Raw genomic sequence first — 46,302 nt, 5'->3', positions numbered from 1 at the left:
CCGGCGCCGCCCCCCCGGCCGGCGGCGGGCCCCCCCCCCCCCCCGCCCCCCCCCCCCCCCCCCCCCCACTACATTGGGATTGCTGGTAAAGCCTCTTGCCGAACATGGCTCGGCACTACCTTGCCTACAGGCCGGAGGCGCGCTTCCAGAACATCGACATCAATGGCGGCATCTTGCCCGCCAGACCCAATAGCGCGCCACGCGCCAGGGTCAGGTGCATCTCGTCGTTGGAGAACACCTTGTTGATCGCATCGAAACTGTAAGCAGCCACCGTGTTCTCGCTGCGGCGGGTACGCGCCCAGCGCTGCAGGCGATGTGGTGAGCTCCAGTCCTGCCGACGCTGCCTGGCTTCGCGCACAAGATCACGCAGACCGGCGACATCGCGCAGGCCCAGGTTCACACCCTGCCCGGCCAGCGGATGCACCACATGTGCGGCATCACCCAGGGTCAGTACGCGCCCCGCCACATAGGCGGTGGCCAATTGCCGGCGCAGCGGGAACGCAGCGCGCGCCGAGACCAAACGCATCTCGCCCAAGCGCCCGGCAAATGCATTGGTCAGCTCACGATTGAAGCTGTCCTCATCCAGGGCCAGCACCCGCTCGGCCTCGGCATCCGGCAAGGTCCAGACAATGGAGCTGCGGTTGCGGTCGAACGGCAGCACCGCCAACGGGCCGGTATCGAGGAAACGCTGCCAGGCGGTGTCTTCGTTCGGCAGCGCGCTGTCCACATAGGCGACCACGCCGCGTTGGCCGTAATCATGTCGGCTGACATCCAGGCCTGCCAAGGTGCGCAGGGTGGATTCGGCGCCATCGGCGGCAATCGCGATCGAGGCCTCGACCCGGCGGCCATCATCCAGGCGCAGGCGCACGCCCTGCGCGTCCTGCTCCATCGCTTCCACCCGCGCCGGGCAATACAACTGCACCCCGGCAGCCGGCAATGCGGCCCACAGCCGATCCACCAGCAGGCCGTTCTCGACGATCCAGCCCAGCTCGCGGCGGCCAAGCGTGTCGGCATCGAAGGTCAGATCGCCACCACCACCGGCATCCCACACCCGCATACGCCGATACGCGCGGGCACGGGCCTGATCCACCTGCTTCCACACGCCCAGCGATTCCAGCAAGGCAGCGTTATCGGCGGCAAACGCGAACACCCGCAGGTCCGGCTGCTGTGGCGACCACGGCGGTGGCTCGCGGCCTTCCACCATCGCTACCTGCAGACCTTCCCCGGCCAGCGCCAGCGCACACGCCGCACCAACCACGCCACCGCCGACGATTACCGCATCCCACTGTCCGCGCCGGCTCATCGCGCTTCACTCCTGCACAGCTCGGGCACCTGCCCGCGGAAGCCCATCGCGCCACCGACCAGGAAGGACTGCACGGCCGGCGCTTGCGCCGCAGCGACAAACCCCAGACTGCGCAGCGGCCGTATCAGCGGCGTGGCATTGCTGGTCAAACGGGCAAGCCCATCGGAGAACGCCAACGTCTGCTCGCGGTCCGGGCCGCGTCGCGCCACATAGGCCTGCAGCAGATCCTCACTCCCCGGGTCCTGTGCGGCGTCGCCAATCAGCTCGGCCAGGGTCAGCGCATCGCGCAGACCGAGGTTGAAGCCCTGCGCACCCAGCGGATGGATGGTCTGCGCGGCATTGCCCAGCAGCAGCGCGCGTTCGCCAACCAGCTTCTGTGCCAATACCTGGATCAGCGGATAGGCGCTGCGCGGGCCGCTTTCCAGCAACCGCCCGGCGCGCCAGCCCACCGCGTCCTGCAGCCGCGCCAGCCACGCCGCGTCGTCCAGTGCCATCACCGCATCAGCCTCTTCGCGAGCGACGCCGTGGACCACGCCGTAGTGGCGGTCGCCACGCGGTAGCAATGCGGTCGGGCCGGTATCGGTGAAGCGCTCATAGGCGCAGCCGTCCGGTGCCTTGGCCGCGCGCAGCCGCGCCACGAACAGGGTCTGCTGGTAATCGTGTTCGCTGACCTCGATCCCCAGCGCCTGCCGAACCGCGCTGCGGGTGCCATCGGCGCCAACCACCAGCCGGGCCTGCAGGCGCTGTTCGCCAGCGTCTTCGGCAATGAGCACCTCGCGGCGGCCATCGCTGCACGCCCCCAGGCCGACAAACTTCGCCGGGCGGTAGCGGGTCAGCTGCTGCAACTCGCCCAGGCGTGCTTCCAGCGCGTCGCCAAAGTCGCGCGCCACCACCACCTGTCCGAACGCCTCACGCCCGTAATCGGCCGCCTGCATCAGCACCCGGCCGAAATCGCCGGCACGGCTGACGTGGATGCGGCGGATCGGGCCGCCGGGGTTGGTCAGCTTCTGCATCACCCCCAGCGCGCTCAGCGCATTGATCGTGGCGGCGGCAAAACTGAGGTTGCGCTGGTCGAACACCGCCGGCAGCGCGCCGCCCGGGGTCGCCTCGACCAGCCCTACATCCAGCCCCAGCCGGTCCAATGCGATGGCCAGGCTGGCACCAACCAGCCCGCCACCGACGATCACTACGTCATGGTTCTTGCTCATGGGCCAATGATAACGGGGCTTCACCCGCCCGGTCGCCGCCCCGTGCCGCAGCGCAACCGCCGGTTCACCCCCACTGCGGCTAGAATGGCCGTCTGATTAACGGAAACCGCCACCATGACCGCCAACGCCCAACGCGCCATCATCCTGTCCCTGCTCGTGCTGCTGATGGCCGGCACCCGCCTCAACCACTTCGCACCGGTTCCGGACGCCTCGTGGGCGGTGTTCTTCATTGGCGGCTTCTACCTGCGCACCTGGACCCGCTGGGCGTTCCCGCTGCTGATGGGCCTGGCGGTGGTGGTTGACTGGGTCGTGATCTCCAACCAGGGCATGAGCTTCTGGCAGCACTATTGCGTGTCGGCCGCTTACTGGATGCTGATCCCGGCCTACTTCGCGATGTGGACCGGCGGCATGCTGCTGCGTCGCTACTACCGCAGCGCCAACCTCAAGTCGCTGGCCATGCTGGCCGCCACCGTGATCGGTTCGGTCGCGCTGTGCCACCTGATCGCCCAAGGCAGCTTCTATTGGATCAGCGCCTCGGTCGCCGAGCCGACCTTCGCCGGTTGGGCCAAGAACTACAGCGACTGGCTGCTGCCGTACATGCAGAGCGCCGCCATGTACATCGGCGCTGCCGCGCTGGTGCAGGTTGTGGCTGAAGCCGTCAGCAAGCAGCCGGCCGCTGGCCGCGTTGCCCACTAAGGGCACGCCAGGCAATGGGTAACCGCCTTTCCAAGATCTACACCCGCACCGGCGACGATGGCAGCACCGGCCTGGGTGATGGCAGCCGCACCGGCAAGGATTCGCTGCGGGTCAACGCCTACGGCACCGTCGACGAGGCCAACTCCGCCATTGGTGTGCTGTTGGCCGTGGACCTGCCCGAGGACGTGCGCACGTTGCTGACCACCATCCAGCACCAGTTGTTCGACCTCGGTGGCGAGCTGTGCATCCCCGGCCACGCCGCCATCCACGGCGCCGACATCGACGCGCTGGAGCAGCACCTGGACCGCTACAACGACGACCTGCCGCCGTTGAAGGATTTCATCCTGCCAGCCGGTGGTGAGGGCGCGGCACGTTGCCACCTGGCCCGCACCATCGTCCGCCGTGCCGAGCGTGAAACCGTGGCCTTGGCCCGCGTTGAAGACATCCGAGCCGAAGCGGTGCGCTACCTGAACCGCCTGTCCGACTTGTTGTTCGTGTTGTCCCGCGTGCTTGCCCGGGCCGGCGGCCATGGCGAAGTACTGTGGAACCACGAACGCCGTCACGGCTGATCCTCTCCTCCCATACGACGCCGCGCAGTGCGCGGCGTCGACGGTTACAGTGCGGCCATGCTGGTATTCACCCACCCTGCCTGCCTTGAACACGACCCCGGCATCGACCACCCCGAGTCGCCGGAACGTCTACACGCCGTCATCTCAGCCCTGCGCGCCGAGTTCCCGGACCAGTTGGAATGGCGCAACGCACCGCCTGCCAAGCTTGGCGAACTGGCCCGGGTGCATACCCGCGAGCTGATCGATTCGGTGCTGCAGGTGCAGACCGCGCCGCTGAGGCGCATCGACCTGGACACCTTCAGCTCGCCCGGCTCGGCCAGCGCGGCCCTGCATGCGGCCGGTGCCGGCGTCGCCGCAGTCGACGCGGTGATGCTGGAAGAAGGCAACAAGCACGTGTTCTGTGCGGTACGACCGCCAGGTCACCACGCCACCGCCGATACCGCGATGGGCTTCTGCCTGTTCAACAACATCGCCGTGGCAGCAGCCTACGCCCGCGACAAGTACGGCCTGGAGCGCATCGCCATCGTCGATTTCGACGTACACCACGGCAATGGCACCCAGGCCATCTTCGAGACCGACCCCAAGATCGCCTACTACAGCACTCACCAGTCGGGCCTGTTCCCGTATTCGGGCAACATGCGCGAGCGCGGGGTCGGCAATATCTGCAACATCCTGCTGCCGCCGGGCAGCGGCGGCTTCCGCTTCCGCAACACCTGGGCCGACGAGATGCTGCCGCAGATCGAGGCGTTCCGACCGCAGTTGCTGTTCATTTCGGCCGGTTTCGATGCCCACATGCGCGATCCGCAGGCTGACCTGATGGTCGAAACCGAGGATTTCGGCTGGCTGACCAGCGAGCTGGCCAGGCTCGCCGACCGCCATGGCAGTGGCCGTGTGGTATCGATGCTGGAAGGCGGCTACGACCTGCAGGCCCTGCGCGAATGCAGTGTCGCCCACGTCCAGGAACTGCTCGCAAGCCGTTGATGGATGAACCCCACCCGGCCCGTCCGGCAGGCTTTCATTGCCCCCTCGCGGGCGATGCGGCAAGCTAGCGGCCGTTTTCCCCCCGAATGCGAACCGCGTGCGCAAAGCTCTCCGCCTGCTCCCCCTGCCCCTGGGCATTGCCATCTGCCTGCCCGCCTGGGCCGACGATAAGCCGGTGAACTGGGGCCTGTGCCCGGCAACCGACACGCTCCCCGCCTTTGACGAGGCACCGCCGGCGGACCCCTCCGCCGCAGCCAACCGCGAGCAGCTGCCCACCGACATCGAGGGCAACGAGCTCACTGGCACCAGCGCCGTACCGCAATACCAGGGCAATGTGCTGCTCAAGCGTGGCGACCAATTCATGGGCGCCGACAGCCTGCGCCTGGATACCGAAAGCGGCAATTACATCGCCGAAGGCAATGTCCGTTATTCGGATTCGTCGATCCGCATGGTCGCCGAGCGCGCAGAGGGCAATCAGGAAACGGACTCGCACAAGATCAGCGACATCCGTTACCAATTGGTCTCCCGCCGTGGCAACGGCTCGGCCGACTCGGTCGACCTGCAGGGGTCGACCGGGCAGATGCACCATTCCAGCTACACCACCTGCGATCCCTCGCAGCCGGTCTGGAAGCTGGTGGCGCCGCAGATCGACGTCGACAATGACGAAGGCTTCGGCACCGCCCGCAATGCCGTGCTACGCGTGGGCAAGCTGCCCGTGCTGTACATGCCTTATTTCAAGTTCCCGATCGACGACCGCCGCATGACCGGCCTGCTTTATCCAAAGCTGAGCCTGTCGGGACGCAATGGCTTTGATTACGCGCAGCCGATCTACTTCAATCTGGCGCCGAACTACGATGACACCCTGACCCCGCGCTACATGAGCAAGCGCGGGCTCATGCTCGACAATGAATTCCGCTACCTGTACTCCGGCGGCCGCGGCCAGCTGGAAACGACATATCTGCCAAACGACTCCCTGCGCGACCGTGATCGCGGCAGTCTGTCGTTCAATGGCTACCACAACATCGACAAGAACTGGCAGGCCCGCGCCAACCTGGCCTGGGTCAGCGACGAGCGCTACGTCGAGGATTTTTCCAACCGACTGAACGGCATCACTGCCTCCAACATGCAGAGCACGGCTGGCCTGTACGGCACCGGCCGCAGCTGGACCGCCGGCATCATGGCCGACGAATGGCAGCTGACCGATTACACCCTCACCGAGGAATCGCTGCCTTACAGCCGCCAGCCGCGGCTGTTCGCCACCTGGGACGAGAGCTTCGGTCACTGGTTCGAAGCTGGCGTGTATGCCGAGGCGGTGCGCTTCACCCACGATGACATCCACCTCAAGACGCGGGATGCAGATGGCGAGTATGTCCGCACCGGCGACGTCACCCGGATGTTTGGCGGCTCGCGCCTGGACATCAAGCCTTATGTCTCGATGCCGCTCGGCGGCGCCGCCTGGTACATCACCCCGACCCTGGCCTGGCGCTATACCGCCTATGACCTGGAGCGCGGCCTGGCCGACGACATCCGTCTCAAGCAACTGAATGCCGCCGGCATCACCAACCCGACCCCGGAGCAGCTGCGCGGCAACACCTCGCCCAGCCGCAGCATGCCCATCGCCAGCATCGACATGGGCCTGTTCTTCGATCGTGAAACCACGCTCGGCGGAAAGTCCTACCTGCATACGCTGGAACCCCGGTTGTTCTACCTGAACACCCCGTACCGCGATCAGTCGGACCTGCCGCTGCTCGACACCCGCGCCTTCACCTTCAGCTGGGGCCAGCTGTTCCGCGACTCGCGCTTCACCGGCGCCGACCGCCAGAACGATGCCAACCAGCTGACCACGGCCTTGACCACCCGTCTTATCCGTCAGGCTGACGGGCGCGAAAAGCTCTCCGCCAGCATTGGCCAGATCACCTATTTCGAAGACTCGCGGGTCACCGTGAATCCCGGCGACCCGGTGGTGAGCGAAAGCAAGTCCGCCTGGGTGGCCGACGTCAACTGGGCCATGACTGACCGTTGGACCCTCGGCACCACCTACCAGTGGAATCCCAAGTTCCGCAAGGAAGACCTGGCCAGCGTGCGTGCACGTTACCTGCTGCCCGACGACGGCGTGATCAACCTGACCTACCGCTACCGCGGCAACCCGAGTACCGGCAAGGAGCAGCTCAAGCAGGCTGACTTCTCCTTCCTGTACCCGATCAACCCGCGTTGGAGCGTCGTCGGCCGCTATTACTACTCCATGGTCGACAGCAAGCCGCTGGAGATCATCGGCGGCGTACAGTGGGACAGCTGCTGCCTGGCGGTGCGTGCGCTGGCCCGTCGCTATGTCAAGAACCGCGAAGGTGACCTCAACAATTCGTTCCAGATCGAGTTCGTGCTCAAGGGCCTGAGCTCGGTTGGACAGAACACGGACCGCACCTTGCGCCGTGCTATTCTCGGCTACAACCGAGACGACCTCTACCTCGTTCCGCCCAGCAACATCGAAGCGAACGACGACGACTACGATCCCAACCAGATTCCATGACCAAGACCCTTCCTGCAGTCCTCGCCACCTTGCTGGCGTTCTCCGGCGTTGCCGCCCCGGCTGTTGCGCAGCAGACGCAACCGCTGGATCGCATTGCCGCCATCGTCGATGAGGACGTCATCCTGCAGAGCGAACTGCAGCGTGCGGTCGCCAACATCAAGGGCCAGTACGCTGGCCGTGAGGCTCAGCTGCCACCCGAATCCGTACTGGAACGACAGGTTCTGGAGCGTCTGGTGCTGGTCAAACTGCAGGTAGCCCGCGCCGATGGCAGCGGCATCCGCGTCAGCGATGAAGAGCTCAACCACGCCATCGGCAGCATTGCCCAGCAGAACGGCACCACGGTCGATGGCCTGCGCCAGCGCCTGAGCCAGGACGGCATTGGTTTCTCCGACTTCCGTAACTCGGTGCGCGAGGAAATCATCACCCAGCGCCTGCGCCAGAGCTTCGCGCAGAGTCGCATCAGCGTCAGCGAAGGTGAAGTGGATGCCGCACTGGCGCAGGAAAACGCCGGCGGTGCCCAGTTCCACCTGGCGCACATCCTGATTGCCCTGCCCGAAGGCGCGACTGCCGAGCAGATCGCCACCGGCCAGAGCAAGGTTGACGGCGTCAAGGGCCTGCTCGACAAGGGTGAACTGGACTTCTCCGCGGCTGCCGTCCGTTACTCGGACAGCCCCAACGCATTGGAAGGCGGTGACCTGGGCTGGCGCAGCGCCGACGAAATCCCCAGCGCGTTCGCCAACCAGATCAAGAACATGAAGGCCGGCGACGTGCTCGGCCCGATCCGCGGCCCGAGCGGCTTCCAGCTGCTCAAGCTGGTGGAAACCCGTGATGCCGGCAGCGCCGGTGGCGGCCAGAAGGTCACCGAATACCATGCCCGCCACATCCTGGTGCGCGTCACTGACCAGGTCGACGATGCAACTGCCAAGGCCAAGATCGAGACCCTGCGTGCACGCATTGCTGGCGGCGCCGACTTCCAGGCCGTGGCCAAGGAGTCTTCCGACGACACCAACAGCCGCGGCCAGGGCGGTGACCTGGGCTGGTTCCCGGCCGATGCCTTCGGCCCGGACTTCGGCAAGCAGGTGGAAAGCCTGAGCGACAACGGCGTCGGCAGCCCGTTCCGCACCGACGCCGGCTGGCACATCGTGCAGCGCGTGGCCACCCGCCAGACCGACGTGAGCGACAACAACAAGCGCGCCCAGATCCGTGAACAGATCGGCCGCCGCAAGCTGGACGACGAGTACAACCGTTTCCTGCAGGAACTGCGCGGCGAAGCCTACGTCAGCTTCCGCAGCGGTGACCGCGCCGAGGGCAATGCCGACACGGCAACCACCCCGGCAGAACCGGCCAAGCCCTGATCCATGGCTGCCCAGCTCGCTCTGGTTCCGGGCGAGCCCTCCGGGATCGGCCCGGAACTCTGCATTCGCCTTGCCCAACAGCCGCGCAGTGACTGCCGGCTGTTGGCGTTTGCGGACCCCGATACGCTGCGGGCCGCCGCCAGCGCGCTGAACCTGCCGCTGCATTTACTCCCCGAACACGCCGAAGCAAGCCGTCCCGGCGACCTGCGCCTGCGTGAAGTCCGCAATGCCGCCCCTTCCCAGTTCGGCCATGCCGATCCGCGCAATGCGCACGCGGTGATCGATGCCCTGCTCGGTGCCGGCCAGGCCTGCCTGGACGGCAGCCTCGACGGCGTGGTCACCGGACCGGTGCACAAGGCGGTGATCAACCAGGGCGGCATCGCCTATAGCGGCACCACCGAGCTGTTGGCCAACCAGGCCGGCGTCGAAGTGGTGATGATGCTGGCCAACCACATCGTGCGTGTGGCCCTGGCAACCACCCACCTGCCGCTGCGCGACGTCGCCGACGCCATCACGGCCGACAGCCTGCGCAAGGTCATCAGCACCACCGATGCTGCCCTGCGCCGCGATTTCGGCCTGGCGCAGCCGCGCATCGCCGTGCTCGGGCTCAACCCCCATGCCGGCGAAGATGGCCATCTCGGCCGTGAAGAGCTGGACCTGATCATTCCGCTGCTCGAGCAGATGCGTGGCGAAGGCCTGAACCTGATCGGCCCGCTGCCCGCCGACACCGCCTTCCTGCCAGCCAAACTGGCCGGTTTCGACGCGGTGCTGGCGATGTACCACGACCAGGGCCTGCCGGTGCTCAAATACAGCGGCTTCGAGCAGGCCACCAATATCACCCTGGGCCTGCCCTACCCGCGCGTCGCGGTGGACCACGGCACCGCCTTGGACCTCGCCGGCAAGGGCGTGGCCGACCCCTCGAGCCTGTTCGCGGCAACGGCGTTATGCGCGCAGTTGGCTGCACAACGTAAAATCAATACATGAATTCAGACCATTCCCCGCGCACGGGCTTCACCGCCCCGGCCAAGAAGCAGCTCGGCCAGCACTTCCTGGCGGACAAGTATTACGTCGAGAAGATCGTCATGGCGGTCGACCCGAAGGGTGACGACCGCCTGGTCGAGATCGGCCCGGGCCAGGGCGCCATCACCTTCCCGTTGCTGCGCCGCCATCCCAGGCTGACCGTCATCGAGTTCGATCGCGACCTGATCGCGCCGCTGACCGAAGCTGCCGCGCCGCTGGGCGAGCTGACCATCGTCCACAGCGATGTGCTGCGGGTGGATTTCACCGAGCTGGCCGCCGGCTCCAGCATCCGCCTGGTCGGCAACCTGCCCTACAACATCTCCTCGCCGATCCTGTTCCACGCGCTGGACCATGCCGCGGCGATCTCGGACATGACCTTCATGCTGCAGAAGGAAGTGGTCGACCGCATGGCCGCCGGCCCCGGCAGCAAGGTTTACGGCCGGCTGAGCGTGATGTTGCAGGCGTTCTGCGAGGTGCGGGCCTTGTTCGTGGTGCCGCCGGGCGCGTTCCGGCCGCCGCCGAAGGTGGACTCGGCGGTGGTCCGGTTGATCCCGCGCGACCCCGCCAGCGTCGGCATCAACGACCGCAAACGCTTCGCCGACGTGGTCCGCGCCGCCTTCGGCCAGCGCCGCAAAACCCTGCGTAACGCCCTCAATGGCGTCATCGACCAGGCCCAGTTCGAAGCCGCCGGCGTACGCAGCGATGCCCGCGCCGAACAGCTGGAAGTTGCCGATTTCATCAGGCTTGCCAACCTGCCGCACGAATAAGCGCTGCAAACACGCAAACCGATCACCTGCTTTTGCTTACACTCCTCCCATGGAAGACAACCGCCACTACGCGATCGAGATCGAGGTCTCGCCTCGTTTCATCGACGACCAGTCGGCCCCTGAAGACGGCCGCTTTGCGTTCGCCTACACGATCCGCATCCACAACCGCGGCACCATGCCGGCGCGGCTGATCAGCCGCCACTGGCGCATCACCGACGGCGAAGGCCGGGTCGAGACCGTCGATGGCGATGGCGTGGTCGGCGAGCAGCCAAGGCTGCGCCCCGGTGAAGAGTTCCGCTATACCTCCGGGGTAATGCTCGGCACCGAGCACGGCACCATGCAAGGCCACTACGACATGATCGCCGACGACGGCACCGAGTTCGCCGCACCGATCGCGCCGTTCGTGCTCGCCATCCCAAGGACGCTGCACTGATGGCGACCTGGGCAATTGGCGACCTGCAGGGCTGCTACGACGTCACCCAGCGTTTGCTGGAGAAGATCAACTTCGATCCGGCTGCAGACAAACTGTGGTTCGCCGGCGATCTGGTCAACCGCGGCGGCCAGTCGCTGGAAACACTGCGGCTTGTGCATTCACTGCGCGAACACAGCGTCACCGTGCTCGGCAACCACGACCTGTCCCTGCTGGCCATCGGCGCCCGCAGCGAAGAGGAGCAACGCAAGGTCAACCCGGACCTGCAGCGCATCGTGCTGGCCGAGGACCGCGACGTACTGCTGGACTGGCTGCGCATGCAGAAGCTGGCCCACGTCGACCGTGAGCTGGGCTGGATGATGTTCCATGCCGGCCTGGCACCGAAGTGGACCGTGGCACTGGCCGAAAAGCATGCGCGCGAAGTCGAGCTGCAACTGCACGGCAACGGCTACCGCAAACTGTTCCGCAACATGTATGGCGACAAGCCGGCATGGTCGCCGGGCCTGAGCGGCTACGACCGCTCGCGCGCGATCATCAACATCTTCACCCGCATGCGTTACTGCACTCCAAGCGGGCGCATCGGCATGGAAGACAAGGGCACCCCGGGCACCCAGCCGCAGGGTATGTACCCGTGGTTCGAAGTGCCTGGCCGGGTCGAGCGCGAGCTGAAGATGGTCTGCGGCCATTGGTCAGCCCTGGGCCTGACCATCACCCAGGGCGTGCATGCGATCGATACCGGCGCAGTCTGGGGGGGCAAGCTCACCGCACTGCAGTTGGACAGCGAAGACCTGCGCGTGGTGCAGGTACCAGGCCGCGACGTGCCCGCACCGGTGCCGGGCCAGCACCCGCCGCGCAAGCCGCGTGTGGAAGCCAAGGTGGACGCCAAGTCCGAGTCCAAGCCCGAACCCCGCGGCGAAGCTCAGCGCACCGAGCGCAGCGGCGAACAACGCCGGCGCCCGCGCCGTCATCGTCCGCGTGGGCGCAATGGCAATGGCAATGGCAACAACGGTAGCAACAGCACGCCCACACCGGACAACAACGGACCGGCTGCATGAGGGCGTGGCCATCGGCACCGGTGCTGATGGTCATTGCATTGCTTGCTGGCTGCCGTCCGCAGCCCAACGGCAGCGAGACAAGCCTACCGTCGCAGGCGGCCAATGAAGCCGCGCCGCAAGTCAGTTCACCTCCGCTGGTTGCGGCCGCACGCGCACAGATCGGGGTCACCATCCGCTACGACCCGGCCTATTTCTCGCTGAGCTACCCAGGTGGCGATCCGCCAGCGGATCGCGGCGTCTGCACCGATGTGGTGATACGCGCGCTGCGCACGCAGGGCGTCGATCTGCAGCAACGCATCAACGAGGACATGCGCGGGAACTTCGACGCCTATCCGCAGCTATGGGGATTGTCGCGACCGGATCGAAACATCGACCACCGCCGCGTCCCAAACCAGATGCGCTGGTTCCAGCGTGAGGGCTGGGAACTACCGATCAGCACACGCGCCGACGACTACGCCGCCGGCGACATCGTGGCATGGAAGCTCAATGGCAACGGGCTGCTGCATGTGGGCATCGTCTCGGATCGGCGATTGGACAACGGCACCCCGCTGGTGCTGCACAACATCGCCCAAGGGACGCAGGAGCAGGACCTGTTGTTCCGGCACACGATCATCGGGCATTACCGGATGCCGGGGTGATCGGGTCTCCTGCAAGGCGTTGAAAGCCTGATGCAAGGGGCAAAGAGCTACCCCTCCCCAGCCCTCCCCTTGGCTATGCCAAAGGGAGGGGCCGGATCACGCCGGCTGCACCATTTCGCGCAGCCAAGGCTGTTACCCCCTCCCTTTGGCATAGCCAAGGGGAGGGCTGGGGAGGGGTAGCTTCTAGCTTTTGAGTTTCAAAACAACTCAGCGCCGCACGTAATGCACGAACCGGAACGCAAACGCATGCCGCTCATCCGCTGCATGCGCCTGGCTATCCACCTCGCGCCACAGCGCCGGGTCGACGTCCGGAAAATGCGTATCGGCGTTCACCTCGGCATCGACCAAGGTCAGCTGCAGGTCGGTCGCCTGATCCAGCAACAGCCGATAGATCTCACCACCACCAATCACGCACAGCTCGTCAGCGCCCTCGCCCGCCGCAATTGCCCGCGCCTCGTCCAACGAAGCCACCGCACGCATGCCGGCAAACGGCACCTGCCCGCTACGCGTCAACACCAGGTTGGTCCGCCCCGGCAGCGCGCGGCCCAGCGACTCGGCGGTCTTGCGCCCCATCAGGATCGGTTTGCCGAGGGTCAGTGCCTTGAAGTGTTTGAAGTCGTCCGGCAGATGCCAAGGCATCGCATTGTCGTGGCCGATGCCACGGTTGCGATCCAGCGCGGCGATCATCGACAGCTTCATCACACCGCCACCGGTGCCTTGATTGCCGGATGCGGGTCGTAGCCGTCGATGCGGATGTCGTCGAACTGGAAGCCGAACAGGTCGGTCACCTCCGGGTTCAACCACAGCGTGGGCAGCGCGCGCGGTTCACGTGACAGCTGCTCGCGCGCCTGCTCGTAATGGTTGGAATAGATGTGCGCGTCGCCCAGCGTGTGCACGAAATCGCCCACACCCAGTCCGGTCGCCTGCGCCACCATATGCGTCAGCAACGCATAGCTGGCGATATTGAACGGCACGCCGAGGAAGATGTCGCCACTGCGCTGGTACAGCTGGCAGCTGAGCTTGCCGTCCACCACGTAGAACTGGAACAGGTTGTGGCAGGGCATCAGCGCCATCTGCGACAGCTCGCCGACGTTCCAGGCGCTGACCACCAGCCTGCGCGAATCCGGATTGCGCTTGATCTCATCCACCAGCCATTGCATCTGGTCGATCTCGCGGCCATCGGCGGTGGCCCAGCTGCGCCACTGCTTTCCGTAGACCGGGCCGAGGTCGCCGTTGGCATCGGCCCACTCATCCCAGATATTGACCTTGTTGTCCTTCAGGTAGCCGATATTGGTATCGCCCTTCAGGAACCACAGCAGCTCGTGGATGATCGAGCGCAGGTGCAGCTTCTTGGTGGTGACCAGCGGGAAGCCCTGGTTGAGGTCGAAACGCATCTGCCAGCCGAACACGCTGCGCGTGCCGGTGCCGGTGCGGTCGGACTTCTCGGTGCCGTGCTCCATCACATGCTGCAGCAGATCCAGATAGTGCTTCATGCCTTCTTCTCTTCCAGTGGGAGCACCGGCTGCAACACCGGCGCACGGCGCGACATTGCCAGCAACACCAAGCCCAGCACGATCAACGGCAGGCTCAGAATCTGGCCACGGGTCAACCAATCAAACGCGATGTACACGCCGTTGTCGGGCATGCGCACGAACTCGACCAGGAAGCGGAAGCAGCCGTACAGCAGCGCGAACAGGCCGGACACGGCGTAACGCGGGCGCGGCTTCATCGAGTAGAACCACAGCACCAGGAACATCACCAGCCCTTCCAGCAGTGCTTCATACAACTGCGAAGGATGGCGCGCGTACTGGCTGAGCAGGCCGGCAGCATAGTCCTGCTGGATCTGCGCAGCCGACAGCAGCTGTTCCATCGCCGGCAATCCGGCCGGAACATCCTTCAGCGGCGAATGCGGGAAGATCACGCCCCAACCGGCATTGGTGAACTTGCCGTACAGCTCGCCACCAATGAAGTTGCCCAGTCGACCAAAGCCCAGGCCCAGTGGCACCAGCGGCGCAACGAAGTCGATGGTGTCGAAGAAATGCAGCTTGTGCTTGCGCGTCCACCACCAGCCGGCGATCAACACGCCGATCAGGCCGCCGTGGAAGCTCATGCCACCTTCCCAGACCCGCAGCAGGATCAGCGGGTTGGCGAGGAAGTCGGCAGTTGCGTAGAACAGCATGTAGCCGATGCGTCCGCCCAGCACCACGCCCAGCATCGCGTAGAACAGCAGATCGGAGAAGCCGTTCATGTCCACGCCCGGCAAGCGCCCGGCGAGGATACGTGTGCGACCCAGCCACCAGGCGCCGGCGAAGCCGAGCAGGTACATGACGCCGTACCAGTGCACGTCGATCGGCCCCAGCGAGAAAGCGATGGGATCTATGTCATGGAGAAAGAGCATGCGGGCACTGTCAGGCAAACCAGCCCCTATTCTCGGGGTAGCGACCCTTGCCACTCAACCCATGCTTCAGCCGAACACCTGCGGGCGGTCAGGTAGCTCGTTGCGCGAGCGCCCTTCCGGATCAGGCGGGAAGTGCTGCGACAGCAGCTGCGAGACTTCGGCCACCGCCGCCAGCACGGCCTCCTCGCGCGTATTCCCGCTCAGCTGCTCGCGCAGGTGATCGCAGATCAACTGCCATTGCGCCGAATCCACCCGCGCCTGCAGGCCACGGTCGGCAACGATCTCGATGGCATGATCGGCCAGCAGCAGATAGATCAGCACGCCGTTGTTGGCCTCGGTGTCCCAGGTACGCAGCAGCGCGAAGGCGTGCTCGGCACGGGCGCGGGGGCTGGTGTTCTTCCACAGCAGCGCAAGCGGCAGGTCGGACTCGACCGCGAACATCACCTGGCCGCCGTGCAGGCGCTCGCCGTCGGCAATGGCGTGGGCGATGCGGTCCAGGCTGGCTTCCGGGAATGCGGCATGCGCGGAGGGAGCAAAGAAATGTCGTAACCAGCGCATCACCAGCTCCCCGAGGCGCCACCGCCTCCCGAACGTCCACCACCACCGCCCCAACCGCCACCTCCGCCGAAGCTTCCACCGCCTCCGCCAAAGCCACCGCCACCGAAGCCGCCTCCGCCGCCCCAGCCACCGCCGCTGGCAAAGCCACCGCTGGAACCCTTGCCCAGCGATAACAGGAAGGCCACCAGCGCGGCAATACCGCCACCAAGCACCGACAGCAGCAGCCAACCCGCCGCGCCGGCAATCAGGCCCGAGACCACGCCACGGATCGGCCGCGGCAGCTTGGCCAGCAGCATGCGCATGAAGGTGGAGGCAAACACACCGATCATGATCGCGAAGAAAAAGATCGAATCACCGCCGCCACCGCCACCGCCGCCATCGCGATTGCTGCTGACCGGAGCCGGCAGCTCCTCGCCGTCGATGATCTTGACCAGCACACCACTGGCGGCGGTGATGCCACTGGCGTAGTCGTCCTGGCGGAAGTGCGGCACCAGGTATTCCTGGATCACCCGGTTGGCGATGGCATCGGGGATGGCACCTTCCAGACCGTAGCCCGGCTCGATCCGCACCCTGCGGTCATCCTTGGCCACCAGCAGCAGCACGCCATCATCCACGCCCTTGCGACCGATCGCCCACTGGTCGAACACGCGGGTGCTGTACTGGGCGATGTCCTCGGGCTGGGTAGTCGGCACGATCAGCACCTGCAGCTGCGCGCCCTTGCGCTGCTGCAGGGCAATGGCCTGCTGCTCCAACGCCTGCTTCTGCACCGCATCAAGGGTGCCGGTGGTATCTACCACCGGCGAATCCAGCGGCGGGATCGGCGCCAGCTGCTGGGCCAGCGCCGGGCCTGCCCAGCCGAGGCCAAGCAGGCACAGCAGCAAGCCCAAGCGCTGCAACAACGCGCTCATCGCGCGCGGCTCACTGCGCCGGCGCGGGCTGCGGCGGCGTCTGTTGCGGCGCTGCCGGCTGGTTGCCGAAGCTCACGGTCGGCGGCTGTGCGATCTGCGCCTCGTTGTCGACGGTGAAGTTGGGTTTGGCCGCATAGCCGAACATCTTGGCGGTGATCACCTGCGGGAACGAGCGGATGTAGGTGTTGTAGTCCTGCACCAGCTGGATGTAGCGGCCGCGGGCCACGGTGATGCGGTTCTCGGTGCCTTCCAGCTGTGCCTGCAGGTCACGGAAGTTCTGGTCCGACTTCAGCGTCGGGTAGTTCTCGCTGACCACCAGCAGCCGCGACAGCGCGCTGCCCAGCTCGCCCTGGGCCTGCTGGAACTGCTTGAGCGAATCGGCATCGTCGGCATTGACCTGGATCTGCCCCACCTTTGAACGGGCATTGGTGACCTCGGTCAGCACCTGCCGCTCCTGCTGGGCATAGCCCTGCACGGTATTGACCAGGTTGGGGATGAGATCGGCGCGGCGCTTGTACTGGTTGACCACCTCGGACCAGCCGGCCTTGACCGCCTCATCCTTCTGCTGGATGGCGTTGTAGCCACAGCCGGAAACGGAAATCACCGCGATGACAAGCAACATCAGGCGAAGGTACTGGCGCATGGGTCGGGCCCTGGATGGCGGGAGTGCCGAGCATGCCACGTTGCCTGTTCAAGGTCTGCAAAGACCGGGGGACGGCAAAGTCCCTGGGCCAGGCGGTTGTAGGAGCGGCGTCAGCCACGTAGCAGGCCATCCTTCGGATTGCGGACAGCCCCGCAATCACAGCTGCACCGGCTTCGCGGCTGACGCCGCTCCCACAAAAAACGAAAGGGCCGGCAGTGCCGGCCCTTTCAGGTCAGGTTCTCGGCCGGGGATGCCGGCTGATCAAACACTTACCAGTTGTCCGAACCCGGCACGTGGTGGGCCTTGGCGTTGCGGCGCATCAGCAGGTTCAGCCACTCCACCAGGATCGAGAAACCCATCGCCGCATAGATGTAGGGCTTGGGCACGTGCACGTCCAGGCCATCCAGCACCAGCACCGCACCCACCATCAGGATGAAGGCCAGCGCCAGCAGCTTCACGGTCGGGTTGGCGTCGATGAAACGGCCCAGCGGGTTGGCTGCCAGCAGCATCACCGCTACCGACAACAGCACCGCGCAGACCATCACCGGGACATGCGAGGCGATGCCGACGGCGGTGATCACCGAGTCCAGCGAGAACACGATGTCGATCACCGCGATCTGCGCGATCACCATGCCGAACGACGATGCCACCTTGGTCGTGGTCGGGTCTTCGTCTTCGCCACCGGTGACCAGCTCACGGATTTCCTTGCCGCCCTTGTAGAGCAGGAACAGGCCACCCACGATCAACACCAGGTCGCGGATGGAGATACCCATGCCGGCCACGTTGAACAGGTTGCTCTCCATATGCGCCAGGTAGGCCAGCGAGATCAGCAGCAGGATGCGGGTGATGCAGGCCACCGCGATACCCACGCGGCGCGCCAGCGGGCGCTTCTGCTCGGGCAGGCGCCCGACCGCGATGGAGATGAAGACCAGATTGTCGATACCGAGCACGATTTCCAGTGCGCTGAGCATGAACAGGGTGACCCATACGTTCGGGTCGGCTAGAAACTCAAGAGACATGTGAACAATCCTTCAAAAAAAACATTGCGTCAGCGCCGCCCGGCGGCTGACTTGTCAGAAAACGCGCGGCAGCAGGATGAGGCCCCAGCACAGCAGCACGTTCATCATCAGCACGAATACCGCCGCCGAGCCCATGTCCTTGGCGCGGCCCGCCAGCACGTGGTACTCCGGGCCATAGCGTTCGATCACCGCCTCGATGGCCGAGTTGGCCAGCTCCATGGCGATCACCAGCAGCATCGAGCCGATCATCAGCACCTGTTCGACCGGGCTCTGGCCCAGCCACAACGCCAACGGCGCCAGCACCACGAACAGGCAGACCTCCAGCCGGAACGAGGACTCGTGCATCCAGGCAGCGCAAAGCCCCTGCCAGGACCACTTGGCGGCCTTGAGGATGCGTCCCGGGCCGCGCGGCAGGTGCCCGATCTGGTCAGCCATGCGACACCTTGCCAGTTGCCGCAGCGCGGCCGGGCAGAACCTTGAAGGCTGAACAACCGCTCATGGGGATGACACCGGCAGCGTGAGATTAGCCGCCAATTTTGCCACATCTGGCCCCTGCTTACCGAAGCCGCCGCCAAGCCCCATCTCAGCGATAGAGCAGGGTCACGGTGGTGCCCTGCCCCTCACGGCTGTCGATCTCGATCTGCCAGCCGCAGCGCTCACACAGCCTGCGCACGATCGGCAGGCCCAGCCCTACGCCCAGCTGGCGGCCGCCGTCGGCCCGGAAGAAGGGGTCGAAGATCCGCGCAAGCGCTTCGCTGCTCATGCCGATACCGGTGTCGCGGACGACCACCTGGCCCGGCATCACCCGCACCTCGACCTCGCCCACGTCGGTGTAGAGACAGGCATTGCGCAGCAGATTGGCCACCACCACGTGCATCACCCGTGGCGGCGCCAGCAGCATCTGGTTGCCTTCCACCAGCACCCGCAGCTGGACCTGCTTGCCCTGCAACAGCTCCTCAACGTTGGCGGCCTCGTAGCGCACCACTTCGCCGACATCGAACAGCTCCGACTGCGGCTCCACGTCCACCTCGCGGGCCAGCAGCAGGAAGGCATCGATCACCGCCTCCATATCGCGGCCGGCACGCTGGATGCGCTGCAGGCTGCGCTGCAGGCGCGGGGTAAGCCCGGAATCGGCCAAGGCCATGTCGCTGGCCATGCGGATCACGGTCAGCGGGGTGCGCAGCTCATGACTGGCATCACGGGTGAAGTTGCGCTCGCGGGCCACGTGATCGCCAACCTTGCCAGCCATGTCATGCAGGGCCAGCGCCAATTGCCGGGTCTCGCCCTGCACCTCCGGCGGCAAGCGCTCCGGTGCCAGCTCCTTCGCATCGGGGTGGCGTGGATCCCATAGCGACACCCGTCGCGCCAGCCAGCTCACCGGTGCAACCAGCCGCGCCGAGGCCCGATAGGTGAGCCACGACGAGGCATGGATGGCCAGCAGGATCAACAACACCCCTGCCCATACCGCCGCGCGGTGCGCGATCGAACGCTGGAACACCAGGTACAGCCGCCCCTCCGGCTGCTGGTCCACCAGCACCAGCTGGTCGGACGACTCCAGCTCATGAAACCCCGGCGCCAGTGCGCGCAGCTGCGCGGGCACACCCGTGTCGGAATGCCCTGCCGGCTGCAGGTAGCCACGGATGCGCAGCGTATTGGGTGGCGCCAGCTCTGCCACCTGCGCGCTTTGCTGCCAGTAGTACTGCGCCTCACTCTGCAGGACTGCGTTGATCAGGCCGTACTTGACCACCAGCGCCATCAGATAGCCGCCAAGCAGCACCGCCAGACTCGCCAGCAGCGCCTGCAGGATGAAGGCTATTCTGATCTTCCGCGGTAACCCGTACGACATGCGCCCCCCCCTAGAAGCACGCGTGATTATAGGGAATGGACTGGCTCCGCCGCAGAATCAGCTGGCTGAAAAAAAACCGCCGCGACTCATGTTCTGCGGCGGTTCTTCAAACCACAGGTGCCAGTACACGCCCCTGCAGATCAGCCCATGGACTGGCCGATGTCGGCAATCCGGTAACCGGCACTCTGCACGGTGTGCAGCAGGGGTCGGTCAAACGGCTTGTCGATGATCTTGCGCAGGTTGTACAGATGGCTGCGCAAGGTGTCCGAGTCGGGTAGGCCATTGCCCCAGATCTCGCGCTCGATTTCCTGGCGGGTCACCACGCGCGGTGATTCGCGCATCAGGATGGTGAGCAGGCGCAGGCCAATCGGCGACAACTGCAGCTCGCTGCCAGCGCGGGTGGCACGCATGCTGACCGGGTCCAGCACCAGGTCGGCGACCTTCAGCACCTCGGCACCCACCTGGCGACGCTCGCGGCGGATCAGCGCACGCAGGCGTGCCTCCAGTTCCTGGATCGCGAATGGTTTGGTCAGGTAATCGTCAGCGCCGTAGCCCAAGCCAGTGAGCTTGTCGTCCAACGTGTCGCGTGCGGTCAGCATCAGCACCGGCGTGGACTTGCGTGCTTCATTACGCAGGCGACGACACACCTCGATGCCGTCCAGTCGCGGCAGCATCAGATCGAGCACCACCACGTCGTAACTGTTCTCAGCGGCCAACCGGTAGCCGTCCAGGCCATCGGCTGCGTAGTCCACCTCGAAACCCTTGCCTTCCAGATATTCGCCAATCATCTCGGAGATGTTGCGGTTGTCTTCGACAACCAGTACCAGCCCGGACGATTCCTTGGTCTGTCGCATGGAGCCTCCTTAGTCTTCAGCTTTGTGAAAGATGCCGTACTCCTGGTGGACTCCGGGTGAAGACGGCTTTACGCCGCCATTGATATCACTTGAAACAAGTCCGGCGAGGACGAGCCCTTGCCCGCCGGCACCCTATGCTAGCGACCCGTCTTGATGAAACTGGATATGGCCGCCCCCTCCTTTACCGCCTACCTCTACCCGGTACTGTTGCTGGTTGCCAGCAACGTATTCATGACCATCGCCTGGTATGGCCACCTGAAGTTCAAGACCGCACCGTTGATGACGGTGATCCTCGTCAGCTGGGGGATTGCCTTCTTCGAATACTGCCTGCAGGTGCCTGGCAACCGCATGGGCAGCGCGGTGTACTCGGCGCCGCAGCTCAAGGGCATGCAGGAAGTGATCACCCTGGTGGTTTTCGCGGTGTTTTCCGCCACCTACCTGGGGCAGCCACTGAAGTGGAACCACTGGGCGGCGTTCGCGCTGATCCTGCTGGCCGCGCTGCTGATGTTCAAGGAATAGGCCCAGAGCGTGTCAGCATGACTGATGTGGGAGCGGCGTCAGCCACGTAGCAGGCCATCCTTCGGATTGCGGACAGCCCCGCAATCACAGCTGCACCGGCTTCGCGGCTGACGCTGCTCCTACCACCGTGTCCTCGCTGGGCCGCCCTGCTCCCTCCCTTTGGCGAAGCCAAGGGGAGGGTTGGGGAGGGGTGGCGCTTAGCCCTGATGCTGCAGCAGCTTCGCGGCTTACGCCACTCCCACAAGATCAAAAAGGCCAGGCAAGGCCAACTTACCTGGCCGCTTCCACGTACTTGGCGAACACCGCATCGATCTTGCCGGTATCCAACGCCGCGCCACCCTGGATTTCCTCGGCCTGCTGGAACAACGGCATGATCATCGCCATGCCATCAAGCTTGGTCTTCAAGTGCACGCCCGGTGCCTTGCCAAGGAAGCCATCCCAACGCTGGCGCACCTGTGCCCAGAACGGCGCTGTGGCAGTCCAGTAGGTACGCGCCGGAGTGAAGTCCACTTCCGTGGTCTTGATGTAGTCGTTGAAACCGAACTCGCGTGCGATCTCCACCTGGCTGCCGTCCGCATTGCGCTGCACCTTGGTGTTGAACTGTTCGTGGGTCCAGCCGTTCGGGGTCAGCGTGTGCTGGTTCACCACCGCCAGCGCGTTGTAGTCGCTGCGCTTGGTGTATTCGCGGCGCGGCAACGGCCGCCAGCTCAGGTCGCTGGTCCAGGTCGGCACATTGTTGTTGTAGCTCCAGCGACCGGTACCGCAATACCGCGGTGCGTCGCTGACTTCGTAGACGCACTGCGTCCATGCGCCCTTGTTGAGTGCCTCCGGAATCGCCCGCACCGTCCAGGTCTGGTCGGCGGTGAACTCGAAACGCTGCGGCGCTTCGTAGACCCAGTCCTGGCGCCAATGCTTGGTGACATGGCCGCTCTTGGTATCCACCAACAGATGCTGCAGCACGATGCGCTGCGGTGTGTCTTCAACCACGATCACCACTTCGTCACCACCGCTGCGCATCGCCGACGCACGTTCGTAACCGGGCTTGAGCAGCACGGTTTCATCGAAGGCGAAGTCCACCGTGTACTCACCCTGCATCTTCAGGATGCTGTCGTGGTCACGGGCGATATCGGCAGTGGCGGCGCTGGCAGCGGTGCTGACGAAAAACAGCAGCGGCAGGCTGGCGGAAAGCAGTTTCATGGGTTTTCCTTGTGCGAATGGAAGGGATGGCCATCCGTGGCCACGATGCGTTCCCTCGCCGGCTCCTGGAGGAACCGCTAACGTCGTTGCTTACCAGGACACCGAGACGCTGGCCGAAACGGTGCGACCCGGGTTGCTGAAGCGATCAATCACGGTGCTGCTGCCGGCCAGCGTCGAGGTGATGCTGGACCAGTCGATGTAGTTGCGATCGGTCAGGTTGAACACGCCGACATTGAACTTGGCGCCCGGCGCGAAGTTCCAATGCGCCATCAGGTCCATCACCCCGTAACCGGCCGGACGGTACGCCGTGGCCACGGCCACGCGATCCTTGCGGCGCGCAAACGTGCCGGCCAGCTCAACGCCCCAGTCATCGCGGTCGTACATCAGACCGAGCGTACCGCGCAGCGGATCCACCGAATCCAGCGGCGTGTCTTCAGTACGGTTCTGCCCATGCGCCCATGCCACCGCGCCGCGCAGCCCCCAGCCCTTCAACGCATCACTGACTTGGCCGAAATCGACACCAGCCTTCAGCTCGGCACCATAGATCCGCGCATCGGCGATGTTCTGCGACTGGAACACCATCAGGCCCTGTGCATTGACGCCGACATAGCGCTGCGATTCGATGAAGTCGCGGTAGTCGTTCCAGTAGCCGCTGACGCTCATGTAAGCGACCGGGCTGACATAGCGCACGCCCAGCTCCACACCATTGCTGGTTTCCGGCTTCAGGTCCGGGTTGGGGATGGCGGTGTAGCCAAACATCAGGTTGGTGAAGCCGAGGTTGACGTCGTTGTACGGCGGCGAACGGAAACCGTGCGCATAGCCGGCAAACACCGACCACTGATCATCGAAGCGCCACACCACGCCCAGCTTCGGCGAGACACTGGTCTTCGTCAGCGAGGCCACTGCCATGTCCGGGTTGTCTTCCCTGAAGATCGTGTCCAGTTCGGGCTTCAGCCGGTAATGGTCCACGCGCAGGCCCGGCACCACTGACAGGCGACCGTCGGCAAGGCGCATTTCATCCTGCACGTAGAGACCGAGTTCGGTGGTCTTGCTGATCGGGAAATCGCGCACCGGGAAGTTGTCCGGCGAGATGTTGGAGCTGACGGTACCGTTGGCCAGCACCTGGTAGCCATCACGCTTCTGGCGGATGTCGGTGACCGCGCCATCGAAGCCCCAGGTCAGCGCATGCGTGACCGAGCCGGTCTCCAAGGCCTTGTTGAATTGCAGCTGCGCACCGTAGACGCGCTGGTCGAAATGGAAGGCGCGATGACGGCGGCTGCCATTGGTCCGGCCTTCGTCGGTGACCTGCTTGGTTTCGCTGTTCTGGCTGTAGATCTGCCAGTTCAGGCTGTCAGCGAATGCAGCATCCAGCGCATCCATTTCATGGGCGAAGGACAGCCGCGTGCGGCTCTGCGTGTCGTGCGCCTTCATGCTGGTGGTGGTGCGCGACGCCGCGACCGGGTGCTTGTCGTTGACCGAGGAGAACACGTCGGTATCGGTGGTGTCCTCGTTGCCTTCCACGGTCAGGCGGAAGCGCTGGCTTTCGTCCGGCGCATATACCAGCTTGGCCAGCACGCTGCGGCCATCGCGATCCTGCGGGTTCGGCGCGGTGCGGGTGTAGTCCTTGCTGCGCACGTCACCCTTGTTGACCGTTTCCTGGCCCTGGTGGTGGTTGACGTTTACCATGCCGCTCCAGCGTTCACCGCCCCACGCTGCGGTTGCACCGGCCAGCAGGCCCTTCCACTCGCCGTCATAGCCGAACTTCAAGCCGACATAGCTGTCCTTGCCATCCTTCAGATAGTCGGTCGGGTCCTTGGTGACGAAAGCGACCACGCCGCCGAGTGCATCAGAACCGTACAAGGAGCTGGCCGGGCCGCGCACGATTTCCACGCGCTTGAGCGTTTCCAGATCGGTGAAGTTGCGGTTGCTGTTGGCGAAGCTGCCGATGTTGAAGCTCTTCGGCATGGCGATGCCGTCGGTCTGGATCAGCACGCGGTTGGCGTCCAGGCCGCGGATGCGGAAGCCACCCAGGCCGAAACGGGTAGCGCTGCGGGTGACCGAAACGCCCGGCTCGTAACGCACCAGGTCGGAAATGTCGTTGGCCAACTGCCTGTCCAACTGCTCGCGATCAATCACATCGACCGTGGCGGCGACGTCACTGACCGCACGCTCGGTACGGGTAGCAGTGACCTGGACGCGGTCGAATTCATGCACAACGGGTGCAGCGACGTTTTCAGCACGCGCCGGAGACAGTACCGCCCACAGGGCAGCACTCAAGACAGTTGGACGGATCATGGAGGCCTGGAATCATGGAGTGAACAAAACCCCTGGCAGACAGCCCGGTTGCCGGAGCAACCAGACTGTAGCCAAGGGGGGAGAGAGCTGTGCGTTCCTGGAAGCCAAGCGCGGCAACGCTGGCTGCGGCGAACGCGGCCGTGCAGCGACTTACTTGGTGAGGATCAGCTTGTCGTTGCTGGTGTGCCGCAGGCGATAGAACTTATCGCCGTGCTGGATCACGATCTCGCGTTGGCCCTTGAGCAGGGCGCCGCTATCGACAACGCCATCGACCGGCAACATCTGGACCGGGCGCTGCGGCAGGTGGAGGGTGCGGGGGCGAAGCATAACGGGCTGGGCCGACATCATCGTGATTCCGTGCTGGGGACGGAGTTGATGATAATGATTCTCAATAACGATGCAAGAACTATTTACAATAACTTTGAAATCCGGCGCCCGGCTGGACAATCCGCCCCGCCCATCGGTAGTGCCGAGCCATGCTCGGCAAGGGCCACACCGGCCCACCATCAACGCTTGTGGGAGCGGCGTAAGCCGCGAAGTTGGCAGCACTGAAGCTACCAACATGCCCGCAACCTGACGGAATCTGTGGCTTCGCGGCTCACGCCGCTCCTACAAAAGCCCGGCTCCTTGTAGTGCCGAGCCATGCTCGGCAAGGGCCTCACCGGCCAAGCATCACACTTGCGGGAGCGGCGTAAGCCGCGAAGCTGGCAGCACTGAAGCTACCAACATGCCCGCAACCTGACGGATCTGTGGCTTCGCGGCTCACGCCGTTCCCACAAACCCCATGAACACGGGGCTGAAAGCCTGCTGGCACGGCGTTGCCGACCATGGCTCGGCATTACACCTCCACTATCAGGCGAAGATCGCCTCGATCTGCTGCCAGGCGCCCTCTTCCACCCTGCCCAGCACGTCCAGCGCGCGCAGGTTCTCTTCCAGCTGCGACACCCGGCTCGCACCGAGGATCACGCTGGACACCTGCGGGTTGCGCAGGCACCAGGCAATCGCCAGCTGCGCCGGCGACTCGCCCAGCTCCGCGGCCAAGGCGGTGAAACGACGCACTTTGCCCAGACGGTCATCGGCCGGCTCGCCCAGCACCGAGGCCTGCAACCAGCCCAGCGTGGTCTGCCCCAGGCGCGAATCCTCGGCGATGCCGTCGTTGTACTTGCCGGTCAGCAGGCCCGAAGCCAGCGGCGACCAGATGGTGGTGCCCAACCCGGCATCGCCATACAGCGGCGCGTACTCCTGCTCCACGCGGGCGCGGTGCAGCAGGTTGTACTGCGGCTGCTCCATGCTCGGCGCATATAGATGGTTGGCGCGGGCAAACGCCACGGCCTCGGCAATCTGCGCGCCCGACCACTCCGAGGTACCCCAGTACAGCACCTTGCCCTGGCGGATCAGGTTGTCCATCGCCAGCACGGTTTCGCTGATCGGGGTTTCCGCGTCCGGTCGGTGGCAGTAGTACAGGTCCAGATAGTCCACCCGCAGGCGCTTGAGCGCGGCGTGGCAGGCATCGGTGACATGCTTGCGCGAGAGCCCGCGCTGGGTCGGCGCCGGCTCATCGACCGCGCCAAAGAACACCTTGGACGACACGCAGAAGCCATCCCGCGGCAGGCGCAGGTCGGCGATCACATCCCCCATCACCTCCTCGGCGCGGCCCTTGGCATAGACCTCGGCGTTGTCGAAGAAATTGACCCCGTTGTCCCAGGCGCAGGCAATCAGGTTGCGCGATTCGTCGCGCCCGATCTGGCTGCCAAAGGTCACCCAGGCACCAAATGACAGGGTGGACAGCTGCAGGCCGGACGACCCGAGACGACGGTATTGCATGGCTGGCTCCAACTAGGGGACGGTGCGCGGCATCCGCGCAGACAGGCCACAAGTGTAACCCCGGCTGCGCACCGGACCGCCCTGCAGACCTTGCCGATACCGGCGCAATCCCAGCAAATACCGGCTTATGCCGGAGATATTCTTGCCCGGCATCAGCCGCTGCTCTAGGCTTGCGTCTTTTGCGGGCACGCCCGGGGATTACTCATGTTCGAAGGTTTGGGCAGAATCGGCTTCGGCCTGTTCGGCCTGGCGGTGCTTTTGGGCATCACCTGGCTCTTTTCCAATAACAAGAAAGCCGTTGACTGGAAGCTGGTTGCCACCGGCATCACCCTGCAGATCGCGTTTGCGGCGCTGGTGCTGCTGGTTCCGGGCGGCCGTGACGTGTTCGACTGGCTGGGCAAGGGCTTCGTCAAGATCCTGAGCTTCGTCAATGAAGGCTCGAACTTCATCTTCGGCAGCCTGATGGATGTGCCCAAGTACGGCTTCATCTTCGCCTTCCAGGTGCTGCCGACCATCATCTTCTTCTCGGCGCTGATGGGCGTGATGTACCACCTGGGTGTGATGCAGGCCATCGTGCGGGTCATGGCTGCGGCCATCACCAAGGTGATGCGCGTGTCCGGCGCGGAAACCACCAGCGTCTGCGCCAGCGTCTTCATCGGCCAGACCGAGGCGCCGCTGACCGTGCGCCCCTACATCTCCAAAATGACCCAGTCCGAGCTGATCACCATGATGATCGGCGGCATGGCGCATATCGCTGGCGGCGTATTGGCTGCCTATGTCGGCATGCTCGGTGGTGGTGATCCTGCCTCGCAGGCCTTCTACGCCAAGCATCTGCTGGCCGCCTCGATCATGGCCGCACCGGCCACGCTGGTGGTCGCCAAGCTGCTGGTGCCGGAGACCGGCACCCCGCTGACCCGCGGCACGGTCAAGATGGAAGTGGAAAAGACCTCGTCCAACATCATCGACGCTGCCGCAGCCGGCGCTGGCGACGGTCTGCGCCTGGCACTGAACATCGGCGCCATGCTGCTGGCCTTCATCGCCCTGATCGCCCTGCTCAATGCGCCACTGACCTGGATCGGTGACGTCACCGGCCTGGCCGCCGCCATCGGCAAGCCGACCAACCTGGCCACCATCTTCGGCTACGTGCTGGCACCGATCGCCTGGGTGATCGGCACGCCGTGGGCTGACGCCACCACCGTGGGTTCGCTGATTGGCCAGAAGGTCGTGATCAACGAATTTGTCGCCTACATGGACCTGTCGCAGATCATCCAGGGCAACGTTCCTGGCACCACCTTGAGCGAAGAAGGCCGCCTGATCGCGACCTACGCCCTGTGTGGCTTCGCCAACTTCAGCTCGATCGCCATCCAGATCGGCGGCATCGGCGGGCTGGCCCCGGACCGTCGCCAGGACCTGGCAAAGTTCGGCCTGCGTGCGGTTCTGGGCGGCACCATCGCCACCTTGATGACCGCCACCATTGCCGGCGTGCTGACCCACTTCAGTTGATTCAATCCAGCTGATACGGCTCGGCCGCTACAAAGCGGCCGAGTCAGATGGCCAAGCCATCGCAGCTGCTGTTTCATCGCCACCTTAGAGACAAAGATTCCATGAGTTCTGTAGTCGTTGCCGGTTCCTTCAATGTCGATCACGTCTGGCGCTGCGATGCCCTGCCCGCGCCGGGAGCGACCATTGCTGGCCGTTACAGCACCGGTCCCGGTGGCAAGGGCTTCAACCAGGCCGTCGCGGCACGCCGCGCTGGTGCCGACACCAGCTTCGTCTGCGCGCTCGGCGCCGATGCTGGCGGCGACCTCGCCCGCCAGCTGGCCAGCGCCGACGGCATCACGCTGGTGGCCGAAGCCACCGCCGAGCCGACCGGCACCGCTGGCATCTACGTCGATGGCCGTGGCCGCAACTCGATCGTGATCGGCGCCGGTGCCAACGCCTCGCTGAGCACGGACTTCGTTGCCGCCAACGCCGCCCTGATCGGTGATGCCAAAGTGTTGCTGGCCCAGTTGGAATCGCCGGTGGAAACGATCGAAGCCGCGTTGGCGCAGGCCCGCGAGGCCGGCGTACTGACCATGCTCAACGCCGCCCCGGCCAATGCCCCGTCCACCATCAGCCTGCTCAAGCTGGCCGATGTGCTGACCCCCAACGAAACCGAGTTTGCCGCCCTGCTCGGCCGCCATGTCGGCGAACGCATCGAGGCCGATGACGTCGCCGCCCTTGACGGTGCCAGCCTGCACGCCCTGTGCCGCAAGCTGTCCAGCAACACCGTGGTGGTGACGCTGGGTGCGGTTGGCGTGTTCGTTTCGCACGATGAGGACAAGCTGCGCAGCGATAGCCAGCCGTACTACCGGGTGGCTGCCGAGTCGGTGCAGGTGGTGGACACCACCGGTGCCGGCGACGCATTCAACGGCGCCCTCGCCGCCTCGCTGGCGGCCGCACCGGACGCTGCCTTCATCAAGCACGTGCGCTTCGCCAACCAGTACGCCGCCCGCTCCACCGAGAACGAAGGCGCAGCGCTGGCGATGCCGCGGATGACCCCGGCCGACGTCTGAGCCTATGGCTTTGCCCCCTCCCTTGCGCAGCAGGGGAGGGTTGGGGAGGGGTAAGCGCTCTGGCCTTTCAAGCACTCCCGGTTTCGCGCCGTTGCTCCCTCCCTTTGCCTTAGGCAAGGAGAGGGTTGGGGAGGGGTTGGCTCTTAAGCCTTTCACGCATTGCCAGCTTCGCGGCTTACGCCGCTCCCACATCTCCACACAGCGCGGGTTGCGACCCGCAGCCTTACACTAGCCCCATGCAGATCGGCCCCTACACCATTGCACCCAACGTGGTGCTCGCGCCCATGGCCGGCGTCACCGACAAGCCATTCCGCCAGCTGTGCAAACGGCTCGGTGCGGGTCTGGCCGCCTCGGAAATGACCATCAGCGACCCGCGCTTCTGGACCACCCGCAAGTCCATCCATCGCATGGACCATGCCGGTGAACCGGCGCCGATCAGCGTGCAGATCGCCGGCACCGAGCCGCAGCAGCTGGCCGAGGCCGCGCGCTACAACGTCGACCACGGCGCGCAGATCATCGACATCAACATGGGCTGCCCGGCCAAGAAGGTCTGCAACGCCTGGGCCGGTTCGGCGCTGATGCGCGACGAAGCGCTGGTGGCACGCATTCTCGAATCCGTGGTCAATGCCGTCGATGTGCCAGTGACACTGAAAATCCGCACCGGCTGGTGCGCCGAGGTGCGTAACGCACCGACCATCGCGCATATCGCCGAAGACAGCGGCATCGCCGCGCTGGCCATCCATGGCCGCACCCGCGACCAGCATTACACCGGCGTGGCCGAGTACGAGACCATCGCCGCGATCAAGGCGATGCTGAAGATCCCGGTATTGGCCAATGGCGATGTGGATTCACCGCGCAAGGCCGAGCAGGTGCTCAAGCTGACCGGCGCCGATGCGGTGATGGTGGGCCGCGCCGCCCAGGGTCGGCCGTGGATCTTCCGTGAGATCGCCCATTACCTGGCTACCGGCGAGGAACTGCCGCCGCCGTCTGTGGAAGAGGTCCGCGACATCCTGCTGGGTCACCTCAACGACCTGCACGCCTTCTACGGCGAACCGCAGGGCGTGCGCATCGCCCGCAAGCACCTGGGCTGGTACGCAAAGGACCGCCCGGAGAATGCCGCGTTCCGCGCGGTGGTCAACGCCGCGGAAACCGCCGACGCGCAGATCCGGCTGACCCGTGACTATTTCGATGCGCTGGTGGCGGGCGAAACGGCGTACGCGCTGTAGAACTGAACCATGCTCGGCTGGGGTGTTACCGACAATCTGTCAGATTGTGCATGGAGCCCCTCCTGTAGAGCCGAGCCATGCTCGGCTGGGGCCTTACCGACGATCTGGCGGATTATGCATGGAGCCTCTGCCGAGCATGGCTCGGCACTACGCAACCTGCTTCTGCCCGATCGTGCATACAGCCCTTGTAGAGCCGAGCCATGCTCGGCTGGGGCCGTACCGACGATCTGTCAGATTGTGCATGAGGCCTCTGCCGAGCATGGCTCGGCACTACAAAAAAGCCCACCAGCTTGCGCTGGCGGGCCCGTTCGACTGTCAGCGGCGCGCGGGGGAGAGAACCGCGCCACTGCAATTCAGCCGAATACCTTGATCAGGCAAATACCTTGAAGCGCGCTTCGTCTTCCATGAAGGTCTTTTCACCGAACGGGGCTTCATTCGAGCCGAACGGCATCTGCGCACGCAGCTGCCAGTTGCCATGGATGCCCCACTGCCTGCGCACGGCTTCGTCCACCAACGGGTTGTAATGCTGCAGGCTGGCGCCGACACCGGCCTCGGCCAGTGCGGTCCACACCGCGAACTGCGCCATGCCGTTGGACTGCTCCGCCCACACCGGGAAATTGTCGGCGTACAGGGCGAACTGCTCCTGCAGGCCCTTCACCACGTCGGTGTCGGTGAAATACAGCACCGTGCCAGCGCCGGCGGCAAAGCTGTTGATCTTGCCTTCGGTGGCCGCAAACGCCTCTGCCGGTACGATCTTGCGCAGCTCTTCCTTGGTCAGGTCCCAGAACTTCTGGCTGTGGTCGCCGAACAGGATCAGCGCGCGGGTGGACTGCGAGTTGAACGAAGACGGCGCCTCGCGCACTGCCTGCTTGATCAACTGGATGGTGTCGTCCTGGCTGATCGGCAGCTGCTTGCCGAGGGCGTACTGGGAGCGGCGCTTCTTGTACAGGGAGATGGCTTGGCTGTTCATGATCGTTTCCTTCAGGGGGAAGCAGCCCGGCAACACCGCCGGTCTTTGCTTGATGGCGTCCATTGTATTTGCCAACAAATTCGGAACAATTACTTAAATTCCAATAATTCGTTTCATTTTCAGAACAAATGCCTGGGCGGCTTTACAGGCCCCCTTCAAGCCAGGCCCAAGCGCTCACCAAACCCTCATTCCAGATCGGCCACTTCTCAGAACCAACAGCTATATGCGGCCCGCACCCGCAAACCCGCGCCCTGCCGACATTGCTGCTGGCACCGCAATGCTGGGTTCCGTTACGCATGCGCCGCGGTAACACCGGCTGGCGATACTGGGCGGATCACTGCACGACGCTGTTTCCATGACTCTCAACGACTTCCCCTACCTGCATGGCTTCTCGGCAAACGAACAGGAGCGGCTGCGCAAGCAGGCACGCCTGTTCGAACCGGCGATCTTCCATGACATCGACTTCCGCAACTCCCGCCACATCCTCGAAGTAGGCAGCGGCGTCGGTGCGCAGAGCGAGATCCTGCTGCGCCGCTTCCCCGAGCTGCGGGTCACCGGCATCGACCTCAACGAGCGCCAGCTGGCTGCCGCCAACGCGCATCTGGCACAGATGCCGTGGCTGCAGGAGCGCGTCGAGTTCCAGCGCGCCAATGCCACCGACCTGCCGTTCGAACCGCGCAGCTTCGACGGCGCCTTCCTGTGCTGGGTGTTGGAGCACGTCCCCTCGCCCGCGCGCGCGCTGGCCGAAGTGCGGCGGGTGCTGAGCCCGGGCTCGCCGGTATTCGTCACCGAGGTGATGAACGCCTCGTTCCTGCTTGACCCCTACTCGCCCAACCTCTGGCGCTACTGGATGGCGTTCAACGATTTCCAGATCGACAGCGGTGGCGACCCGTTCGTCGGCGCCAAGCTCGGCAACCTGCTGCTGGCCGGCGGCTTCCGCGATGTGCAGACGCAGACCAAGACCGTGCACCTGGACAACCGCGAACCAGCGCGGCGCAAGGTGATGTTCGCGCTGTGGGAAGAACTGCTGCTGTCAGCGGCCGAGCAACTGCTGGAAGCCGGCAAGGTCGACCAGGCCACGGTGGATGGCATGCGCGCCGAGTTCACCCAGGTGCAGAACGACCCCAATGCGGTGTTCTTCTATTCCTTCGTGCAGGCCCGCGCCACGGTCTACTGAGTTGCGGCGGGGCCGGTTGCCACCGGCGCACGCCAGATACGCTGCCACACCAGCGCCAAGCGCTGCTTCAGCACATCACGATTGCCGGCCTGCCGATAGGCCGGCATCACCTGCCGTGGCGGCATCGCCTGCCACTGGCCATCGCGCTCGCTGGCAACGGCGAAGTTGAAGTTGTAATCCGGCTCCAGCCCCATGCGCAGATCGCTGAGCACCAGCTCGCCATCGACCACCTGTGCACGCATGAAGCCGTGGTTGAACCAGTCCAGTCGCTGCACCGCAGGCACTTCGGCGGCCTGCCGCAGCGCCTGCACATTCGAGGGGTAGCCCTGGAACTGCATCGGCCCGTGATCGGCCCATAGCGAACGATCACCGACCACATAGCCCTGCGGCGTCATCGCCACTACCCGCCACAGCAAGGTGTTGAACGGCATCGGCACCGAGAAGCGCGGCGCATCGGCCAGGCCCATATGCGCCAGTGACTGCGCGGCCAGCCGATCCACCTGCGCCTTGGCGATCAACGACCAGCCCAGATAACCGGAACTCAACACCAGGCCCGCCACCAGCGCGCGTTGCGCCAACGGCCGGGCACGCGCGAACCAGGCAATGCCGCAGGCGATCAACAACCAGATCGTATACAGCGGATCGATGATGAAGACGCTGGACCACATCGTCGGTGGCGGCGTCAGCGGCCACCACAGCTGCGTGCCGTAAACAGTGAAGGCGTCCAGCAATGGATGCGTCACCAGCGCCAGCACCATCGCCCACCACCAGCGCACCGGCGCCTGGGCAACGCGGCCATGGCCGAAACGCTTGTACAACCACCAGATCAAGGTGCCCAGCAAGGGCAGCACGAACAGCGAATGGCTGAAGCTGCGGTGCACCGTCATCAGGCTCACCGGGTTGTCGGTGAAGGCCATGATCGCCAAGCCGTCCAGATCGGGCAGCGTTGCCAAAGCGGCGCCTGCAAGCAAGGCGGCGCGGCGATGGGCGGCGGGGGTGATGGCGGCGGCGATCGCACCACCGAGAACGATCTGGCTGAGGGAATCCATGCGCCGATGCTAGCAGCCAACGCGGCGCTCAGCGCCGTCTTCGGCCATGCAGCCGCCACAGCATCAGGCCGCCGTACAGCAGCGCCAGCAACAGCAGATTGAGCAGCTCGCCAGCTATCTCCGGCAAGCGCGCACCCAACTGCTGGGTGCGGACGATGGCATTGATGCCCGCGGTGGTCGGCAGCAACTTGGCCAATGCCACCAGGGCTGGCGGCGAGGCGATGGCCGGCCAGGACAGGTTGGACAGGAAGAACAACGGGATCGACACCGCGGTGACGTACTGGAACGCACGCTCGCGGGTATCGAAGAAGCTGGCGATGAACATCCCGAATGGCACCGTCGCCAGCGCGAACAGCAGCACCGCCAACAACATTCCCGGGATATTGCCGCCGCGCGGATAATCCTGCGCCCAGGCAGTGAAGCCGACGTAGTACAGCAGCCCGCAAACCGCCACCACGACGAAAGCCAGCGCCATGCCGGACAAGGTCGGCAGGTCGAACTGCAGGCGCCGGCCCAGCTGCGCGCGGCGACTGCCCAGCAGTACGCCGATGCCGAGCAGCAGGGTCTGGTGCACGATCAATTCCGATACGCCGGGCACCACGCTGCTGCCATAGCCTTCGCGGGTGTTGTACAGCGGCCGCTGCACCAGTTGCAGCGGCGCTGCCTGCGGCGCGCCCATGAACGCCGCCTGGCGCACCGCCTGCTGGCGACCAAAGCCGGTGATGCCCTCGGCCAGCCCGTTGAGGATGGTGCTGGCCCGGCTCAGGTAGGCACCGTTGCCCAGCAACACCAGTTGACCGCTGCCGCCACGCAGGATGTCGCGCTCCAGCCGCTGCGGGATCAGCACGATGCCATCCACTTCGCCGCGCAGCAGTTGCTGTTTGGCCTGGGCCAGATCCGGCGGCTGGCTGACCACCCGCACCGCCAGCAGTGCGTCCACATGCCGGATCAGCTCGCGGCTGCTGGCGCTGTGGTCCGCATCCACCACCGCGATCGGCAGGTCACTGGCGACCTGGTGGCGATACGCCGCCGGGTAGAAGAACGAGTACAGCAGCACCGCCCCTATCATCACCGCGCGCGCGGCCGGGTCGGCGAACATCGCCTGCAAGGCGCTCCGGAAGCCCGCTCCGAAGCCGCTCATGCGCGCACCTGCTGTCGTGCCGTGCGCAGCAGCAGGCAGGCCGCCAAGCCGCCGGCCACCACGCTCATCAACAGCAGTACCGCCAGCGGCCGCAGCGATACTTGCCAAGGCGCGCCCATGAACAACTGCTGCATCTGCACCTGCACATAGGCGGTGAGCGGCAGCAGCATGTTCCAGACGCGGGTGAACAACGGCGCCTCGATCACCGGGAAGGTGGCACCGGAAAACGCCAGCGCGGTGCCAATCGTCAGACCCACCGCAGACAGCCCCGTGCAGGTGTCGCGGGTCACGGCGATGAACAACAGCGCGAAACTGCAGCAGGCCAGGTAGAACAGCGGCTGCGCCAGCAGCATCAGCCACAGACTGCCGGCCACGCCGTCACCGCGCACATAGGCCAGATACAGCAGGCCCAGCGCGCCATACAGCGAGAACAGCGCGACATACGGAAACAGCTTGCCGGCCATCGCCGCCCACGGCCGTTGCTGCAACCAGCCGCCGAGCAGGCCATCGCGCTGCTCGCGCCCAACCGCGGCACCGGCCGCGAGCGCGGCCAGCAGGGACAGCATGGCCGGGAAGATCAGCGGCAGCAGGAACAATTCATAGCTGCGCGCCGGGTTGTACAGCACCGTCGCCTGCACCGTCACCGGCGGCCCACGCAGTTTTGCCGGGCCAACCTGCAGCGCGATCTGCTGCTTGAGCATGCGCGCGTTGTAGGCGCTCACCGCGTCGCCGATATCGCGCCCGGCCGATTGCCCGGTCGCCATGTAGGTGGCGTTGTAGAACGCGTAGACCGGTACGGTTTCGCCACGCAGCGCGCGCCGGCTCAGGTCGCGTGGCACCAGCACGATGGCAAACACTTCCAGCGCCCGCAGCTGCGCCTGCGCCTGCTGCAGCGACGCCGGCTGGCTTGCCACCCGCACGCCGGGGCTGTCATCGATGGCGCGTGCCAGGCCGCGACTGGTCGGGCTGTGGTCCAGGTCAACCAGGGCGATCGGCACCTGCCGCAGCACCGAGCCCGAGAACAGCCACATCATCAGCGCCATCAGCAGCAATGGCAGCACCGTCACCAACGCCAGCTCCCAGCGGTCACTGCGCCAGTGCTGCAACTCGCGCCGCAGCGAGGCGGCGAAGGTACCGGCAGATGTCAGTCCTGCGGCCATGCAAACAGCACGCTCATGCCCGGCCGGAATCCTTCGATTGCCTGCTGTGGCCGCGCCCGCACCTCAAAGCTGCGCACGTCATAGCCGGACGACTGCCGCGTGCTGCGCCAGGTGGCGTAGTCACCGGCCGGATTGATGAAGTAGACCTCGAACGCCGCACTGCGGTCCTGCAACGCCGGAATCGTGCCCTGCAGGCGGGCGCCGGGCTTGAGCCCGTTCATCTGGTCCTCGCGCAGGTTCAGTGCCACCCACATGTGGTCGATATCGACCAGGGTGAAGACCGGATAGCCGGCTGGCACCAGCTCGCCGATATCGGCCATGCGCTTGCCGACCTCACCCGCCAGCGGCGCGCGGCCCTGGGTTTCCTGCCGCGCCGCATCGACCTCGGCCTTGGCGCCCTCCGCCTGCCGCACCTGTGCCAGTGCCGCGTCCTTGTCCTGCACCCGTGCACCGGCAAGGGCAAGGTCGTACTGCGCGCGGGCAGCGCGGGTCAGTTCGTTGGCGCTGCGCGCCTGCGCCTGTGCTTCGTCGCGCTTCTGCCGGCTCACCACGCCTTCGGCATAAAGATTGTCGAGCCGGCGGAAGGTGCTGGTCGCAAGCTCGGCGCCGGCCTGTGCGCGCTTCCAGTTGGCTTCGGCGGCGCGGATATCCTCGCTGCGTGCACCCTCCTCGGCCTTGGACGCCATCGCCGCCGCTGCAGCCACCACCGCGTCAGCCTGGCGCTCCTTGGCGGCGACTTCAGGGCTATCGAGATCGAACAGCACCTGCCCGGCGGTGACCCGGTCGCCTTCGCGCACATGCAACTGCTGCAGGCGCGCGGTGACCTTGGCGGCGACGTTGACGTTGTCGGCATCGGCCATGCCCTGCACCTGGTCCGGTGGGCTGCGCAAGCCCAGCCACAGGCCGACTGCCACCAGCACCAGCAACACCACGCCGGCAATCAGGAACACGCGGCGTTGCCGCGGATTGGTCTCCACCTGCAGCGAATCGCTCATTCCAGCACCTTGTCCGCACGTTGGCGGTAGTCGTCAAAACGTTGCAGCTGCCCGCTCACTTCCAGCAGCTGCGCCAGCGCCACGTCGAATTGATAGGCAGCCTGTGCACGCTCCACCTGCGCCCCGCCCAGGCCGAGCCGCGCGTCGATCACATCCAGCGAGGTGGACTGGCCTTCGCGGAACGACAGCTCCTGCAGGCGCAGGTTTTCCTGCGCCTGGGCGATGCTGCTGTCGAGCAGCTGGAACTGCGCGCGGGCGGTCTCCAGCTCGTTCCAGGCCTTGCCGACGCCGAGCTGCAACTGGTTCTCCACCTCGCTCAGCCCCGACTGTGCCTGCTCCAACTGCGCACGTGCAGCACTGACCTGCAGCGGCCGCGCCGTCGGCGACAGGAAGGTATAGCGCAGGCCGATACCGAATGCCCAGTCGGCGTCGGTCAACAACGCATCACGACGGCGCAGGTCGTACTGGCCGAACAGGTAGATCTGCGGCTTGAGCTTGGCCTGCTGCGCACGCACGCCCTGCTCGGCCTGCGCGGTCAACGCGCGCAAGCGACCAACCTGCGGATGCCGCTGCTGGGCACTGCGTTCGAATTCCTCGCGCGCACCGACCGGGCCATTGATCACGAACAGCGGCGACGTAGTCGCAACCGTGCCGCCACTGCGCAGCAAGGTGGCCAGCGCCTGCTGCAGGGTGGACAGATCGTTGACGGCCTTCTGGTATTCGCGCTCGGCCTTGTCGCGGGCGACGTTGGCCTGCAGCCGTTGCGCCTTGGTGGCAAAACCCTCGCGTTCGAGCTTCTGCGCATCTTCGAGGTGCCGCTGCAGACCGTCACGCACGTCACGGCGCACTTGTACCGCCTGCTCGGCCAACTGCTGGCCGAAGTAAGCCTGCACCAGCTGCAGCGACAAGGACTGCCGCTGCAGTTCGCGATCGGCCTGGGCCAGTTCGCTGGCGGCCTGTGCAGCCCCCTGCGCGGCCGGGATCAAGCCACCGCTGTACAAGGGCACGCTGGCAGTAACAATGGGACGTGTACGCCAGTCGCGCTCGCCGAACTCCAGCGGTGACTCGATGCCAAAGGCCTCGGCCACCGGTGCCAACGAACCCAGCGGCAGGTTCAAGGTCTTCTGGAACTGCATGCGGCGCACGTCGGCGGTGACTTCCGGCAGCCGCAGGTAGCGGCTGGCATCCTGCAGGTCCAGCTTGTTGCGCACCCCGGCATCGGCGGCGGCCAGCGCATCAGACACCTGCTCCAGGCGCTGCCGCGCCTGCTCATAGCTCAACGCCGGCACCGTCTCCGAGGCTGCTGCCGGCGGCGCCAGCAGCATCCACAGCACACACAACCCTATCGCGACCGATGCTGGTTGCTTGCCTGCCACCCCGATACTCCCTGTTCGTTGGCTGGACCCAGCATAGCCGCCCAACGGGTGAGGAAGAAGTCAGCCGGGCAATCAGGCCGCCTGCGCCTGCCGCAGGCTTCCCGGCAAACAGGCCAGGCTGCGGCCGGAATGATCGAGCAGGCGCAGGCTGCCATCGGGGTCTTCGGCCAGCGCGGTCAGGCTTTCTACCCAGTCGCCGTCGTTGGCATAAATAAGGCCATCGCGCTCGACCAGCGCCGCGCGGTGGATATGCCCGCAGATGATGCCGTCCAGGCCGCGCCGGCGTACGTCGGCCAGCCCAGCCTGCACGAAGCGCTCGATATAGCGCTCAGCCGCGCCGCTTTGGCGCTTGAGGAACTCCGACAGCGACCAGTAGCGCAGGCCAAGCCGGCGCCGCGCGGCGTTGAACAGGCGGTTGCCGGTGAGGATGCGGTAGTACAGCCAGTCACCAAAGCGTTCCTGCAGCCCACCGAAATGGGTGGCGCCGTCGTAGTCATCACCATGCACGACCAACAGGCGCCGGCCATCGACGGTGGTGTGGATGGCGCGGCGCCGCACCTGCATGGCCGGCAGCATCAAACCGCAGGTGCGCCGCAGTGGTGCATCGTGGTTGCCGGGGATGTAGATGATCTCGGTGCCGGCGCGACGCAGTGCATGCAGCGCTTCGATCACCTCGTTGTGTGCCTGCTGCCAGGTTGCGCGCTTATGCGAAAGCCACCATAGATCGACGATGTCGCCGACCAGATACAGACGTTCGCAACGCAGGCTGGTGAGGAAGCGAGCCAGTTCGGCCGCATGGCAATGGCGCGCACCCAGATGCGTGTCGGAGATGAACACTGCGCGCCGGTGCAGCGGCAGCACCGGCACCGCACTCATGCCGTTGCTCCGGCATCACGCAGATAGCGTTTGCGTTTGTGCGGGCGGATGGCCTGCAGGTCCACCTCGATCAGGCCGTCGATGGAATCGCTGAAATCCGGATCGACACCGAACGCGAGGAAACGTGCGCCACCGGGTTCGCACAGATCGGTGTACTGCCGGTACAAGGTCGGCACGCTGGTGCCCAGCGTCGCCAGGTTGGCCTTGAGCACATCGAACGCGGCCTGCGTATCCAGCTCACCGAAACTCGGTGGCGCGGCGAAGTACTGGAAGGGCCGGTTCGACTCGGCCAGGCTGCGGCCGGCGCCGTAGTACTGCTGGTAATAGGCCACCAGCTGCTCGCGCGCCTCGCGCGGCAGTGCGGCGCTGATCGACACCGCGCCAAACAGATAGCGCACCCCCGGCTGGCTAGCGAGGTAGGCGCCGATGCCCTGCCACAGGTAGTCCAGGCTGCGGCTACCCCAGTAGTCGGGCACCACGAAGCTGCGGCCCAGCTCCATGCCCTCGGCGATGCGCGGGATGGCATCGTCCGAGTAGCGGAACAGGCTGGCGGTATACAGGCCCTGCAGGCCACTGCGCGCCAAGGCCGGTGCGCCGCGCATCACCCGGTAGGCACCGGCGATGCGCTGAGCGGGCGCGTCCCAGACCACGATGTGCTGGTAGAGCGGGTCGAAGTCATCCAGGTCCCGGCTGCGGCCGGTGCCCTCGCCCACTTGGCGGAAGGTCAGCTCACGCAGCCGACCCAGCTCCAGCAGCAAGGGTGAGTTGGCGGCGCAGTGGGCCAGGCGGATCTGCTTGCCGTCGCTGGTCTGGCCGAGCAGCTCAGTCGTGTCGATGGCAGCGGCGACATCGGCCACAGCTACCGGCTCGGCCAGCGGCTGCGGGCCGTCCTCGCGCAACTCGGCGTTCTGCTGCTCCCTGCCCAGCGCGTACAGCGCGTCGCGCACCGCCTGCAGCTGCCGCGCCGGGTCCTGCTGCGCGTCCAGCCGCATCAGCTGGCCGATCTGCAGGCGCAGCGGGCGCTTGCGGCGGGCAAACATCTCCCGCGCCAGCAAGGCGGTACCTGCAGGCTTGAACAGCGCCGAGGCGCCGTAGAACAGGGCCGAGTTACGCGCCTGCACCCGCACCGGCAGCACCGGCGTGTCGCAGGCGCGGGCGAAACGGACGAAACCGCGGTTCCAGCGGCCGTCGCGGATACCCTGCAGCGACAGCCGCGAGACCTCACCGGCCGGGAACACGATCACGCACTGCTCCGCCTGCAGCGCCTGTTCCACCGCCTGCAGGCTGGCCCGCTGGGCACGGCCGCCGAGGATGCGAACCGGCAGCAGCAGCTCACGCAACGGCTCCAGCTCCAGCAGCATGTCGTTGGCGATGATCCGTACGTCGTTGCGGACCCGGCCCACCGCGTCCAGCAAGGCCAGCGCATCCAGCGCCCCGGACGGGTGGTTGGCGACGATCAGCAGGCGGCCGCTGGCCGGAATCCGCGTCAGCGCCGCCGCATCCACCGCATAGCCGGCGTCCAGGAAGCCCAGCGCGGCGCTGACGAAGGCGAAGCCCTGCAACCCGGCACTGCGCTGCAGGAAGGCGTCCATCTGGTCGAAACGTGACCAGCGCCCCACTGTGCGCAGCAGCGGCTGGGCCAGGTGGCGGCGCGGGCCGTGGAACCAATCGGGATAGCGTTGCTGCAGGCGCTGCGCGATCTGTTGCATGGCAAGGTCTCCCTGTCGGCCCATTGGCCGGGAGCCTGCGCCCGCTACAAGGCAGGCTGGTTGCGGTTTTGCGGCAATCCGGTGACCGTGCCTTAACCGGATGGCAACAGACACTTCGGCACTATTCCGTCAAGGTGCCGACCGTGTATGATGCGCGCCCATCTTTCCATCCGAATCAAGGGATATATAGCCCGATGTCCAGCTACCTGTTCACCTCCGAATCGGTCTCCGAAGGCCATCCGGACAAGATTGCCGACCAGATCTCCGATGCGGTGCTGGACGCGATCCTGGCCCAGGACAAGCGCGCCCGCGTGGCCTGCGAAACCCTGGTCAAGACCGGTGCGGCGATTGTCGCCGGCGAAGTGACCACCTCGGCGTGGGTCGATATCGAAGAACTGACCCGCAACGTCATCAACGAGATCGGCTACGACAACTCCAATGTCGGCTTCGACGGCCACACCTGCGCCATCATCAACATGCTGGGCAAGCAGTCGCCCGACATTGCTGCCGGCGTTGACGGCACCAACAAGAAGGCCAAGAAGCCGGAAGAGCAAGGCGCTGGTGACCAGGGCCTGATGTTCGGCTATGCCTGCAACGAAGCCCCGGAATTCATGCCGGCACCGATCTACTACTCGCACCGCCTGGTCGAGCAGCAGGCCAAGGTCCGCAAGAAGAAGAACTCGCCGTTGCCGTGGCTGCGCCCGGACGCCAAGAGCCAGGTGACCCTGCGTTACGGCCAGGACGGCAAGATCGAAGGTCTGGACGCGGTTGTGCTGTCGACCCAGCACGATCCGGGCGTGAAGCAGAAGGACCTGGTCGAGGCCGTGCGCGAGCACATCCTCAAGCCGGTGCTGCCGAAGGCATGGCTGGACAAGCTGCCGAAGAACAAGGTGCACATCAACCCGACCGGCATCTTCGTGATCGGCGGCCCGGTGGGCGATTGCGGCCTGACCGGTCGCAAGATCATCGTCGACACCTACGGCGGCATGGCCCGTCACGGTGGCGGTGCGTTCTCCGGCAAGGACCCGTCCAAGGTTGACCGTTCGGCTGCTTACGCTGCCCGTTACGTCGCCAAGAACGTGGTTGCCGCTGGCCTGGCCGACAAGTGCGAAGTGCAGGTCTCCTACGCCATCGGCGTGGCCGAGCCGACCTCGATCTCGGTCACCACCTTCGGCACCGGCAAGATCCCGGACGCACAGATCGAGAAGCTGATCCGCGCCCACTTCGACCTGCGTCCGTACGGCATCATCAAGATGCTGGACCTGATCCACCCGATGTACCAGCAGACCGCTGCCTACGGCCACTTCGGCCGCAAGCCGAAGGAATTCTCGTACGTCGACGGCGACGGCAAGACCCAGAACGCAACCGCGTTCTCCTGGGAAAACACCGACCGTGCCGAAGCCCTGCGCAAGGCTGCAAAGCTGAAGTAAGTTCAGCGGCAGGTAAAAGCACTACCCGGACGGGCCGCGCAAGCGGCCCGTCTGCTTTTTGTACAACCGCGCTTGCCAAGCACCGACGTGCCCGCACACCATTGCCCTGCATACACAGGGAGCGTTGGCATGTTTTCAGAATTTTTCGGCAATCTCTTCAAAGACAAGCCCGACCCGGACCGGTTTGCCCGCAAGTTCATCGACGCGGTGCGCAACAATGGTTACCCGCATGAACTGGAGTACGAGGCGGATACCTTCCGCATCCGCCATGCCAACGGTTCCTACTTCAACCTGCACAACGCCTACCACGCCTATCTCGGCGCCCCGCGCGGGCAGCAACGCAAGGCATTGCTGGCCTTCAGCAGCTTGCTTGGCGTCCACGAAAAAGATGACGCGATGAGCTGGGAGCAGGCCCGGCCCTTGCTGCGCCCCTTGATCCGCAGCATCACCCAGTTGGAGGAGATCAACCTGCATCATGCCGAACAGGATGGTTGGGACGCTCCCCCGATGCAGCTCAAGTACCGCCGCCTGAGCGAGGAATGCGTCGAGCTGCTGGCGGTAGACCACCCCGACCATACCGCCACCCTCACCCGCGGCCCGGAAGAAGCCTGGGGCGTGGATTTCGACCAGGCCTTGAGCATCGCTCGCAGCAATCTGCGGGAAAGCCCTGATGAGCCCTTCGTCGAGGTGCTGCCCGGCGTCTATCAGGCCGCATGGGGTGATGCCTATGACAGCAGCCGCGCACTGCTGCCTGATCTGCTGCATCGGGTGCCGGTCGCCGGGCTGCCGGTGTTCATGCTGGCTACCCGCGACGTATTGCTGGTCACCGGCGAAGGCGACCTGCAGGGGCAGGCGCAGATGCTGGAGTTGGCCGCCAATGCGTTTGCCGATGGGCGTGTGATCTCCTGGGAGGTGCTGCGCTACGACGACGGCCAGTTGCATGCACACGTGCTGGCGGATGCGGGCCTGCGTGAGCGACAGCGGCAACTGCGGCTGGAACTCGACGCCGAGGCCTACGCGTTGCAGAAACAGTTGTTGGAACGCGTGCACCAGAAGCATGAAGAAGATGTATTTGTTGCCACTTTCATGGTCCATAACGAAGACCGGGTTTCGCTGTGCGCCTGGACTGATGGGGTGGCGAGCTCACTTCCACGCACCGACCGATTGGTTCTGGTGATGCCTGTGGATGGCGGGGAAGCCGAGACCCTGATGGTTGATTGGGAGCAGGCGCAACCCGTCCTCGGCCACCTGCTGCGTGAAGACCCCCGGCACATCCACCCGCCGCGCTATCTCACGCTTGGTTTCCCAGATGCAGAGACGCGCGCGCGACTGCAGGCGATCTGAGCTGGTTTCCCGCGCTGATAGCGTTTGAGCAAAGAAGGCTGCCTGCGAGGGCAGCTTCTTTTTTGGCTTTGGCTGTTGCTTTTGCTTTAGCCCTTCTCCCGCCTGCGGGAGAAGGGTTGGGATGAGGGCAGCTTTGGCTTTGGCTTTGGCGTTGGCGTTGGCTCTCGATCCAGCAAAAGCCAAAGCCCCAAAAGCCACCTCATCCGCCCTCCGGGCACCTTCTCCCGCAGGCGGGAGAAGGGACAGCAAACAGCAACTGCCAAAGCGACCGCAAAAGCCACAGCCAAAACCAGAGCCAGAGCCAAAAGCCAAAGCAGAAGCCGAGCCCAGAGCCGCTCTCAAAGCCCTCCGACAGCCCCACCTCAGCAGCCCCGCGCCCTCCTCCCTGTTCCCCATTACGACCAATGCACTACCATCGGCTCATGGGAAAGGAAGACCGTAGACCAATTGCCGCCCGTTCCACCGGCTGGGCTCGCGCCCTCAGCGCCGCGTTGGCACGCTCCTCAATCACACCGAACCAGATTTCGGTACTCAGCATCTTCTTTGCTGCAGGTGGCGCAGCTGCGCTGTTGTATTGGCCCGGCATACCCGGGCTGATCGCCTGCGCCGTCGGCGTCCAACTGCGCCTGATCTGCAACCTGCTTGATGGCATGGTGGCAATGGAAGGTGGCAAACAGACACCTACCGGCGCGCTCTACAACGAATACCCGGACCGCATCGCCGACTCGCTGCTGATCATCGCGCTCGGCCATGCCGCCGGCATGCCCTGGCTGGGCTGGCTTGGCGCATTGCTGGCCGCGCTCACCGCCTATGTGCGCCTGTCCGGTGCCAGCCTTGGTCTGGCCCAGGACTTCCGCGGGCCGATGGCCAAGCAACACCGCATGTTCGTGCTCACCGCAGCCTGCGTGCTGGCCATCATCGAGCAGCTGAGCACGCACACGCATTACGCATTGCCTGCCGCCGCCATCATCATCGCCGCCGGCTCGCTGTTGACCTGCATCACCCGCACCCGTGGCATCGCCACGCAGCTCAAGGCAGGCAGCTGATGCTCTCCAGCCTGCTGGTCGCCGCGGTCAAGATCTTCATTGGTGCCTACCCGCGCTGGGTCGGCAGCCGCCCCAACGACACCCAGCGCATTTACTTCGCCAACCACGCCAGTCATCTGGATACGGTGGCGTTGTGGTCGGCGCTGCCGCCAGCCCTGCGCGAGCACACCCGCCCAGTCGCCGCGCGCGATTACTGGAGCAAGGGCGTGCGCAAGCTCATCGCCGACAAGGGCTTCAACGCAGTGCTGATCGAACGAGACCGCAGCAAATGCGAAGGCGATCCACTGCAGCCTTTGCATGACGCGCTGGACGCAGGTGATTCATTGATCCTGTTCCCGGAAGGCACCCGCAACCACGAACCGTTGCCACAGCCGTTCAAGGCCGGCCTGTTCCATCTGGCCCAGCAGTACCCGCATGTGGAGCTGGTACCGGTGTATCTGGACAATGCTCGTCGTGCGCTGCCCAAGGGCAGCATGGTGCCGGTGCCGCTGGTATGTACGGCACGCTTCGGCGCACCGCTCACCCGCGTCCCCGGTGAAGACAAGGCGCAGTTCCTGGAACGCGCACGCAACGCGGTGGTGGAGCTGGCATGAACAACGTTTTCCAACAATTGCCGCTGGGCAGTTTCCTGCAGCAGGCCATCGAGCGCGCGCCACCCAGCTTCTGGTGGATGATCGGCGGCGTATTCGGCGTGCTGATACTCGCCAGCTCGATCGGCTTCATCCTCGGCCGGATCAAGCCGGGCTCGGTGGTCGACAACCTCAACGCGCGCATCCGTGCGTGGTGGGTGATGGCCGCCGTCCTGCTGTTCTGCTTCGTGCTCGGCAAGATCGCCACGCTGGTGTTCTTCGGCCTGCTGTCGTTCTTCGCATTGCGCGAGTTCATCTCGCTGACGCCGACGCGCCGTGGCGATCACCTGGCGCTGTGCCTGTGCTTCTACATCGCTATCCCGTTGCAGTACTGGCTGATCGGCATCGACTGGTACGGCCTGTTCGTCATGTGCATCCCGGTGTACGGCTTCCTCGCCTTGCCGGCGGTATCGGCACTGTCTGGTGACACCGAGAACTTCCTGGAGCGCAACACCAAGATCCAGTGGGGCGTGATGCTCACCGTGTTCTGCCTCAGCCATGCGCCGGCACTGATGCTGCTGCGTATTCCCGGCTACGAAGGGCAGAACCTGATGCTGCTGTTCTACCTGCTGCTGGTGGTACAGCTCAGCGACGTGCTGCAGTACGTGTTCGGCAAGCTGTTCGGCAAACACCTGCTCGCCCCCTTGGTCAGCCCGTCGAAGACAGTTGAAGGCCTGGTCGGTGGCGGTATGGCGGCGACCGGCGTGGGCGCGGCGCTGTGGTGGATCACCCCGTTCTCACCACTGCAGTCGGCGGCACTGTCGCTGCTGATCGTGATCTGCGGCTTCCTTGGCGGACTGGCGCTGTCGGCGGTGAAGCGCAGCCTCGGCGCCAAGGACTGGGGCGAGATGATCGAAGGCCATGGTGGCATCCTGGACCGACTGGATTCGGTGGTGTTCTCCGCGCCGGTGTTCTTCCACGTGGTGCGCTACAACTTCCAGTAAGGCCCTGTAGTGCCGAGCCATGCTCGGCAGGGGCATTCCCGGTAAAGCCCCCTGCCGAGCATGGT

General features: G+C 65.2%; 44 protein-coding genes. 20 read left to right on the top strand and 24 right to left on the bottom strand.

The genetic code is table 11. The features are described 5' to 3' along the window. Positions 1–124: 124 nt before the first annotated feature. Positions 125–1,303, bottom strand: coding sequence for a UbiH/UbiF family hydroxylase (locus ACVOLI_RS07995; RefSeq protein WP_481534183.1), 1,179 nt, complete (start codon positions 1,301–1,303; stop codon positions 125–127). After that, positions 1,300–2,511 carry a 2-octaprenyl-6-methoxyphenyl hydroxylase gene (gene ubiH, locus ACVOLI_RS07990; RefSeq protein WP_481534182.1) on the bottom strand — a complete coding sequence of 404 codons (1,212 nt, stop codon included), beginning with the start codon at positions 2,509–2,511 and terminating at the stop codon, positions 1,300–1,302. The genes ACVOLI_RS07995 and ubiH overlap by 4 nt, the downstream gene beginning before the upstream one ends. A gap of 114 nt (positions 2,512–2,625) precedes the next feature. On the opposite strand from ubiH, the gene ACVOLI_RS07985 reads away from it, so the two are divergent. The 10 genes from ACVOLI_RS07985 to ACVOLI_RS07940 all read left to right on the top strand — a co-directional run bounded on the left by ACVOLI_RS07985 (position 2,626) and on the right by ACVOLI_RS07940 (position 12,549). Then, complete coding sequence (locus tag ACVOLI_RS07985) at positions 2,626–3,207, top strand: hypothetical protein (RefSeq protein ID WP_481534181.1); 582 nt, start codon at positions 2,626–2,628, stop codon at positions 3,205–3,207. 14 nt (positions 3,208–3,221) lie between these two features. Further along, a complete protein-coding gene (locus tag ACVOLI_RS07980; RefSeq protein WP_282270799.1) occupies positions 3,222–3,776 on the top strand; it encodes a cob(I)yrinic acid a,c-diamide adenosyltransferase in 555 nt (184 codons plus the stop codon). A 57-nt stretch (positions 3,777–3,833) separates the two neighbouring features. Then, complete coding sequence (locus tag ACVOLI_RS07975; protein WP_481534180.1) at positions 3,834–4,757, top strand: histone deacetylase family protein; 924 nt, start codon at positions 3,834–3,836, stop codon at positions 4,755–4,757. Between the two features lie 97 nt (positions 4,758–4,854). After that, positions 4,855–7,284: an LPS-assembly protein LptD gene (lptD, locus tag ACVOLI_RS07970; RefSeq protein ID WP_481534179.1), complete on the top strand. Its 2,430-nt coding sequence runs from the start codon at positions 4,855–4,857 to the stop codon at positions 7,282–7,284. Next, positions 7,281–8,639, top strand: coding sequence for a peptidylprolyl isomerase (locus ACVOLI_RS07965; RefSeq protein ID WP_481534178.1), 1,359 nt, complete (start codon positions 7,281–7,283; stop codon positions 8,637–8,639). The genes lptD and ACVOLI_RS07965 overlap by 4 nt, the downstream gene beginning before the upstream one ends. A gap of 3 nt (positions 8,640–8,642) precedes the next feature. Beyond that, positions 8,643–9,623, top strand: a complete 981-nt coding sequence (gene pdxA, locus ACVOLI_RS07960; RefSeq protein ID WP_481534177.1) for a 4-hydroxythreonine-4-phosphate dehydrogenase PdxA — start codon at positions 8,643–8,645, stop codon at positions 9,621–9,623. Continuing rightward, complete coding sequence (gene rsmA / locus ACVOLI_RS07955) at positions 9,620–10,426, top strand: 16S rRNA (adenine(1518)-N(6)/adenine(1519)-N(6))-dimethyltransferase RsmA (RefSeq protein ID WP_481534176.1); 807 nt, start codon at positions 9,620–9,622, stop codon at positions 10,424–10,426. The genes pdxA and rsmA overlap by 4 nt, the downstream gene beginning before the upstream one ends. 49 nt (positions 10,427–10,475) lie before the next feature. Then, positions 10,476–10,859, top strand: coding sequence for a Co2+/Mg2+ efflux protein ApaG (apaG, locus tag ACVOLI_RS07950; RefSeq protein WP_282270811.1), 384 nt, complete (start codon positions 10,476–10,478; stop codon positions 10,857–10,859). Next, entirely contained in the window at positions 10,859–11,911 is a 1,053-nt protein-coding gene (locus ACVOLI_RS07945; protein WP_481534175.1) for a symmetrical bis(5'-nucleosyl)-tetraphosphatase, read from the top strand. The genes apaG and ACVOLI_RS07945 overlap by 1 nt, the downstream gene beginning before the upstream one ends. Beyond that, positions 11,908–12,549, top strand: coding sequence for a DUF1287 domain-containing protein (locus ACVOLI_RS07940; protein ID WP_481534174.1), 642 nt, complete (start codon positions 11,908–11,910; stop codon positions 12,547–12,549). Before ACVOLI_RS07945 ends, ACVOLI_RS07940 begins: the two co-directional genes overlap by 4 nt. 207 nt (positions 12,550–12,756) lie before the next feature. Here the strand turns inward: ACVOLI_RS07940 and ACVOLI_RS07935 are convergent, their stop codons facing one another. The 10 genes from ACVOLI_RS07935 to ACVOLI_RS07890 all read right to left on the bottom strand — a co-directional run bounded on the left by ACVOLI_RS07935 (position 12,757) and on the right by ACVOLI_RS07890 (position 20,775). After that, entirely contained in the window at positions 12,757–13,248 is a 492-nt protein-coding gene (locus ACVOLI_RS07935) for a dihydrofolate reductase (RefSeq protein WP_481534173.1), read from the bottom strand. Further along, positions 13,248–14,042, bottom strand: a complete 795-nt coding sequence (locus tag ACVOLI_RS07930) for a thymidylate synthase (protein ID WP_481534172.1) — start codon at positions 14,040–14,042, stop codon at positions 13,248–13,250. Before ACVOLI_RS07930 ends, ACVOLI_RS07935 begins: the two co-directional genes overlap by 1 nt. After that, a complete protein-coding gene (gene lgt / locus ACVOLI_RS07925) occupies positions 14,039–14,947 on the bottom strand; it encodes a prolipoprotein diacylglyceryl transferase (protein WP_481534171.1) in 909 nt (302 codons plus the stop codon). The genes ACVOLI_RS07930 and lgt overlap by 4 nt, the downstream gene beginning before the upstream one ends. A gap of 66 nt (positions 14,948–15,013) precedes the next feature. After that, positions 15,014–15,505, bottom strand: a complete 492-nt coding sequence (locus ACVOLI_RS07920) for a TPM domain-containing protein (protein ID WP_481534170.1) — start codon at positions 15,503–15,505, stop codon at positions 15,014–15,016. Then, on the bottom strand, positions 15,505–16,413 hold the full coding sequence (locus ACVOLI_RS07915) for a TPM domain-containing protein (protein ID WP_481534169.1): 909 nt from the start codon (positions 16,411–16,413) through the stop codon (positions 15,505–15,507). Before ACVOLI_RS07915 ends, ACVOLI_RS07920 begins: the two co-directional genes overlap by 1 nt. A 10-nt stretch (positions 16,414–16,423) precedes the next feature. Beyond that, positions 16,424–17,056, bottom strand: a complete 633-nt coding sequence (locus ACVOLI_RS07910) for a LemA family protein (protein ID WP_481510016.1) — start codon at positions 17,054–17,056, stop codon at positions 16,424–16,426. 269 nt (positions 17,057–17,325) lie between these two features. After that, a complete protein-coding gene (locus ACVOLI_RS07905; protein WP_296247169.1) occupies positions 17,326–18,075 on the bottom strand; it encodes a TerC family protein in 750 nt (249 codons plus the stop codon). 54 nt (positions 18,076–18,129) lie between these two features. After that, a complete protein-coding gene (locus tag ACVOLI_RS07900) occupies positions 18,130–18,510 on the bottom strand; it encodes a diacylglycerol kinase (RefSeq protein WP_282273051.1) in 381 nt (126 codons plus the stop codon). Positions 18,511–18,658: 148 nt separating this feature from the next. Continuing rightward, complete coding sequence (locus ACVOLI_RS07895; protein ID WP_481534168.1) at positions 18,659–19,921, bottom strand: sensor histidine kinase; 1,263 nt, start codon at positions 19,919–19,921, stop codon at positions 18,659–18,661. Between the two features lie 140 nt (positions 19,922–20,061). After that, positions 20,062–20,775: a response regulator transcription factor gene (locus ACVOLI_RS07890; RefSeq protein WP_057630720.1), complete on the bottom strand. Its 714-nt coding sequence runs from the start codon at positions 20,773–20,775 to the stop codon at positions 20,062–20,064. Positions 20,776–20,940: 165 nt separating this feature from the next. Between ACVOLI_RS07890 and ACVOLI_RS07885 the strand changes: the two genes are divergently transcribed. Continuing rightward, positions 20,941–21,294, top strand: a complete 354-nt coding sequence (locus tag ACVOLI_RS07885; protein WP_282273039.1) for a DMT family protein — start codon at positions 20,941–20,943, stop codon at positions 21,292–21,294. A 270-nt stretch (positions 21,295–21,564) separates the two neighbouring features. Here the strand turns inward: ACVOLI_RS07885 and ACVOLI_RS07880 are convergent, their stop codons facing one another. From ACVOLI_RS07880 to ACVOLI_RS07865, 4 genes are all read right to left on the bottom strand, one after another. Continuing rightward, a complete protein-coding gene (locus ACVOLI_RS07880) occupies positions 21,565–22,491 on the bottom strand; it encodes a DUF6607 family protein (RefSeq protein ID WP_481534167.1) in 927 nt (308 codons plus the stop codon). A 90-nt stretch (positions 22,492–22,581) separates the two neighbouring features. Then, positions 22,582–24,786, bottom strand: a complete 2,205-nt coding sequence (locus tag ACVOLI_RS07875; protein ID WP_481534166.1) for a TonB-dependent hemoglobin/transferrin/lactoferrin family receptor — start codon at positions 24,784–24,786, stop codon at positions 22,582–22,584. 150 nt (positions 24,787–24,936) lie between these two features. Continuing rightward, positions 24,937–25,131, bottom strand: a complete 195-nt coding sequence (gene hemP, locus ACVOLI_RS07870) for a hemin uptake protein HemP (RefSeq protein WP_303749971.1) — start codon at positions 25,129–25,131, stop codon at positions 24,937–24,939. Positions 25,132–25,638: 507 nt separating this feature from the next. Next, the gene (locus ACVOLI_RS07865) at positions 25,639–26,610 is read right to left on the bottom strand and encodes a potassium channel beta subunit family protein (RefSeq protein WP_481534165.1); all 972 of its coding nucleotides are present in this window, start codon (positions 26,608–26,610) and stop codon (positions 25,639–25,641) included. Between the two features lie 204 nt (positions 26,611–26,814). On the opposite strand from ACVOLI_RS07865, the gene ACVOLI_RS07860 reads away from it, so the two are divergent. From ACVOLI_RS07860 to dusB, 3 genes are all read left to right on the top strand, one after another. Further along, entirely contained in the window at positions 26,815–28,113 is a 1,299-nt protein-coding gene (locus tag ACVOLI_RS07860; RefSeq protein ID WP_282269936.1) for a NupC/NupG family nucleoside CNT transporter, read from the top strand. Positions 28,114–28,214: 101 nt separating this feature from the next. Next, positions 28,215–29,165 (top strand): ribokinase, encoded by a 951-nt coding sequence (locus ACVOLI_RS07855; RefSeq protein WP_481534164.1) that lies wholly within the window; start codon positions 28,215–28,217, stop codon positions 29,163–29,165. A gap of 236 nt (positions 29,166–29,401) precedes the next feature. After that, a complete protein-coding gene (dusB, locus tag ACVOLI_RS07850) occupies positions 29,402–30,391 on the top strand; it encodes a tRNA dihydrouridine synthase DusB (RefSeq protein ID WP_481534163.1) in 990 nt (329 codons plus the stop codon). Between the two features lie 370 nt (positions 30,392–30,761). Here dusB and ACVOLI_RS07845 read toward each other — a convergent pair whose 3' ends face one another. Then, the gene (locus ACVOLI_RS07845; protein WP_282269930.1) at positions 30,762–31,361 is read right to left on the bottom strand and encodes a nitroreductase family protein; all 600 of its coding nucleotides are present in this window, start codon (positions 31,359–31,361) and stop codon (positions 30,762–30,764) included. A gap of 355 nt (positions 31,362–31,716) precedes the next feature. Here ACVOLI_RS07845 and ACVOLI_RS07840 point away from each other — a divergent pair, with 355 nt between their 5' ends. Further along, positions 31,717–32,538, top strand: a complete 822-nt coding sequence (locus ACVOLI_RS07840; protein WP_296247192.1) for a methyltransferase domain-containing protein — start codon at positions 31,717–31,719, stop codon at positions 32,536–32,538. Here ACVOLI_RS07840 and ACVOLI_RS07835 read toward each other — a convergent pair. The 7 genes from ACVOLI_RS07835 to olsF all read right to left on the bottom strand — a co-directional run bounded on the left by ACVOLI_RS07835 (position 32,532) and on the right by olsF (position 40,844). After that, on the bottom strand, positions 32,532–33,587 hold the full coding sequence (locus ACVOLI_RS07835; RefSeq protein ID WP_481534162.1) for a metal-dependent hydrolase: 1,056 nt from the start codon (positions 33,585–33,587) through the stop codon (positions 32,532–32,534). The genes ACVOLI_RS07840 and ACVOLI_RS07835 overlap by 7 nt on opposite strands. Before the next feature lie 28 nt (positions 33,588–33,615). Continuing rightward, a complete protein-coding gene (locus tag ACVOLI_RS07830; protein ID WP_481534161.1) occupies positions 33,616–34,728 on the bottom strand; it encodes an ABC transporter permease in 1,113 nt (370 codons plus the stop codon). Next, positions 34,725–35,888, bottom strand: coding sequence for an ABC transporter permease (locus ACVOLI_RS07825; protein WP_481534160.1), 1,164 nt, complete (start codon positions 35,886–35,888; stop codon positions 34,725–34,727). The genes ACVOLI_RS07830 and ACVOLI_RS07825 overlap by 4 nt, the downstream gene beginning before the upstream one ends. Further along, the gene (locus ACVOLI_RS07820; RefSeq protein WP_481534159.1) at positions 35,873–36,883 is read right to left on the bottom strand and encodes an HlyD family secretion protein; all 1,011 of its coding nucleotides are present in this window, start codon (positions 36,881–36,883) and stop codon (positions 35,873–35,875) included. The genes ACVOLI_RS07825 and ACVOLI_RS07820 overlap by 16 nt, the downstream gene beginning before the upstream one ends. Then, entirely contained in the window at positions 36,880–38,265 is a 1,386-nt protein-coding gene (locus ACVOLI_RS07815; protein ID WP_481534185.1) for a TolC family protein, read from the bottom strand. Before ACVOLI_RS07815 ends, ACVOLI_RS07820 begins: the two co-directional genes overlap by 4 nt. Before the next feature lie 66 nt (positions 38,266–38,331). Next, the gene (locus tag ACVOLI_RS07810; RefSeq protein ID WP_481534158.1) at positions 38,332–39,135 is read right to left on the bottom strand and encodes a UDP-2,3-diacylglucosamine diphosphatase; all 804 of its coding nucleotides are present in this window, start codon (positions 39,133–39,135) and stop codon (positions 38,332–38,334) included. After that, positions 39,132–40,844 (bottom strand): bifunctional ornithine lipid synthase OlsF, encoded by a 1,713-nt coding sequence (gene olsF / locus ACVOLI_RS07805; protein ID WP_481534157.1) that lies wholly within the window; start codon positions 40,842–40,844, stop codon positions 39,132–39,134. The genes ACVOLI_RS07810 and olsF overlap by 4 nt, the downstream gene beginning before the upstream one ends. A 194-nt stretch (positions 40,845–41,038) precedes the next feature. On the opposite strand from olsF, the gene metK reads away from it, so the two are divergent. The 5 genes from metK to ACVOLI_RS07780 all read left to right on the top strand — a co-directional run bounded on the left by metK (position 41,039) and on the right by ACVOLI_RS07780 (position 46,237). Further along, complete coding sequence (gene metK, locus ACVOLI_RS07800; protein ID WP_296247203.1) at positions 41,039–42,274, top strand: methionine adenosyltransferase; 1,236 nt, start codon at positions 41,039–41,041, stop codon at positions 42,272–42,274. A gap of 129 nt (positions 42,275–42,403) precedes the next feature. Beyond that, on the top strand, positions 42,404–43,618 hold the full coding sequence (locus ACVOLI_RS07795) for a DUF1444 domain-containing protein (RefSeq protein ID WP_481534156.1): 1,215 nt from the start codon (positions 42,404–42,406) through the stop codon (positions 43,616–43,618). A gap of 491 nt (positions 43,619–44,109) precedes the next feature. Next, entirely contained in the window at positions 44,110–44,664 is a 555-nt protein-coding gene (locus ACVOLI_RS07790; protein WP_481534155.1) for a CDP-alcohol phosphatidyltransferase family protein, read from the top strand. Next, the gene (locus tag ACVOLI_RS07785; protein ID WP_481534154.1) at positions 44,664–45,257 is read left to right on the top strand and encodes a lysophospholipid acyltransferase family protein; all 594 of its coding nucleotides are present in this window, start codon (positions 44,664–44,666) and stop codon (positions 45,255–45,257) included. The genes ACVOLI_RS07790 and ACVOLI_RS07785 overlap by 1 nt, the downstream gene beginning before the upstream one ends. Before the next feature lie 77 nt (positions 45,258–45,334). Continuing rightward, entirely contained in the window at positions 45,335–46,237 is a 903-nt protein-coding gene (locus tag ACVOLI_RS07780; RefSeq protein ID WP_481534184.1) for a phosphatidate cytidylyltransferase, read from the top strand. Positions 46,238–46,302 lie beyond the last annotated feature (65 nt).

The organism is Stenotrophomonas sp. STEN029 (assembly GCF_056760015.1).
The sequence above is the reverse complement of the archived record's forward strand: the minus strand, read 5'-3'. Positions and strand labels throughout refer to the sequence as shown.

Coding starts and splice junctions, on each gene's coding strand:
- ACVOLI_RS07995 (WP_481534183.1), bottom strand. CDS start 1,303: ATGAGCCGGCGCGGACAGTGGGATGCGGTAATCGTCGGCGGTGGCGTG.
- ubiH (WP_481534182.1), bottom strand. CDS start 2,511: ATGAGCAAGAACCATGACGTAGTGATCGTCGGTGGCGGGCTGGTTGGT.
- ACVOLI_RS07985 (WP_481534181.1), top strand. CDS start 2,626: ATGACCGCCAACGCCCAACGCGCCATCATCCTGTCCCTGCTCGTGCTG.
- ACVOLI_RS07980 (WP_282270799.1), top strand. CDS start 3,222: ATGGGTAACCGCCTTTCCAAGATCTACACCCGCACCGGCGACGATGGC.
- ACVOLI_RS07975 (WP_481534180.1), top strand. CDS start 3,834: ATGCTGGTATTCACCCACCCTGCCTGCCTTGAACACGACCCCGGCATC.
- ACVOLI_RS07965 (WP_481534178.1), top strand. CDS start 7,281: ATGACCAAGACCCTTCCTGCAGTCCTCGCCACCTTGCTGGCGTTCTCC.
- pdxA (WP_481534177.1), top strand. CDS start 8,643: ATGGCTGCCCAGCTCGCTCTGGTTCCGGGCGAGCCCTCCGGGATCGGC.
- rsmA (WP_481534176.1), top strand. CDS start 9,620: ATGAATTCAGACCATTCCCCGCGCACGGGCTTCACCGCCCCGGCCAAG.
- apaG (WP_282270811.1), top strand. CDS start 10,476: ATGGAAGACAACCGCCACTACGCGATCGAGATCGAGGTCTCGCCTCGT.
- ACVOLI_RS07945 (WP_481534175.1), top strand. CDS start 10,859: ATGGCGACCTGGGCAATTGGCGACCTGCAGGGCTGCTACGACGTCACC.
- ACVOLI_RS07940 (WP_481534174.1), top strand. CDS start 11,908: ATGAGGGCGTGGCCATCGGCACCGGTGCTGATGGTCATTGCATTGCTT.
- ACVOLI_RS07935 (WP_481534173.1), bottom strand. CDS start 13,248: ATGAAGCTGTCGATGATCGCCGCGCTGGATCGCAACCGTGGCATCGGC.
- ACVOLI_RS07930 (WP_481534172.1), bottom strand. CDS start 14,042: ATGAAGCACTATCTGGATCTGCTGCAGCATGTGATGGAGCACGGCACC.
- lgt (WP_481534171.1), bottom strand. CDS start 14,947: ATGCTCTTTCTCCATGACATAGATCCCATCGCTTTCTCGCTGGGGCCG.
- ACVOLI_RS07920 (WP_481534170.1), bottom strand. CDS start 15,505: ATGCGCTGGTTACGACATTTCTTTGCTCCCTCCGCGCATGCCGCATTC.
- ACVOLI_RS07915 (WP_481534169.1), bottom strand. CDS start 16,413: ATGAGCGCGTTGTTGCAGCGCTTGGGCTTGCTGCTGTGCCTGCTTGGC.
- ACVOLI_RS07910 (WP_481510016.1), bottom strand. CDS start 17,056: ATGCGCCAGTACCTTCGCCTGATGTTGCTTGTCATCGCGGTGATTTCC.
- ACVOLI_RS07905 (WP_296247169.1), bottom strand. CDS start 18,075: ATGTCTCTTGAGTTTCTAGCCGACCCGAACGTATGGGTCACCCTGTTC.
- ACVOLI_RS07900 (WP_282273051.1), bottom strand. CDS start 18,510: ATGGCTGACCAGATCGGGCACCTGCCGCGCGGCCCGGGACGCATCCTC.
- ACVOLI_RS07895 (WP_481534168.1), bottom strand. CDS start 19,921: ATGTCGTACGGGTTACCGCGGAAGATCAGAATAGCCTTCATCCTGCAG.
- ACVOLI_RS07890 (WP_057630720.1), bottom strand. CDS start 20,775: ATGCGACAGACCAAGGAATCGTCCGGGCTGGTACTGGTTGTCGAAGAC.
- ACVOLI_RS07885 (WP_282273039.1), top strand. CDS start 20,941: ATGGCCGCCCCCTCCTTTACCGCCTACCTCTACCCGGTACTGTTGCTG.
- ACVOLI_RS07880 (WP_481534167.1), bottom strand. CDS start 22,491: ATGAAACTGCTTTCCGCCAGCCTGCCGCTGCTGTTTTTCGTCAGCACC.
- ACVOLI_RS07875 (WP_481534166.1), bottom strand. CDS start 24,786: ATGATCCGTCCAACTGTCTTGAGTGCTGCCCTGTGGGCGGTACTGTCT.
- hemP (WP_303749971.1), bottom strand. CDS start 25,131: ATGTCGGCCCAGCCCGTTATGCTTCGCCCCCGCACCCTCCACCTGCCG.
- ACVOLI_RS07865 (WP_481534165.1), bottom strand. CDS start 26,610: ATGCAATACCGTCGTCTCGGGTCGTCCGGCCTGCAGCTGTCCACCCTG.
- ACVOLI_RS07860 (WP_282269936.1), top strand. CDS start 26,815: ATGTTCGAAGGTTTGGGCAGAATCGGCTTCGGCCTGTTCGGCCTGGCG.
- ACVOLI_RS07855 (WP_481534164.1), top strand. CDS start 28,215: ATGAGTTCTGTAGTCGTTGCCGGTTCCTTCAATGTCGATCACGTCTGG.
- dusB (WP_481534163.1), top strand. CDS start 29,402: ATGCAGATCGGCCCCTACACCATTGCACCCAACGTGGTGCTCGCGCCC.
- ACVOLI_RS07845 (WP_282269930.1), bottom strand. CDS start 31,361: ATGAACAGCCAAGCCATCTCCCTGTACAAGAAGCGCCGCTCCCAGTAC.
- ACVOLI_RS07840 (WP_296247192.1), top strand. CDS start 31,717: ATGACTCTCAACGACTTCCCCTACCTGCATGGCTTCTCGGCAAACGAA.
- ACVOLI_RS07835 (WP_481534162.1), bottom strand. CDS start 33,587: ATGGATTCCCTCAGCCAGATCGTTCTCGGTGGTGCGATCGCCGCCGCC.
- ACVOLI_RS07830 (WP_481534161.1), bottom strand. CDS start 34,728: ATGAGCGGCTTCGGAGCGGGCTTCCGGAGCGCCTTGCAGGCGATGTTC.
- ACVOLI_RS07825 (WP_481534160.1), bottom strand. CDS start 35,888: ATGGCCGCAGGACTGACATCTGCCGGTACCTTCGCCGCCTCGCTGCGG.
- ACVOLI_RS07820 (WP_481534159.1), bottom strand. CDS start 36,883: ATGAGCGATTCGCTGCAGGTGGAGACCAATCCGCGGCAACGCCGCGTG.
- ACVOLI_RS07810 (WP_481534158.1), bottom strand. CDS start 39,135: ATGAGTGCGGTGCCGGTGCTGCCGCTGCACCGGCGCGCAGTGTTCATC.
- olsF (WP_481534157.1), bottom strand. CDS start 40,844: ATGCAACAGATCGCGCAGCGCCTGCAGCAACGCTATCCCGATTGGTTC.
- metK (WP_296247203.1), top strand. CDS start 41,039: ATGTCCAGCTACCTGTTCACCTCCGAATCGGTCTCCGAAGGCCATCCG.
- ACVOLI_RS07795 (WP_481534156.1), top strand. CDS start 42,404: ATGTTTTCAGAATTTTTCGGCAATCTCTTCAAAGACAAGCCCGACCCG.
- ACVOLI_RS07785 (WP_481534154.1), top strand. CDS start 44,664: ATGCTCTCCAGCCTGCTGGTCGCCGCGGTCAAGATCTTCATTGGTGCC.
- ACVOLI_RS07780 (WP_481534184.1), top strand. CDS start 45,335: ATGATCGGCGGCGTATTCGGCGTGCTGATACTCGCCAGCTCGATCGGC.